This is a genomic window from Nocardioides dilutus (assembly GCF_054779555.1).
The window spans coordinates 1,609,241-1,666,520 of sequence record NZ_BAAGYA010000001.1 but is presented as its reverse complement, the minus strand read 5'-3'; the positions used below and the strand labels follow the sequence as shown (position 1 = coordinate 1,666,520).

The 57,280-nt window shown below is 69.7% G+C and carries 56 protein-coding genes (1 of these 56 only partly in view); 29 read left to right on the top strand and 27 right to left on the bottom strand.

The features are described from left to right. A protein-coding gene (locus ACYVC6_RS08150) for a DUF3788 family protein (protein ID WP_460712774.1) crosses the window boundary here: on the top strand, positions 1-254 show its 3' portion. The gene continues 175 nt to the left of window position 1, outside the view; only the last 254 of its 429 coding nucleotides appear in the window; its start codon lies beyond the left edge, outside the window; its stop codon occupies positions 252-254. A 339-nt stretch (positions 255-593) separates the two neighbouring features. On the opposite strand, the gene ACYVC6_RS08145 is transcribed toward ACYVC6_RS08150, so the two are convergent. Continuing rightward, entirely contained in the window at positions 594-1,697 is a 1,104-nt protein-coding gene (locus ACYVC6_RS08145) for a hypothetical protein (RefSeq protein ID WP_460712772.1), read from the bottom strand. A 122-nt stretch (positions 1,698-1,819) separates the two neighbouring features. Here ACYVC6_RS08145 and ACYVC6_RS08140 point away from each other — a divergent pair, with 122 nt between their 5' ends. Then, positions 1,820-3,346, top strand: a complete 1,527-nt coding sequence (locus ACYVC6_RS08140) for a hypothetical protein (protein ID WP_460712770.1) — start codon at positions 1,820-1,822, stop codon at positions 3,344-3,346. A 21-nt stretch (positions 3,347-3,367) separates the two neighbouring features. On the opposite strand, the gene ACYVC6_RS08135 is transcribed toward ACYVC6_RS08140, so the two are convergent. Together ACYVC6_RS08135 and ACYVC6_RS08130 are read right to left on the bottom strand one after the other, a co-directional pair. Continuing rightward, a complete protein-coding gene (locus ACYVC6_RS08135; RefSeq protein WP_460712768.1) occupies positions 3,368-3,556 on the bottom strand; it encodes a YbdD/YjiX family protein in 189 nt (62 codons plus the stop codon). Continuing rightward, entirely contained in the window at positions 3,553-5,757 is a 2,205-nt protein-coding gene (locus ACYVC6_RS08130) for a carbon starvation CstA family protein (protein ID WP_460712766.1), read from the bottom strand. Before ACYVC6_RS08130 ends, ACYVC6_RS08135 begins: the two co-directional genes overlap by 4 nt. Before the next feature lie 228 nt (positions 5,758-5,985). Here ACYVC6_RS08130 and ACYVC6_RS08125 point away from each other — a divergent pair, with 228 nt between their 5' ends. Beyond that, positions 5,986-8,331 carry a PQQ-dependent sugar dehydrogenase gene (locus tag ACYVC6_RS08125; RefSeq protein ID WP_460712764.1) on the top strand — a complete coding sequence of 782 codons (2,346 nt, stop codon included), beginning with the start codon at positions 5,986-5,988 and terminating at the stop codon, positions 8,329-8,331. 6 nt (positions 8,332-8,337) lie between these two features. Here ACYVC6_RS08125 and ACYVC6_RS08120 read toward each other — a convergent pair whose 3' ends face one another. The 4 genes from ACYVC6_RS08120 to ACYVC6_RS08105 form a co-directional block, all read right to left on the bottom strand. Then, positions 8,338-8,598 (bottom strand): hypothetical protein, encoded by a 261-nt coding sequence (locus ACYVC6_RS08120; protein ID WP_460712762.1) that lies wholly within the window; start codon positions 8,596-8,598, stop codon positions 8,338-8,340. 89 nt (positions 8,599-8,687) lie between these two features. Continuing rightward, positions 8,688-9,122 carry a PPOX class F420-dependent oxidoreductase gene (locus ACYVC6_RS08115; RefSeq protein WP_460712760.1) on the bottom strand — a complete coding sequence of 145 codons (435 nt, stop codon included), beginning with the start codon at positions 9,120-9,122 and terminating at the stop codon, positions 8,688-8,690. Positions 9,123-9,194: 72 nt separating this feature from the next. After that, positions 9,195-10,028, bottom strand: a complete 834-nt coding sequence (locus ACYVC6_RS08110) for an SCO6745 family protein (RefSeq protein WP_460712758.1) — start codon at positions 10,026-10,028, stop codon at positions 9,195-9,197. Positions 10,029-10,033: 5 nt separating this feature from the next. Beyond that, positions 10,034-10,633: a dihydrofolate reductase family protein gene (locus ACYVC6_RS08105; protein WP_460712756.1), complete on the bottom strand. Its 600-nt coding sequence runs from the start codon at positions 10,631-10,633 to the stop codon at positions 10,034-10,036. Between the two features lie 79 nt (positions 10,634-10,712). On the opposite strand from ACYVC6_RS08105, the gene ACYVC6_RS08100 reads away from it, so the two are divergent. Beyond that, complete coding sequence (locus ACYVC6_RS08100) at positions 10,713-12,812, top strand: carboxypeptidase-like regulatory domain-containing protein (RefSeq protein ID WP_460713330.1); 2,100 nt, start codon at positions 10,713-10,715, stop codon at positions 12,810-12,812. Between the two features lie 112 nt (positions 12,813-12,924). Next, the gene (locus ACYVC6_RS08095; RefSeq protein ID WP_460712754.1) at positions 12,925-13,431 is read left to right on the top strand and encodes a nitroreductase/quinone reductase family protein; all 507 of its coding nucleotides are present in this window, start codon (positions 12,925-12,927) and stop codon (positions 13,429-13,431) included. 14 nt (positions 13,432-13,445) lie between these two features. Here ACYVC6_RS08095 and ACYVC6_RS08090 read toward each other — a convergent pair whose 3' ends face one another. After that, complete coding sequence (locus ACYVC6_RS08090) at positions 13,446-13,727, bottom strand: hypothetical protein (RefSeq protein WP_460712753.1); 282 nt, start codon at positions 13,725-13,727, stop codon at positions 13,446-13,448. A 229-nt stretch (positions 13,728-13,956) separates the two neighbouring features. Between ACYVC6_RS08090 and ACYVC6_RS08085 the strand changes: the two genes are divergently transcribed. The 8 genes from ACYVC6_RS08085 to ACYVC6_RS08050 all read left to right on the top strand — a co-directional run bounded on the left by ACYVC6_RS08085 (position 13,957) and on the right by ACYVC6_RS08050 (position 19,325). Then, the gene (locus tag ACYVC6_RS08085) at positions 13,957-14,331 is read left to right on the top strand and encodes a YciI family protein (RefSeq protein WP_460712752.1); all 375 of its coding nucleotides are present in this window, start codon (positions 13,957-13,959) and stop codon (positions 14,329-14,331) included. Between the two features lie 23 nt (positions 14,332-14,354). Then, positions 14,355-15,662 carry an RNA polymerase sigma factor gene (locus ACYVC6_RS08080; protein WP_460712751.1) on the top strand — a complete coding sequence of 436 codons (1,308 nt, stop codon included), beginning with the start codon at positions 14,355-14,357 and terminating at the stop codon, positions 15,660-15,662. Positions 15,663-15,684: 22 nt separating this feature from the next. After that, the gene (locus ACYVC6_RS08075) at positions 15,685-16,092 is read left to right on the top strand and encodes a hypothetical protein (RefSeq protein ID WP_460712747.1); all 408 of its coding nucleotides are present in this window, start codon (positions 15,685-15,687) and stop codon (positions 16,090-16,092) included. 109 nt (positions 16,093-16,201) lie between these two features. After that, positions 16,202-16,456: a hypothetical protein gene (locus ACYVC6_RS08070; protein ID WP_460712744.1), complete on the top strand. Its 255-nt coding sequence runs from the start codon at positions 16,202-16,204 to the stop codon at positions 16,454-16,456. A gap of 265 nt (positions 16,457-16,721) precedes the next feature. Then, the gene (locus tag ACYVC6_RS08065; RefSeq protein ID WP_460712742.1) at positions 16,722-17,927 is read left to right on the top strand and encodes a DUF480 domain-containing protein; all 1,206 of its coding nucleotides are present in this window, start codon (positions 16,722-16,724) and stop codon (positions 17,925-17,927) included. A gap of 39 nt (positions 17,928-17,966) precedes the next feature. Beyond that, entirely contained in the window at positions 17,967-18,107 is a 141-nt protein-coding gene (locus ACYVC6_RS08060) for a hypothetical protein (protein WP_460712740.1), read from the top strand. A gap of 250 nt (positions 18,108-18,357) precedes the next feature. After that, positions 18,358-19,056, top strand: coding sequence for a hypothetical protein (locus ACYVC6_RS08055; RefSeq protein WP_460712738.1), 699 nt, complete (start codon positions 18,358-18,360; stop codon positions 19,054-19,056). Between the two features lie 128 nt (positions 19,057-19,184). After that, the gene (locus ACYVC6_RS08050) at positions 19,185-19,325 is read left to right on the top strand and encodes a hypothetical protein (RefSeq protein WP_460712736.1); all 141 of its coding nucleotides are present in this window, start codon (positions 19,185-19,187) and stop codon (positions 19,323-19,325) included. A gap of 72 nt (positions 19,326-19,397) precedes the next feature. Here the strand turns inward: ACYVC6_RS08050 and ACYVC6_RS08045 are convergent, their stop codons facing one another. Beyond that, positions 19,398-22,814: a hypothetical protein gene (locus tag ACYVC6_RS08045; protein ID WP_460712734.1), complete on the bottom strand. Its 3,417-nt coding sequence runs from the start codon at positions 22,812-22,814 to the stop codon at positions 19,398-19,400. A 195-nt stretch (positions 22,815-23,009) separates the two neighbouring features. Then, on the bottom strand, positions 23,010-23,147 hold the full coding sequence (locus ACYVC6_RS08040) for a hypothetical protein (RefSeq protein ID WP_460712732.1): 138 nt from the start codon (positions 23,145-23,147) through the stop codon (positions 23,010-23,012). 156 nt (positions 23,148-23,303) lie between these two features. Between ACYVC6_RS08040 and ACYVC6_RS08035 the strand changes: the two genes are divergently transcribed. The 3 genes from ACYVC6_RS08035 to ACYVC6_RS08025 all read left to right on the top strand — a co-directional run bounded on the left by ACYVC6_RS08035 (position 23,304) and on the right by ACYVC6_RS08025 (position 26,202). Continuing rightward, the gene (locus ACYVC6_RS08035) at positions 23,304-23,720 is read left to right on the top strand and encodes a hypothetical protein (RefSeq protein WP_460712730.1); all 417 of its coding nucleotides are present in this window, start codon (positions 23,304-23,306) and stop codon (positions 23,718-23,720) included. Between the two features lie 204 nt (positions 23,721-23,924). Further along, complete coding sequence (locus tag ACYVC6_RS08030) at positions 23,925-24,368, top strand: hypothetical protein (protein ID WP_460712728.1); 444 nt, start codon at positions 23,925-23,927, stop codon at positions 24,366-24,368. Between the two features lie 25 nt (positions 24,369-24,393). Further along, entirely contained in the window at positions 24,394-26,202 is a 1,809-nt protein-coding gene (locus ACYVC6_RS08025) for a 1-acyl-sn-glycerol-3-phosphate acyltransferase (RefSeq protein WP_460712726.1), read from the top strand. Here ACYVC6_RS08025 and ACYVC6_RS08020 read toward each other — a convergent pair whose 3' ends face one another. After that, positions 26,203-27,168, bottom strand: coding sequence for an NAD(P)-dependent alcohol dehydrogenase (locus ACYVC6_RS08020; RefSeq protein WP_460712724.1), 966 nt, complete (start codon positions 27,166-27,168; stop codon positions 26,203-26,205). 88 nt (positions 27,169-27,256) lie between these two features. On the opposite strand from ACYVC6_RS08020, the gene ACYVC6_RS08015 reads away from it, so the two are divergent. Then, positions 27,257-28,210 carry an acyl-ACP desaturase gene (locus tag ACYVC6_RS08015; protein ID WP_460712722.1) on the top strand — a complete coding sequence of 318 codons (954 nt, stop codon included), beginning with the start codon at positions 27,257-27,259 and terminating at the stop codon, positions 28,208-28,210. Between the two features lie 10 nt (positions 28,211-28,220). On the opposite strand, the gene ACYVC6_RS08010 is transcribed toward ACYVC6_RS08015, so the two are convergent. From ACYVC6_RS08010 to ACYVC6_RS08000, 3 genes are all read right to left on the bottom strand, one after another. Next, on the bottom strand, positions 28,221-29,093 hold the full coding sequence (locus ACYVC6_RS08010; protein WP_460712720.1) for an alpha/beta fold hydrolase: 873 nt from the start codon (positions 29,091-29,093) through the stop codon (positions 28,221-28,223). Between the two features lie 90 nt (positions 29,094-29,183). Then, positions 29,184-29,627: a Rieske (2Fe-2S) protein gene (locus tag ACYVC6_RS08005; RefSeq protein WP_460712718.1), complete on the bottom strand. Its 444-nt coding sequence runs from the start codon at positions 29,625-29,627 to the stop codon at positions 29,184-29,186. 13 nt (positions 29,628-29,640) lie between these two features. Then, positions 29,641-30,201 carry a DUF6529 family protein gene (locus ACYVC6_RS08000; RefSeq protein WP_460712716.1) on the bottom strand — a complete coding sequence of 187 codons (561 nt, stop codon included), beginning with the start codon at positions 30,199-30,201 and terminating at the stop codon, positions 29,641-29,643. A gap of 67 nt (positions 30,202-30,268) precedes the next feature. On the opposite strand from ACYVC6_RS08000, the gene ACYVC6_RS07995 reads away from it, so the two are divergent. Next, positions 30,269-31,708 carry an HAD-IB family hydrolase gene (locus ACYVC6_RS07995; protein WP_460712714.1) on the top strand — a complete coding sequence of 480 codons (1,440 nt, stop codon included), beginning with the start codon at positions 30,269-30,271 and terminating at the stop codon, positions 31,706-31,708. A gap of 7 nt (positions 31,709-31,715) precedes the next feature. On the opposite strand, the gene ACYVC6_RS07990 is transcribed toward ACYVC6_RS07995, so the two are convergent. Both ACYVC6_RS07990 and ACYVC6_RS07985 read right to left on the bottom strand, forming a co-directional pair. Next, positions 31,716-32,282: a TetR/AcrR family transcriptional regulator gene (locus tag ACYVC6_RS07990; RefSeq protein WP_460712712.1), complete on the bottom strand. Its 567-nt coding sequence runs from the start codon at positions 32,280-32,282 to the stop codon at positions 31,716-31,718. Continuing rightward, positions 32,279-33,214, bottom strand: a complete 936-nt coding sequence (locus tag ACYVC6_RS07985; protein ID WP_460712710.1) for an oxidoreductase — start codon at positions 33,212-33,214, stop codon at positions 32,279-32,281. The genes ACYVC6_RS07990 and ACYVC6_RS07985 overlap by 4 nt, the downstream gene beginning before the upstream one ends. A 345-nt stretch (positions 33,215-33,559) precedes the next feature. On the opposite strand from ACYVC6_RS07985, the gene ACYVC6_RS07980 reads away from it, so the two are divergent. The 3 genes from ACYVC6_RS07980 to ACYVC6_RS07970 all read left to right on the top strand — a co-directional run bounded on the left by ACYVC6_RS07980 (position 33,560) and on the right by ACYVC6_RS07970 (position 35,151). Continuing rightward, positions 33,560-34,192, top strand: coding sequence for a hypothetical protein (locus ACYVC6_RS07980; protein WP_460712708.1), 633 nt, complete (start codon positions 33,560-33,562; stop codon positions 34,190-34,192). 177 nt (positions 34,193-34,369) lie between these two features. Next, on the top strand, positions 34,370-34,705 hold the full coding sequence (locus tag ACYVC6_RS07975) for a hypothetical protein (RefSeq protein WP_460712706.1): 336 nt from the start codon (positions 34,370-34,372) through the stop codon (positions 34,703-34,705). Then, entirely contained in the window at positions 34,702-35,151 is a 450-nt protein-coding gene (locus tag ACYVC6_RS07970; protein ID WP_460712704.1) for a methyltransferase family protein, read from the top strand. Before ACYVC6_RS07975 ends, ACYVC6_RS07970 begins: the two co-directional genes overlap by 4 nt. A gap of 76 nt (positions 35,152-35,227) precedes the next feature. Here the strand turns inward: ACYVC6_RS07970 and ACYVC6_RS07965 are convergent, their stop codons facing one another. Then, the gene (locus ACYVC6_RS07965; RefSeq protein WP_460712702.1) at positions 35,228-35,935 is read right to left on the bottom strand and encodes a hypothetical protein; all 708 of its coding nucleotides are present in this window, start codon (positions 35,933-35,935) and stop codon (positions 35,228-35,230) included. A gap of 279 nt (positions 35,936-36,214) precedes the next feature. Further along, positions 36,215-37,201: a zinc-dependent alcohol dehydrogenase gene (locus tag ACYVC6_RS07960; protein ID WP_460712700.1), complete on the bottom strand. Its 987-nt coding sequence runs from the start codon at positions 37,199-37,201 to the stop codon at positions 36,215-36,217. Positions 37,202-37,370: 169 nt separating this feature from the next. Between ACYVC6_RS07960 and ACYVC6_RS07955 the strand changes: the two genes are divergently transcribed. The 3 genes from ACYVC6_RS07955 (at position 37,371) to ACYVC6_RS07945 (ending at position 39,465) form a co-directional block, all read left to right on the top strand. After that, positions 37,371-37,670 (top strand): putative quinol monooxygenase, encoded by a 300-nt coding sequence (locus tag ACYVC6_RS07955; RefSeq protein WP_460712698.1) that lies wholly within the window; start codon positions 37,371-37,373, stop codon positions 37,668-37,670. A 39-nt stretch (positions 37,671-37,709) separates the two neighbouring features. Further along, positions 37,710-38,462, top strand: coding sequence for an AraC family transcriptional regulator (locus ACYVC6_RS07950; protein WP_460712696.1), 753 nt, complete (start codon positions 37,710-37,712; stop codon positions 38,460-38,462). A 193-nt stretch (positions 38,463-38,655) separates the two neighbouring features. Further along, positions 38,656-39,465, top strand: coding sequence for a GNAT family N-acetyltransferase (locus tag ACYVC6_RS07945; protein WP_460712694.1), 810 nt, complete (start codon positions 38,656-38,658; stop codon positions 39,463-39,465). Between the two features lie 26 nt (positions 39,466-39,491). Here ACYVC6_RS07945 and ACYVC6_RS07940 read toward each other — a convergent pair whose 3' ends face one another. From ACYVC6_RS07940 to ACYVC6_RS07910, 7 genes are all read right to left on the bottom strand, one after another. Beyond that, positions 39,492-41,057, bottom strand: coding sequence for a peptide chain release factor 3 (locus tag ACYVC6_RS07940; protein ID WP_460712692.1), 1,566 nt, complete (start codon positions 41,055-41,057; stop codon positions 39,492-39,494). Positions 41,058-41,325: 268 nt separating this feature from the next. Beyond that, on the bottom strand, positions 41,326-42,087 hold the full coding sequence (locus ACYVC6_RS07935) for a hypothetical protein (protein ID WP_460712690.1): 762 nt from the start codon (positions 42,085-42,087) through the stop codon (positions 41,326-41,328). Positions 42,088-42,095: 8 nt separating this feature from the next. Continuing rightward, a complete protein-coding gene (locus ACYVC6_RS07930; protein ID WP_460712688.1) occupies positions 42,096-42,926 on the bottom strand; it encodes a hypothetical protein in 831 nt (276 codons plus the stop codon). 207 nt (positions 42,927-43,133) lie between these two features. After that, entirely contained in the window at positions 43,134-44,258 is a 1,125-nt protein-coding gene (locus ACYVC6_RS07925) for a sensor histidine kinase (protein ID WP_460712686.1), read from the bottom strand. A 5-nt stretch (positions 44,259-44,263) separates the two neighbouring features. Continuing rightward, positions 44,264-44,803, bottom strand: a complete 540-nt coding sequence (locus ACYVC6_RS07920) for a hypothetical protein (protein WP_460712684.1) — start codon at positions 44,801-44,803, stop codon at positions 44,264-44,266. A gap of 208 nt (positions 44,804-45,011) precedes the next feature. Beyond that, on the bottom strand, positions 45,012-46,595 hold the full coding sequence (gene guaA / locus ACYVC6_RS07915) for a glutamine-hydrolyzing GMP synthase (RefSeq protein WP_460712683.1): 1,584 nt from the start codon (positions 46,593-46,595) through the stop codon (positions 45,012-45,014). A 25-nt stretch (positions 46,596-46,620) separates the two neighbouring features. Continuing rightward, complete coding sequence (locus tag ACYVC6_RS07910; RefSeq protein ID WP_460712681.1) at positions 46,621-47,511, bottom strand: LysR family transcriptional regulator; 891 nt, start codon at positions 47,509-47,511, stop codon at positions 46,621-46,623. A 122-nt stretch (positions 47,512-47,633) separates the two neighbouring features. On the opposite strand from ACYVC6_RS07910, the gene ACYVC6_RS07905 reads away from it, so the two are divergent. The 4 genes from ACYVC6_RS07905 to ACYVC6_RS07890 all read left to right on the top strand — a co-directional run bounded on the left by ACYVC6_RS07905 (position 47,634) and on the right by ACYVC6_RS07890 (position 52,876). After that, on the top strand, positions 47,634-49,034 hold the full coding sequence (locus tag ACYVC6_RS07905) for an FAD-binding protein (protein WP_460712679.1): 1,401 nt from the start codon (positions 47,634-47,636) through the stop codon (positions 49,032-49,034). A gap of 76 nt (positions 49,035-49,110) precedes the next feature. Next, positions 49,111-50,316, top strand: a complete 1,206-nt coding sequence (locus ACYVC6_RS07900) for an acyltransferase family protein (protein ID WP_460712677.1) — start codon at positions 49,111-49,113, stop codon at positions 50,314-50,316. 39 nt (positions 50,317-50,355) lie between these two features. Then, entirely contained in the window at positions 50,356-52,008 is a 1,653-nt protein-coding gene (locus tag ACYVC6_RS07895; protein WP_460712675.1) for a M28 family peptidase, read from the top strand. Between the two features lie 10 nt (positions 52,009-52,018). Next, positions 52,019-52,876 carry a hypothetical protein gene (locus tag ACYVC6_RS07890; protein WP_460712673.1) on the top strand — a complete coding sequence of 286 codons (858 nt, stop codon included), beginning with the start codon at positions 52,019-52,021 and terminating at the stop codon, positions 52,874-52,876. 393 nt (positions 52,877-53,269) lie between these two features. Here ACYVC6_RS07890 and ACYVC6_RS07885 read toward each other — a convergent pair whose 3' ends face one another. Together ACYVC6_RS07885 and ACYVC6_RS07880 are read right to left on the bottom strand one after the other, a co-directional pair. Further along, positions 53,270-55,009 carry a GMC oxidoreductase gene (locus tag ACYVC6_RS07885; RefSeq protein ID WP_460712671.1) on the bottom strand — a complete coding sequence of 580 codons (1,740 nt, stop codon included), beginning with the start codon at positions 55,007-55,009 and terminating at the stop codon, positions 53,270-53,272. Further along, positions 55,006-56,622, bottom strand: coding sequence for a succinic semialdehyde dehydrogenase (locus ACYVC6_RS07880; protein ID WP_460712669.1), 1,617 nt, complete (start codon positions 56,620-56,622; stop codon positions 55,006-55,008). The genes ACYVC6_RS07885 and ACYVC6_RS07880 overlap by 4 nt, the downstream gene beginning before the upstream one ends. Before the next feature lie 394 nt (positions 56,623-57,016). On the opposite strand from ACYVC6_RS07880, the gene ACYVC6_RS07875 reads away from it, so the two are divergent. Further along, the coding region (locus ACYVC6_RS07875) for a hypothetical protein (protein ID WP_460712667.1) at positions 57,017-57,280 on the top strand (264 nt) is incomplete at its 3' end.

Below are 57,280 nucleotides of genomic sequence, written 5' to 3'. Positions count from 1 at the left end.
TTCGCAAGGCGCTCCGGGGCACGAAGAACGTCGCCTGGCTCGCGGTGTGGAAGGACTACGCCACTGTGACGTTCTACTTCGCTGCCAGGCACCGCGAGGGCCTGGCTTCGCTCTCGATTGCGGACGACCTCCGCAGGCAAGCCGCTGAGGCCGAGATGACAGGGCGGATGTTGCCGTTCGTCATCGAAGTTCGGGCGCTGCCGGACGTGGACGCGGTCCTCGAGGTGATGCGCTACAAGCTCGCAGCCAAGTAGGCCAGGTGCCCCCGCGGCGATCGCTCAGCCGGGGTAGAGGTCGACGCCGGGTGGGGCGTTGAGGATGATCCGGGCCTCACCGGCGCTGATCCGGCGGGTGCCGCGGTGGTCGACGAGGAACCCGAGCCCGTGCGGGGTGAGCCAGACGTATCTACCCGGGCCGCATTGTCGGGCGCGGTAGCCGCCGTGGGTCTTCCAGCGGTGATGTCGTCGGCCGAGCGGGCCGGAGTTGTGGGTGCCGGTCTGGCCCGGTGGCCCGCCTCGGATGTTCTGTTCGGCGTCGTAGGGCGTCGGGTGGTCGTAGTCGACCGCGCGGCTGGTGGAGGTGGCGTAGGGCCACTAGTCGCCACCGCTGGTCAGGTGGACCCGTTCCTTGAGGGACTCGGGGTGCTCGTAGGCGGTGGTGCGGACCGGGTCGTGCAAGTCGATCACGGGCTTGACGACCAGCTTGGTGCGGGCCAGCAGCTCGGCCAGGGACGCGTAGGTCTGGGGTCCGAGACCTTCGGCCCGGGCGACGCCGGTCGCTCGGCCGTTGACCGCGGCCTCGTGGAGATGGACGTAGAGCACCGCCTTGGGCGCCAGTGGGGTCAGGTCGAGCTCGCGCAGCGCGTCGAGGAGATCGGCGGGCATCGCCATCGCCCGGTTGTGCTCGACCTCCGGGCTCTCCTCACCCAGGTCGAGGTCGAGGGTCTCCTGCTCGTCGCGGTTGTCCAGGAGCAGCGCGAGGAGCTCGGCGGGTCGCGCCAGCCACCCGAAGGCGATCGAGCGGAGCTCGTCGGCCTTGGCGTCGGGGTGACGTGGGGCGATGATCTCGGCGACCCGGGCCAGGGTCGCCTCGATCCACACCACGTCTCCCGCCTCGCAGCGGGCGATCACGGTGCGCAGCCCGAACTCGTCGGTGCGCGAGGACGACACGTAACGGCGGCGGCGCTCGGCCTCGACCCGGGCCTGGTGCAGCTCGGGGTCGGCCTCGATGATCTTGGCCTCGGCGACCTCCAGCACCCGGCCACCGGACTCGTGGGCGATCATCCGCGCGACCGACCTGTCGACCACCGGCATCACCGCCAGCGGCAGGTGGCTGGAGATCCTGGCCACCCGGCGGGCGATGTGGACCTCGGCCTCCCCGGCCTGCAGGACCTTCCACGTCTCCGGCATCCGGTAGACCAGGTTGAGGGTGTCGACCAGCGCGTTGAGCGTCGCGGTCGCGCCGGTGCCGCGGGTCAGCGCGATCTCACCCAGGCAGAACTCCTGCACCTGCGGTGCGCCCTCGCCGGCCAGCTCCAGCAGCCGGTCCCGAGGGTTGTCCGGCTCTCCCGAGTGAGCCCGAACCCACTCGAGAAGGATCTTGAGGTCACGGACCTCGGCCAGCCGACGAGCCCGCACCGCCTCCGACGAGGCGGCCAGCAGGCCCGCCTTGTCGAGTCTTGTGAGGTCGTCGTCCATGGCAAGAACGCTAAGGGTGACCACCGACATCGACCGATGCGGCCGGACGGGGTTCTGCACAGGTCCGGGTTCTCGGCGGTACTTCGGCCGGCCGCACCAGTCACCGGCATGAAAAGGGCCGCGTGGCGGGAACGTCGATCTACGACTTCATCGTCGAGCATCTCGACGAGGCAGGGCGACTGAGCGACCCGGGCCTGCGTCTCCCCGACGAGCCCGAGGCCACCGACGGGATCAGGTGGGCGCCAGGCGCGATGGACGGCGTCCTGGGTCACCACGCCAGCGGGAACGACGCCGCGAAACGGGCGAACGAGGTCGCTGCGGCGTTCGTGAAGGCGTGCGAGCGCGGGAGCCAGCGACGGCTGAAGAAGCTGTACGACGCCGTCGACGACGACAGCGCCATCGGCTACCTCGACGCGATGATCGAGCGCCTCGTCGACCTGCAGCCGGACCGAGCTCGGCTGCACGAGATCGCCCGCTGGCTGGCCACGACGTCGGCGGACCGGAGCCCGGTCAAGGTCGGCATCGCGCTGCTCGGCGTCACCGGGCTGGTCGGCGAGGTCGGCGTCGTCAGGGCGCTGGGCGCGCACGAGGAGTTCACGCTGTTCGCGGCGGTGGCCCTGACCAACGGTCTCGAAGACCCCGAGAGCGAGCTGTGGGCGCTGGCCAGCACGGTCGACGGCTGGGGCCGGATCCAGTGCGTGGAGCGGCTGCGCGGCACCACCGACCCGGCGATCCGCGCGTGGATCCTCCGGCAGGGCTACCGCAACTCGGTCATGTACGAGTACCTCGCCCACATCGCCGCCACGACCGGAGGGCTGCTCGAGGCCCTGCGTGACGGGACACCGGACCGCGAGCTGCTCACCGCCGCGGGCGAGATCCTCGAGGCACTGTGCGTCGGCGGCCCGGCCGAGGACATGTCGGACTACGTCGACGGCGCGGACGCGGTCGAGGCCTTCCTGGGGCAGATGACCACCCGCGCCGAGACGCTGCGGGACTTCCAGTCGATCGCGTCGATCGCGACGTTCCTCGACGGCGAGGAGCAGTGGGACATGCTGGCCTCGATCGGGTGGACCGCCACCCGTAGGGAGGCATTCGAGCGGGCGTGCGAGGAGATCCTCGGCCGCGACTCGTGGGATCCCGTCATCTACGCCGGCCTCGACTCCGACGACGGCGCCGACTACTGGCTCGCGGAGCAGGCGGCGCGGCGCCGCGGCCTCGACATCTTCGACATCCAGGTCGCGCGCATCCGGCGGGAGCCGCTGGGCGGTGGCTGGTTCACCGCCTGGCAGGGCGCCGACGACGTCCGCGCGGTGACGCTCGCTGCTCTGGCGAGGGAGCTGCTTCCGCTCGACGAGATCGCCACCGGCCCCAGCGACGCGATGGGTCTCGGCCCGGGGTGGCAGGCGCACGCAGCGCTCGACTGGAGCCTCCAGGCGCTCCGCGACCACCCGGGCATCGGCGCAGAGCTCGTGCTCGCGGGTCTGCGGAGCCCTGTCATCCGCAACCGCAACATGGCGCTCAACTGCCTCAAGGAGTGGCCGCGCGAGCGATGGCCCGAGGGCGCGATCGAGCTGGCTCGGCGGCTGGCGGAGTCGGACCCCAACGAGCAGGCGCGCGAGTTCGCGGCCGAGGTCCTCGCGGGTGCGTGACCTGCCGGGCTCGTGACCCCGTCAGCAGCAGCGCGCCTGCGGGTTCGCCTCACGATGCTCGGCCCGGTGACGCTCGAACTCCCGTCGACTGACCGGCTCGGTGCCGTCGGCGCGGCACGCGGCGACGTACTCGTCCCACTTGGCCTCACCGGTGGCCTGCCGGACGTACCAGCGCAGGCCGCGCCCGGCACGGAGAACCGCGTCCCTCACCGCCGATCACTCCCAGCGAGAGCACCGACCCCGGCATGGGTGGCCTCCCACTCGCGGACCGCCTCCTTCTCCTCCTTGGTGGCGAAGAAGTCCGACGGAGCGACGATGTCGGACGGCGTCGCCGGGACCTCGGTGGTGGGCAGGCCGCCGGCGCGGATGGCCTTGACCCAGATGACCAGTGCGTTGACGACGATGACGATCACCAGCAGCGCGAAGATCGCCTGCAGGGTGCCGTTGACGGTGGAGTTGGTGACGATCGTCTGCATCTCGTCGAGGTCCTTCGCCGGCGCCAGCACCTCGCCCTCGTCGATCGCGGCCTGGAAGGTCGACCGCTGCTCGAAGTAGCCGATCTTCGGGTTGTCGGAGAAGACCTTCTGATAGCTCGCGGTCATGGTGGTGACGAGGTCCCACACGAGCCCGACGCCGGGCACCCAGGCCCACTTCACCTTGCCGTGCTTGATCAGCAGGGTGACGCAGAGGGTCAGGGCGATCGCGGCGAGCAGCTGGTTGGCGATGCCGAAGAGCGGGAACAGCTGGTTGATGCCGCCGAGCGGGTCGGTCACACCGACGTAGAGCATGTAGCCCCAGAGCCCGACGACGATCGCGCTGGCCGACCAGGAGGCGGGCTTCCACGACAGGTCGGCGTACCGAGGCCAGACGTTGCCGATGGTGTCCTGCAGCATGAACCGGCCCACGCGGGTGCCGGCGTCGACGGCGGTGAGGATGAACAGCGCCTCGAACATGATCGCGAAGTGGTACCAGAACGCCGCCAGCCCGCCGCCGAACGCCTCGGTGAAGATCGCCGACATGCCGAACGCCAGGGTCGGCGCGCCGCCGGTGCGGGAGATCAGGGACTCCTCCTCCACCGACTGGGCGGCGGCGGCCAGCGTGTCCGGGCTGATCGAGAAGCCGAGCGATCTCACGAACTCCGCGGCGGCCCCGGGCTCGCCACCGGTGGCTCCGGCCGGGGAGTTCATCGCGAAGTAGAGGCCGGGGTCGATGACCGAGGCCGCCATGAGCGCGCTGATCGCCACGAACGACTCCATCAGCATGCCGCCGTAGCCGATCATCCGGACGTGGCTCTCCTTGGCCACCATCTTGGGCGTCGTCCCCGACGAGATCAGGGCGTGGAAGCCGGACAGCGCGCCGCAGGCGATGGTGATGAAGACGAAGGGGAACAGCTTGCCGGCGAAGACCGGGCCGTCGCCGTCGATCGCGAAGTCGCTGACCGCCTCGTTCTGCAGGACCGGCGCGGCGAAGACCAGGCCGACGGCGAGCAGGACGATCACGCCGATCTTCATGAACGTCGACAGGTAGTCGCGCGGGGTCAGCAGCATCCAGACCGGGAGGATCGAGGCGACGAACCCGTAGACGACGAGCCCGACGGTCAGCTGCTCCCCGGACAGGGTGAGCGCGCTCTCGAGGCCCAGCTGCTCGACGTACCCGCCGCCGATGATCGCGAGCAGCAGCAGCCCGACGCCGATCGCGGTCACCTCCGCCACCCGGCCGGGCCGCAGGTGGCGCAGGTAGAAGCCCATGAAAAGCGCGATCGGGATGGTCAGCGCGATCGAGAAGACGCCCCACGGCGACTCAGCCAGGGCATTGACGACGACCAGCGCCAGCACGGCCAGGATGATGATCATGATCGCGAAGACCGCGATCAGGGCGGCGACGCCGCCGACGACGCCGATCTCCTCGCGCACCATCTGGCCCAGGCTCTTGCCGTCGCGGCGCATCGAGAAGAACAGCACCACCATGTCCTGGACGGCGCCGGCGAAGATGACGCCGACGATGATCCAGATCGTGCCGGGCAGGTAGCCCATCTGCGCCGCCAGCACCGGCCCCACCAGCGGCCCGGCGCCGGCGATCGCGGCGAAGTGGTGGCCGAACAGCACCCGGCGGTCGGTGACGTCGAAGTCCTTGCCGTTCTGCAGCCGCTCCGCCGGCGTCGCTCGGGTGTCGTCGACGCCGAGCACGCGGTAGGCGATGAAGCGGGCGTAGAAGCGATAGGCGATGGCGTACGACGACAGCGCGGCGAACAGGATCCACAGCGCGGAGACCTCCTCCCCGCGCGACAGCGCCAGGACGCTCCAGCAGACGGCGCCGACCACGGCGACCGCCCCCCAGATCGCCATGGACTTCGGACTCATCCGCGGCTTTCCGCCGGGGGTGCTGGTGCGTACGGGCGTGGTCATCGACATGGCGGACTCCTCGAGCGTCCTGCGGGCCGGCAGGCCCCTGCGTCGGGTCGGTATCCGCTCCGGTCCACAGCATGCGGCCGCAACGCGCCGCGATGGCTCATCGTGATCGGCCTGAGACGAGTCACCATTCTTGGGGTTGACCCACTTGCACGGCGAGATGACGCTCGGAACAGGACGGTCTCGAGTGACCGGACGTCCAGTTCGGGAGCGAGGCCGGGGGGGGTCATCGTGAGTCGATCTGCCGTGGTGTCGAACGGTTCGGGCCGCCGGTCAGCAATGGGGCAGGCGCTCCGCAGACGAGTCGGTCGGGCCAAGGTGGCGCTGGCGTCGGCGATCTCGGTGCTGGCCGGCGGAATGGTGCTCATAGCGGTGTCGTCGCAGGCGGAGGGGGCCACCACTCAGCCCGGGTTCTCGGAGACCGTCGTGTTCAGCGGCCTGTCGAACCCGACCGCCCTTCGGTTCTCCCCCGACGGCCGGGTCTTCGTGGCCGAGAAGCGCGGCGTCATCAAGGTCTTCGACTCCCTCACCGACCCGACTCCCGACGTCTTCGCCGACCTCAACGTGAACGTCCACAACTTCTGGGACCGCGGGTTGCTGGGCATGGCGCTGGATCCGGGGTTCCCCGCCGACCCGTATGTCTACGTCCTCTACACCTATGACCACGAGCTCGGCTCGGCCGCGCCCGCACCTCGATGGGGCACTCCCGGCGTCTACTCCGACCCGTGTCCGACCCCGCCAGGCGCCACTGCGGACGGCTGTGTGGTCAGTGGGCGGCTGTCCCGGCTGACGGCGAGTGGCAACACGATGACGGGCAGCGAGCAGGTGCTGGTGGAGGACTGGTGCCAGCAGTACCCCAGCCACTCGGTCGGCTCCGTGGAGTTCGGGCGCTCCGGAGCCCTCTACGCCAGCGGCGGCGACGGCGCGAGCTTCAACTTCACCGACTGGGGCCAGGACGGGTCCCCGCTCAACCCCTGTGGTGACCCGCCGGGTGGCGTGGGCGCCACCCTCTCCCCGCCGACGGCGGAGGGCGGCGCGCTGCGCAGCCAGGACCTCCGCACCTCCGGCGACCCCGTGAGCCTGGACGGCACAGTGATCCGGGTCGACCCGGCGACCGGAGCCGGCCTGCCCACCAACCCTCTGGCCTCGTCCCCCGACCCCAACGCCCGCCGCATCGTCGCCGTCGGGCTGCGCAACCCGTTCCGGGTCACCGAGCGGCCCGGCACCGACGAGCTCTGGGTGGGTGACGTCGGGTGGAACGACTGGGAGGAGATCAACCGGCTCCTCCCGTCGACGACGGTGACCCGCAACTTCGGCTGGCCCTGCTACGAGGGGGTGGGCCGCCAGGCCGGCTACGACGGCGCGAACCTCAACATCTGCGAGAACCTGTACTCGTCCCCCGGCGCCGTCACGGCGCCCTACTTCGCCTACCACCACACCGCGCGCGTGGTGCCCAACGAGACGTGCCCGACCGGCAGCTCGTCGACGGCCGGGGTCCAGTTCGCGTTCGCCTCCGGGCAGAGCCCCTACCCGGCGGAGTACGACGACGCGCTGTTCTTCGCCGACTACTCCCGTGACTGCATCTGGGTGATGCCCAAGGGCGCGGACGGCAACCCGGCCCCGGGCCTCGTACGCACCTTCGTCGCGGGCGCCGCCAACCCGGTCAACCTGCAGATCGGCCCGACCGGCGAGCTCTTCTACGTCGACTTCGACGGCGGCACGGTGCGGCGGATCAGCTACACCAGCAGCAACCAGCCGCCGGTCGCCGTCGCCACCGCCTCACCCACCACGGGCGCCGCCCCGCTGACCGTGAGCTTCGACGGCTCGGCGTCGAGCGACCCGGATGCCGGCGACACCCTGGGCTTCGCGTGGGACCTCGACGGTGACGGGGCCTTCGACGACTCCACCGCCGCGCAGCCGGCGTTCACCTACACCAGCTCCGGCGTCTACACGGCGACCCTTCGGGTCACCGACCCCGACGGCGCGACCGCAACGGACTCGGTGGTCATCACGGTCGGCAACACGGCCCCGTCAGCCGTCATCAACACACCGGCGGCCGGCACCCTGTGGGTGGTAGGCGACACCATCAACTTCTCCGGCGGTGCGACCGATGCGCAGGACGGCACCCTGCCGCCGTCAGCGCTCTCGTGGGACCTGGTCCTCCAGCACTGCCCGAGCAACTGCCACTCGCACCCGTTGCAGAGCTACGTCGGCGTCGCCGGCGGTTCGTTCGTCGCTCCGGACCACGAGGCGCCGGCCTACCTGGAGCTCCGGCTGACCGCGACCGACTCCGGAGGGCTGACCAGCACGGTGACCCGCAGGCTCGATCCACGGATGGTGACGCTGACCTTCCAGACCGTGCCCGGCGGACTCAACCTGATCGTGGGCGGCACGTCGTCGAAGTCCGCGTTCTCCCGCAGCGTCATCGTGGGATCCAGCAACACGGTCAGCGCCATCTCCCCGCAGGCCAAGGGGAAACAGACATACAGGTTCGTGTCCTGGTCCGACGGCGGCGCTCAGTCCCACACGATCGTCGCTCCGGCGACGGCTACCACCTACACGGCCCGCTACAAGTGAGGGCCGTCAGCTCTCGATGAAGATCGCCAGCGTCTCGGGACGGACGCCGTCGTACTCCATCGCGGCCGCGCCCGCTTCGCTCTCCATGAGCGCCTGGAAGGCATCCATGTCCGCAACGTCCAGGCTCAGACCGACGTGGTTGGGTCTCGTGGGGTCGACGTAGGTGCGGATGTCGCTCGCGATCGAGGCGAGCACCTCCTCGCGTTTGGGTGACGCGAGCCAATGGGCGACATCGTCGACTTCGTGGGTGGCAATCAGTCTGGGCATGCCAACTCCTTGGGTGGAGGGCCCACCGGTGCGGGGCCGACAAGCACGCTACTCGCGGGTCGCGGGCCGGCACCATGGTCGGCGCACGGTCAGCCGCGGGGTGGGTTCCACGGCCCGACGCCGCCGAACCGCTCCGGGGTGATCCTCGTGACGAAGCCCGCCGGCGGGTTCGGCATCGGTGGGAACACGACGTCGGGCCCGAGGTAGGTGTGAGCCAGCCGCTGGAGCATCTCCGGAGCGCCGCCTTCGGTCACCCGGGCCGTCCCGTAGACGACCAGGTATTCCAGCAGGCCCCAGTCGTTGACCCGCGTGGTCGGCACCGTCACTGCGACACGAGGGTCGCGACGCAGGTTGCGCAGCTTGCGCTGGTCGGAGAGCGTGGCCAGGACGATCTCGTCACCGTCGAAGTCGACCCAGGCCGCCGTGACGTGCGGTGAGCCGTCCGCGTCGAGCGTGACGACCTGGGCCACCGCGTCGCTCGCCAGCAGCTCGCGGACCGCATCGTGGATCGATATCCCAGCCACGCTGCGCAGCCTACCGACCCCGGACGCCATCGGCCTCCCGTCGGACCCCTGCGGCGGTCAGCCCGCCGCAGGCTACTTCGATCCCGCTGCCGCCAGCCTCGTGGAGATCGGCTCGAGCAGGGTGATCAGCTCGTCGAGCTCTCGCGGCTCCAGTCCGTCATACGGGGCCTCTGCCAGGACGTCGGTCAGTGACTCGATGCGGTTCTTGGTCGCCCGCCCGGCGTCGGTGAAGCGACCGGAGGCATCGAGGAGGCCGCGGTCGCGCAGACCCTCCATGACGTCGGCCAGGCGTGCCTGCGGGAGGTGGTGGATGCGTCCGAACGACTCCGCCGGGTAGATGCCGCTGGCGAGGGCGTTGAACACGTGGGCCTCGGTCCCGCCGATCCGCTCCGAGACCAGGGCAGCGACATGACCGTCCCCGCGATGCTCGCGGAGCATGTTGGCCGCGTGCCAGAGCCGGGCCACCGGCTCCTCGGGGATCGGGAGGGTTCGGAGCGCGGCGTACATGACCCGTCCCTCCGTCGGGGCGCTGGTCGAGGCCTTGGCGAGGAGGTCGGCCGCCCGGGCGAGCTCCGGGGTCTCGACGAGGTCGCCGAGGATCCGCCGCAGTGCCGCCACGCAGCCCTGCTCCCGCGCGGCGTGCGCCGCCTCGGGCGTGGTCGTCTCCCAGACCTTGGGAATGTGGCGGGCCACCTCATCCTCGGCGAAGCTGTAGAACGCGGCGTGCACCACCTCGGCCGGAACGCGACCGAGCGGCGCAGACCGTCCCGCGAAGTAGCCGTCCCAGTAGTTGCGGAAGCCGAGCGTCGCCATCGAGTCGTTCGGTTCCTGGGCGAAGAAGTTCACCAGCGCGATCGGCTCGATGAGCTCGAAGAGGCGGCGGGCGACCGGTTGCGGATGCGGCATTCGTCTCAGTGCACCACGCGGTAGCGCACATGGGTGGCGTACGGCGAGCTGACGACCTTGACCACCTCGAGGTCGACGTCCTTCTCGAACCCGTCGAACAGCCGCTTGCCGGCGCCCAGGATGACCGGGGCCGTCGAGATGACCAGCTCGTCCACCCGGCCCGATGCCAGCCCCTGGCGGATCAGGTCGGCGCCCCCGCCGAGGCTGACGTCGCCGTCGCCGGCGGCGTCGATCGCCTGGTCGAGGGCGTTGTCGAACCCGGAGACGAACTGGAAGCCGCTCTCGGCCGGCGGCGGGTCCTCGAGCCGGTGCGTCAGCACCATCAGCGGTCCGCCGAACGGGTTGGTGCCGCCCCACGCGCCGGCGGCGTCATACATCCCGCGACCACAGACACCGGCCCCGAGCCCGGCGACCATCTCGTCGAAGAACTCCTTGTCCGGACCGTGCATGGCGAAGTCGTGGCCACCCTCGTAGGTCCACGGCCCACCCATCACCCAGTAGTGCAGGCGCTCCCCGCCGCGACCCAGCCCCTGCCCGGGGTGGTCGTCAGGACCGGTGACGTAGCCGTCGACGGACGTCGTGATGGATGCGATGACCTTGCCCATGGCTTCTCCTCGAACGGTGTTGGCCATGACGACCCGCGAGGGCGACTGGACTCATCGCAGCACGTAGCCTCGCCCCGTGATGGTTCGGGTGCACGTCGCGCTGCTGACAGTGATCGCGCTCCTCCTCGCCGGACACCACCCCGAACCAGCCCGAGCTGACCCTGCCCGGATCGACACTGCCTGGACCGACACGGTGCCGGCCGCGGACCAGGCGCAGGTCGTGAGGTCGGCCACCGTGCGGCTCGTGTCCGGAGAGCTCCTCCGGGTCCTCACCCGAGCAGACGGATCGGTCGTGTCGACGCTGCTGGCCGGCTCCTCCCACGCACGCGGGGCGCTGGTCCGGTGGCGCGCCGGCGCCGACACGTTCGTGCTGCCGCAAATGCCGCGGTCGATGCTGCGCAAGCTGGACCTGTCGTTGTTCGACGTCACCAGGTTGGAGACCTACGGCGACCGGGTGCCGGTCACGGTCCGCTTCGAGGCCGACGCAGTGGTCCATCGGTTGCCGGGCCTCCGGCTCGATCGCACGAGTCTCCGCGCGACGTCGAGGGCGCGTGTGGTGCAGGGGTCGTACGGCCGCGGCTTCCCTGGCCTGTCAGCCGATGACCTCGCTGGTGTCGCGTCGATCCGCCTCGCCGACCCCGGCAGGAGGGCACCGGGGCGGACCGCGCAAGACGACGCTGCGACGCACCGGGTCACCGTGACCGTGCGCGACCGCAAGGGCGATCCTGTGCCTGGCGCCGTGGTCACCGTGTCAAACGTCGCGGACGGCTCGATCTACCAAGACGTCACCGGGGATCAAGGGGAAGCCCGGTTCGACGTGCCCCAGGGTCCTTACAGTGCGATCGGCTTCACCTTCCGCCGCCTGGTGATGGCCCCCGAGTTCGACGTCGCATCCGACCTTGGTCTCGCTCTCGACACGAGCGCAGCCACCGTCAAACCCCACGTCAGCCTGCCGGGCCACCGCGTGGTGGACTCTGCTCTCAGCCTGACCCGGACTCCCGACAGCGGGTTCGGGATCCCGTTCAGCTTCTCCGGCCCGCGCTTCTTCATGCGGGTCCAGCCAGCCCCCGCCGACGTGGCTCATGGGGCGTTGGGGACCGGGGTCTCGGCGACTCTCGCGCCCAAGGGGACAGGCGGTGAGCCCTACGACCGGCTGGCGATCACCGCCGACGTCGCGCAGGGGGTGCCCGACAGCCTCACCTTCGAGCATCGACGCCGAGACTTCTCCACGGTCGTCCAGTGGCTGTACGCGAACGGTCCCCCGGGACTGCGCCAGTCGTTCTTCGGCGCCTTCGGACGCATCCCGAACGGCTTCATCGACATGTTCACGGGCCACGAGTTCGCCGTTCAGGTGCCAGGCAGGCGCGTGGTGTTGTTCCAGGCCGGCGACGACTCGTCCTACCAACAGACGGTGATGCCGCTGGCCACCCCCGCGGACGGCGACGACCTCTCCCAGCTGATCGCGGTGGGCCGCTTCCCCCGTGCCGGAACGGTGCGCAGGATCGACTTCGCGCACGGTCCGGTCGGCCCGGGCTACCGGGGCGGGGCAGCCCGGGCCGCTGACGTCATCCGACGAGAGAAGGGCCGCCTGGTCGGCAACGTTCCCCTCTTCGACAGCTCCGGGGCCGCGCTGATCGGCGTCGCCGACAGACAGAACGCCGAGTGGTCATTGAGGTCGGGGCACGACCTCCTTGCCCGCGGCCGTGGGGACGCGCGACTGCGCGTTCCGGTGCCCAAGGGGCAACGCGCTTACGTCCTCACGGCCACCTCGCGGCCGGACTCCTCCAGCTGGACCCTCTCCACCCTGGTGCGCGACGAGTGGACCTTCCGCTTCGGCGGGGAGCGCATCGCCGCGCCGTTGCTGAGTCCTCAGTACGCCCCGCCCGTCTCGTTGAGCGGAGCCATGCCGGCGGGTCCGACCTCGTTCCGGCTGGCCTTCCGCTCACTGACCGAGGCCGACCTGCCCATCACCAGCGCGCGCATGCAGTGGTCGACGGACGACGGACGCTCCTGGCGCGACGCGCGGCTGACACGGCTCTCGCGGACGTCGTTCCGGGTGGCCTATGACAACCCGAGGGCCGGCGCCGGACGCCGGTTCGTGTCGTTCCGCATCGTCGCCAGCGACGGTCAGGGCGACCGCGTGGTGGAGACGGCGATGCGGGTATACCGCCTGGGCTGATCCGACGTCCCTGCATGGGATGCGAGTGTCCAGGCCAGGCGGCTGACCCGGGCACCGGACCTTCGGACCATTGCCCCTAGCCCGGCGGAGTCCGAGCGGCAAGGCTGTGCTCGTGACGAAGGAAGGGGATGGAGGGACCGCGAAGGCACGCACCCGAGGGGCATGGCTGCCGCCGCGCTGGTTCATCGTCGGGTTCTGGCACGGCCACCGCGCGCTGCTGCGCGCGACCGGCGGCCGATTCGGTCTCTGGCGGCCGAAGCCGGGCGGCTGGGGCACCCTGCGCCTGACCACGACCGGGCGTCGTTCGGGCCAGCCACGGCAGGTCGTGTGCGGCTACATCGAGGACGGTCCCAACCTCGTCACGATGGCGATGAACGGCTGGGGCCCGGCGGAACCCGCGTGGTGGCTCAACCTGCAGGACAACCCCAACGCCGTCGTCCAGACCCGCGACGGCTCCCGCCCGGTCCGGGCGCGGCGCGCCGAAGGCAAGGAGCGCGAGCGGCTGTGGTCACGCTGGGCCGAGATCGACAAGAACCTGGAGGAGTACGCCGCCCGCCGGCCGAACGAGACCGCCGTCGTGGTCTTCGAGCCACGTGACGACGACGAGCCCGGCGCCTGAGCAGACGCGGAGGATCAGCCCGCCGTTGCCATCGCCGACGCCCGGCGCGGTGCCACGAGCCGCCCGGCCAGGAGATCCCGCACCGCGCTTTCGACGTGGGCCGGGATCTGCTCGCGAGGCGTTCCTGCCAACAGCGCACCCCGGACGGCTCGCCCGACGCACCGCATGACCGATCCGGCCGGGAACTCCGGGTACTCGCCGACCATGCGCAGGGTGAGTGACATGAGCTCGTCGTGCACGTTGATCACGGCTCGCTTCGTGGCCGAGCTCGCGTCCACCATGTGCGTCGCTGCCATGGCTCCACACCCCCTCGTGATTTGGGGTCAATCCTTGGTCGTGGCAGAGGACTCCGAGCAGGGGCCTTGGCCATCCGGGCGATGGGACTTTGGTCCAGACGTGTCGGCTGCCGGCCGCCCTGGCGGTCGGGCGGTCGACGAAACTTCAGTGGTCCATGTCGAGAGACCCGCGAGCCGTTCGACGTACGTGCGACAAGCAACGCCCCCGCTACCACTAGGAGTGATCGAGATGCCCCGCTTCATGGGATTCGTCAGGATGGAAGAGGGCGTCGGCACGCCGCCGCAGGCGCTGTTCGACGCGATGGACGTCTACATCGGCGAACAGGCCGCCAAGGGTGTGTTCCTCGACGGTGGCGGTCTCTACGGGACCGAGGACGCCGTGAACTTCGTGGTCCGCCAGGGCGAGGTCAGCCGGGTCGACGGACCCTACGCCGAGGCCAAGGAGGTCGTCGGAGGCTGGGCGATCCTGCAGTACGACACCCTCGAGGAGGCGGTCGCCGACCAGCGGGAGTTCGCCGAGCTGCACGCGAAGCACTGGCCCGAGGTCACCGTGATCTCGACCCTGCGCCAGATCTCCACAGGCCCAGAGGCGCCCGCCGACTGAACGGGGCTCACTACGCTGGCAGCGTGCCGGCGGCGAGCAGTACGGATGGCCCGACCGAGGCCGTCTTCGCCGCGTGGCGGGCCGACTCGGCCCGCCTCGTCGGCGCTCTCACTCGGATGACCCGCGATGTGGCGCTCGCCGAGGACCTGGCACAGGACGCACTCGTCGCCGCGCTCGAGCAGTGGCCCGCGACCGGCGTGCCGGACAACCCGAGCGCGTGGTTGATGACCACTGCGAAGCGGCGCGGCATCGACCACTTCCGCCGCGCCGACACCCTGCGCCGCAAGCTCGCAGAGCTCGACGACGCCCGCAGAGGAGAGGAGGCGCAGATGCCCGACCTCGACGGCCAGGTCGACTACATCGAGGACGACGTCCTGCGGCTCATCTTCCTGTCCTGCCACCCCAGCCTGACTGCCGAGTCCCGGGCCGCCCTGACGCTGCGACTGGTCGGGGGGCTCACGACCGCCGAGATCGCCCGCGGCTTCCTGACCACCGAATCCACCATGGGTCAGCGCATCTCGCGAGCCAAGAAGACGCTGTCCGCGGCGCGCGCCGAGTTCGAGCTGCCCACTGGGCCGGAGCGGACGAGGCGTCTCGACGACGTCATGGCCGTGATCTACCTGATCTTCAACGAGGGGTACGCCGCCACCGCCGGCGAGGACTGGATGCGTCCCGACCTGGCGGGCGAGGCGGTCAGGCTCGCGCGCATGCTGGCGGCTGTCGCGCCCGACGAGCCCGAGGTGCTCGGGCTTCAGGCGCTGATAGAGCTGCAGGGCTCGCGAATGGCGGCCCGACTCGACGAGGACGGCGCGCCGGTGCTGCTGGAGGCCCAGGACCGGACGCAGTGGGACCAGCTGATGATCCGGCGCGGGAGGGCCGCGCTGCAGCAGGCCGAGCGGCTGGCCGCCGGCGGGAAGCCGGTGGGCAAGTACTTCCTGCAGGCCTCGATCGCCGCGGAGCACGCCCGCGCAGCGCGCGCCGAGGACACCAGCTGGCGCCGGATCGCGCAGCTGTACGACGTCCTCGCCGACGCCGCGCCGGGACCGGTCGTCGAGGTCAACCGGGCGGTCGCCCACGGGCGGGCGTTCGGCCCGGACGCGGGGCTCGCCGTACTGGAGGCGCTGGACGCGGGTGCGCTCGGCGACTCGCCGCTCGTGCCGAGTGTCCGCGGAGACCTGCTCGAGCGGGCCGGGCTGCACGCGCAGGCCGGCGCGGCGTTCACCGATGCGGCCGCGCGCACCAGGAACGAGAGCGAGCGTGCACTTCTGCAGCGTCGGGCCGCCCAGAACCTGGCGCGCGCGGGGAGGGACGAGAGACCACTCCCGAGGTGACTAGTGGCCCTATCGCTGTCCAGTGACGCCGCCGATGCTGGAACGATCCCAGAAGCCAGCGACTCGAGGAGGGGTCATGGTCGTATTCGTGATTGTCGTCGTGGTGATCGTCGGCATCGGCATCGGCCTCTACCTGCGCAGCTGGCTCGGCGAGGAGTCGCGGCGCGAGGCGCACCTGAGAGACCCCAACACGCACACCGTCGCCTATGCGATTCCCAACGGCGTGGATCCCGTGACCGTCGAGTCCGCGTTGGCGCGAGCTGGTCTCAACTCCGGGGTCGACCGCATCGGCATGACCGAGTGCGTTGTCATCGAGTGCACTGAGTCGCAGCGTGAGCAGGTCCGAGCTGTCATCGAAGGCGTCCCCATGAATGCGTACGACGGCTCGCAGCTCCAAGCGGGGCACGTCGTATTCGAGGACGAGCGCTGACGTCGCCGACGGCCCTCTGCAGCTTGAGCGGACGATTGCTCAGCGGGCACGAAACCCTGGCGGTTCGTGTACACAGGAGGCAGGACGGCGATGGAGGACGCTCGTGCGCGTGGTCGAGAACGTCGTCATCAGCGTCCTGTTGAGTGGCCTCGCTGCTGTCGCGGCTCTGGTGGCCACCTTGCCCATCCAGGGCAATGACAGCGACCCGCCGGCCTGCGCTTCCATCGTGAACCTCAGCGTGAGTTGCTCCGAGTCGGCCTCCTGGCAGGCCTCTCTCATCGTCGCGATGGTGACTTTCGTGCTGGTCATGGTCATCGTCACCTGGGCTGGGCGACGACCCAGTAAGGCTGTGCAACCCACCTGAATTGACTGCCGCGCTCGCACTCAAGGCGGCAGATGAGGGACGGTCGGCTCCCCGTCGGCTCATCAAGGGATCCAGACGAACCTGCAGTTCCCATGCCGAGTTCACCTCGGGGAGTGCGGGTTGAGCGACATCCCTTGATGAAACTGTGGCGACCTCAACTCGGCAGGTCCGTGCGTCCACTCAGGCGGAGAGCAGGTAGGCACGGGACGCCACAGGTCCGGGACACACTGCGGATGGCCCGGCATCTGGATCTAGGGTCGTGATGGTGAGCGATCTCCCCGTCCTCGACGCCGAGGACCAGCGCATCCTCGGCAGCCTGCTGGAGAAGCAGACGACCGTGCCCGCGTCGTACCCCCTCACCGCCAACGCGCTGCGGTCCGCCTGCAACCAGACGAGCAACCGGGACCCTGTCGTCGACCTCGACGAGCAGACCATCCTGCGGACCGCGAAGGCCCTCAAGGAGCGCGGGCTGCTGCGGATCGTGTGGTCCGACACCGGCCGGCGCACGCTGAAGTACCACCAGGTGCTCGACGAGCAGTTGGGCCTCGCGCCCGACGAGCGCGCGCTCCTCACGGTGCTGCTGCTCCGGGGCGCCCAGGCGCCGGGCGAGCTGCGCACCCGGACCGAGCGGCTGCACGGGTTCGCCGACCGAGGCGAAGTGGAGGCGTGCCTGCACCGGATGGCGAGCCGCCCGCAGCCGCTGGTGCGCGAGCTCGAGCTGCGACCCGGGCAGCACGACCGGCGCTGGGTCCACCTCCTCGGACCCGTCCCCACCCAGGACGCCGCAGCGGTGGGTGTCGACCGGGACGCCGTGATCGCCGACGGCGCCGACGTTCGCGACGCCAAGGTCCGGTCGTCCTACGACGCCGTCGCGACGTCGTACGCCGACCACCTCGCCGACGAGCTGGCGGCACTGCCGTTCGAGACCTGGCTGCTCGACCGGGTGCTCGCCCACGCGGGCGGCCGGCCGGTGGTGGAGGTCGGGTCCGGTCCCGGGCACGTCACCGGCTACCTGGCCGAGCGGGGCGCCGACGCCACGGGCATCGACCTCTCCCCCGGGATGGTCGCCGAGGCCCGCCGGCGCTTCCCCGGCGCGACGTTCGAGGTCGGCGACCTGCGCCGGCTGGGCCGCCCTGCCGCGAGCTCCGGGTGGGCGGCGGTGCTGGGGTGGTATTCCCTCATCCACTTGGGGGCCTCCGAGCTGCCCGACGCGGTGGCGGCCCTCGCCCGTCCCCTCGCGCCCGGCGGATGGCTTGTTCTCGCCCTGCACGCCGGCTCCGAGCTCCGCCACGCGGACGAGTGGTTCGGCCACGAGATCGACCTCGACTTCGTGCTGCACGAGCCGGCGGACATGGTCGCGCTGGTCGAGGCGGCCGGCCTCGTCGACACCGAGTGGTACCGACGCGGTGCGGTCGCCGCGAGGGGCGAGACCTCGGAGCGGCTGTACGTCGTCGCGCGCAAGCCCGTTTGACAGAGACGGCCATAGCGCACAGCCGACCGAGTCGCGCCCATGAGTGCCACAAACCATCTGCTCGAGGTCATCGAGCCGGTCGTCGCGAAGAACTTCCACAACCACTTCGGAATGGCGCAGGAGGCACCTCACGTGGGTGCCCCGTGGAACGAGGGCCGCGATTGCGGCCCTCGCCGGTGAGCACTGGGCGCGGCGATGTCGAAGAGCGATTGGCCGGCCGTCGCTCACGGCCAATCAAGTCATTGACTTCAACGGACTTGCAGCCATGACGTCGTCTGCGTCGCCGCAGGCAGCTCAGTCCTCGACCACAAGCAGATCGTCCACTGGTTGGACAACACGCTCTGCCGCCTCGAGGTACTCACCGCGACCCGCGGAGGGCTGAGTTCCGAGTCCCGCCCCCCCATCGCGGGCGCGCCATAGCCTTGCGGGTGTGACCTACCGCCAGTTGCGATCTCAAAAACGCCGGAAGCTGCATCAAGCATCCGCCCACCAAGAAGTTGAAGCAGATCTCGGCAAGTCGGTGGCGCAGTTGCACTCGACTATTCGTGACGTGGGTAACTCCTCCCACAAGTCGCAGCGCCAAACAACGATGTTCACTGTCGTGGCGTCCGTACTTGGTTCACTCGTCGTCGCGGGAGCCGGCGCAGCAGTGGCGATTCGGACCACCGACAAGCAACTAACTGATCAAGAAGAACAGTCGTTCGTAAACTTCCGCCGAGCGCAAAGTCAGACGGCCTATGTTGAGCTACTCCAGGCACACAACACGCTGGTACGTACACAGCGAAAGGCCAAACGGGCTTTGGTCAAGGAGTTTCGTGGACCCGCTCTCCGAGAGGTCTTCGTCAAGCTGACGGAGGCAGATGCAGCATTCGCGGATGCGACGCAAGTAGTCGCTGTTGTGGGGTTCCGCAGCGTACGAGAAGCACTGGTCGATCAGGAGTGCGCGAGCGTGCGCACCGATACGACACAGACACTACGAGGTCTGAGTCGAAGCCCCATCGGCTCGGTCAAGAGCGATGCGAAGGACCTTGAAGCGCAGATTAGGCGTGTGGAAGCCTGCGGTCATGCCTTCGGCATCGCCATCGAGGACGAGGACGAGGTGAAAACGCAGAACCTAGATGGCAGTTAGCGCCCTCCGAGCTCCCCGGACCGCTGGCAGCGCTGGCCCGTCCGATCGTCCTGGTCCTCGCGCTGCACGCCGGCTCCGAGCTCCGCCACGCGGACGAGTGGTTCGGCCACGAGATCGACCTCGACTTCGTGCTGCACGAGCCGGCGGACATGGTCGCGCTGGTCGAGGCGGTCGGCCCCGTCGACACCGAGTGGTACCGACGCGTTGCGGTCGCCGCGCGAGGCGAGACGTCGGAGCGGCTGGACGTCGTCGCGCGCAAGTCCGCCTGAAGGCGGCGTACGCTCGCGAGCACCCGACCGAGGACACTGGTACGCGCATTGTGGCGATGTGCCCCGGGGTCGCTATGGGCAACGTTCCTGGAGAGTCTCGAACTCAGGCGGCGCGTCGTCGTTGATCTGGACGTTGAACCGCCAGCTCGCCTCGAGCGCCTCGAACATGCCCTTCTGGGTGTCCCGAGCGAGAACCCAGCCGAGCGGGGCCTCCACGGAAGAAAACTTGGGCGGCTGGCCGTCCTCCCCCTCAGTCTCGAGCAGTGGGGCGAGACGCACGAATCGGTTGCAGGCGGACACCCCATTGAGGCCGTAGGCGCGGGAGATGTCGATCGCCAGTGCCTGCTCCATCGGTGTGGTGTCGACGGTTGTCGTGCGCTTTCCTGCGGTGGCCAAGGGCACCGCCAGCTCCTTGGGACGGTCGGCTGGCGGCGGGGGATTCACCCGCGACCGATAGTGGTTCTCCAGCATCACGAACCAGGGCTCCACCAGCAGCGCCTTGCCTTCGGCGTCCCTCGGGCAGCCGGCGCTGGGACCGCTCCCCGAGGTAACGGCGACGTTGCACCTAAGCACGCGCGGCTTCACGGCGTCCCAGACCTGGAGCAGCGTGAGGATCCCGGTGTTCTCGAGGTACCCGCCGTCGACGACGTATGTGGTCGTCGTCTTGTCCAGGTTCGGCGGAAGGTCTTCGCGGTTGATGTTCTCCCCGCCGGGCACCAGGCACGTGTCCAAGGCACCCGACGGGGTCACGAATGGGAACCGCGCGGAGAGCAGTGCCGCCGTCGTCGCCCGGATGGTCTGAACGTCGTCCGGGGAGCTCGACCTCGTGGGGCAGTAGTTCTTGAGAGACTCTCGCGTCTCGGACCGCTCGGATGGGAGCAGACCGTCGAGAACGTCGACCGATCCCGAGACCGCCCCGACAGGGGCCACGCCGGTCGCGGTGACGGGGTTGGTGAGGCAGCCCGACTTACCCGAGCTGATGCCCCGGACGTTGGTCACGAGTACGCGACAGCCGTCGTTCACGGAGGCGCCGTTGAGGAGGATGACCGGCCCGCCGCGGGCCGACCACCACCCATCGCCCAACTCGGTCAGGTTCTTCTCCTTGTCGTCGGCGCCAGGTTTGTGGCTGAACACCTGATCGGGGGCGGCCGCCGCCCACGCGTCCTCGAGCACGGCGCCGCGGTCGCGCCAACTGCCGCTCAGTGTCGTGAACGGCCGTGGCAGGTCGCGCAGCAGCAACGCGGAGAGTGTCTGCGCCATGGGTCCCTCGTCGGTCATCAGGCCCACGCTGTCGCTGGCGCTGGCTTCCGGAGGCTGAGCCAAAGCTGTGGTCAGCCCCACCGACCCCCCGGACACGCCCGAGGCTGCGAACAGGTTCTCGGGACAGAACCCGGCATCCGAGAAGACCTTGTCCATGCCGAGGGCGGTCCAGTACGCCGCCTTCCCGCCGCCACCGGGTGACGCGACGAGCACGAGCGGCACACGGCCCGGTCCGTCACCCTCAGGCGTCCTGAGACAGCTCGCCAGTTCGGACGCTGTGAACTGCCGCCCCCAGTCGGTGACCGCGACGTTGAGAGTGCGCCGCAGCGGGGGCGCATCGGCCTCGCCGGGATCCAGGGACAAGGTGCGCGCGTCGTGGTAACCCCGGCCGGAGAAGGCGCTCATGACCAGCCACACGACGACCAGCAGGGTCAGCCAGGGGGTGCGAGGACCGAGGCCCAGCTCGGTGAGCTGGTGCCACGACCAGTAGCGCGACAACGCACCAAGGCCGCCGATGAGCAGGACGTAGGCCGACACGGAGAAGAGCAGCGTCGCCACTGTGCCGACGTCGTCCGAGCGGCTCGTGGCGATCGCCAGCACCACGACCGCGACCAGGTTGACTGCTGTCAAGGTGCCGACCCACAGTCGCCAACCGAGGTGGGAGAAGTTGAACTCCGCCCACGTGTCGCGAAGCGAGACCATGCACAGCAGCGCCGCCAAGGCGGGAGCCGCGAGCGCCAGCAGCAGCGCGATCCGCATGATCAAGTCGTCACTGGTGGTCTCAGGGCCGGTGAGCATGAACAAGGGGACGACAGCCCGCACCATGGCGAGGCAGAAGATCAACACCGCGCCGGAGACGAGCAGAGACGTGACGACCCGTGCTCGGGCCACCTGGTCGTAGGAGTCCGCGAGGACGGGCGTCACCGCCTCGTCCGTCGTGATATCCGGCGCCTCGTCCGTCGCGACCTCGGGCGCCTCCTCCTTGAAGCTCAGGTACATCCTGCGGATCAACCGCGCGACCACCAACACTGCCCCGGCGACTAGCGCCGGCGCCAGGACCGGGAAAGCCGATTCGTCGATGTCCTCGAAGGCGAGGTGCACGAAGAAGAGTGCCGCGCTCAGCGCCGCGCCGACGACGACCACAACGACATTGCCGTTGTCGATGCTCTTGACCTCGGTCGGCTTCGTCGACGGCACGCACACCGTGGCCAGCGTGACCATGAACAGCAGAAGCCCCAGCACCGACCAGAGGATCCGTTGCGGTTCGTCGCCCGCGTTGTCGATCTGGGCGCGAACGACATCGGGCATCTGGTCGAGCGCCCCGCCGCCCGGGACGGCCAGGAGGAGACCGAGGAGGAGCACAAGGACCACCACGCCCACCGGTGGGCCGACGGCGAGGCTGGACTTGTTTCGCTCGTCGCGGGTCAGCCGGCTCCGGCGCAACGACCAAGCGCCCTCGGACCCCGGCCATGCGTAGAGCAGCAGGATCACGACGAGGTTGAGGACCAGCGCGGTCCACTTGAGGTTGGAGAGGGCATGGATCAGTCCGGCCTGACCGGGTCCGATCCCGAAGTCACAGCCGCCGCCCAAGGGCTTGCAGCCGAAGATGAAGAACGTCGCCAGGGTCTCGGCCTCGTCGAGCAGGACATAGCTCCCCGGTAGGGCGTACAGCCACAGGAGGCGGCTGCGCGCACGCGCCCGCACGTAGCCCCCCACGTGCTCAAGGGCAAGCGGGTCCTCCGGGCTCTTCCGGAGGAACGCCACCGCAAGGTGCCACTTGGCCACCGGCCACGCTCGACGGAGCTGCCGGCGCCGCCTCTGCCACCACGTCCCGGTGAGGGGGGTGCCACCGGGGACGACGGGAGCAGGACAGCCCTTCGGCGCCCTGAAGGTGACCGCGATAAGAAGGCGGCGCAGGGCGATCCCCAGCAGCAGAGCGAACAGGAAGTCCAGCGTGAGGTGCCAACTTACGAACGGCCCGACCAGAGCGTGCTTTTCTTGCCACAGGCCGTCGACGCCGGCCGCTCCCACGAGCTCGTCGGTCACCCAGAACTTCGGCTTCGCGTTTGTGAATACGGAGGGACCGTAGATCTGTCCCGATCCTTCGACACGGACGAGGAACTGGCCGATTAGGGCGAAGATCACGCCGAGCAGCGCCAAGGCGGAGGCCAAGGCGACCGTGAGGGCAAGATAGCTGGCGCGGATGCGTGGTGGTGCGCTGGGGGGCACCCGCCGAGTGTGGGTGTCTTCCGGACGAGGCGGAATAGCCCCTTCACCCCGGAGGCGAGTGGCCCATCTCGCAGCGCTCGGCCCCCTCGACTGGCCAGGGTGAGCAGACCTGATGGCCCGATGGGACTATCGCCGGCCTTCTCAGGATCAACTTGCGAATGGCGGGTTCGATCGATCCGCGAGACCGACGCCGCGTCAGTTCTTGGTGAACATCGCGATAACGCCCGCCACGATCATCAGGAAGATGGCACCGAGTCCGCCCATCTGAACGGCCTCATTCGCAAGCAAATGTCCCATGTCGAGCGCCTCTCTGCGTGTCGACGACTCCTTCATGAAGTCAAAAGCGAAACTGGCGCTGACCCGAGAGCGACCGCTCGGTCCGCTCTACATCGATGAAAGCACACCTCCCTCGTCAGGAGAAGCATGTCAGGGGAACCATCGTGGCCAGAGAAGAGCAGCAGGCTGCGGACCGCCAAGCGCAGGCTTGAGGTGTGGTCGGGCTACTTCCTCGAGACCTTCGCGGTCGTGGTGGTCTTCGTGGCCTATTGGGATGCGCCCGACCGCGGCTCCTACTACGAAACCACCGCCCAGGTGATAGCCACGATGTACGTCGCAGTCGCAATCGAGTTCTTCGCCGGGGAGGGAGTGCAGCTCGATGCTGCTGGGCGTGCCGAGTTCGTGTTCCTGTTGGCTGTGAGTTGGCTCGGGCTGCTCGACTCCTACGGCGCTCTGTCGCAGGCTCCTTCCGCGTGGACGCCATCGCTGGCCGCCGCTGGTCTCGTCGCTTCCGTCTTCATGGTTACGACTGCGTTGGGGCGCCGCGTGAACTTGAAGAACGCGAAGCTGGTGAAGCCGGTGATTTACGTCGCAGCGTTCTCTCCGGTCCTCCTGCTGATCGTCAGCTAGCAGCTTGAAGCATCCCCGGGTCTCTTTGCCGTCGTCGGCCGAGAACCGCGCTCGCGTCGCCGCCCGGTCCGAGAGCGACGCGATGCCCGACATCTCCCCCTGAACCGCTTGCTCCCGGACTGACGTAGGTCCCGCCGGCCGAGTGCTTGCGCCTCTGCGCTGGGCGGCCTGAGGTCGGGACGCTGGTCTCGTAGGGAGGCTGGGATGACCACCACCACAGTGCAGAAACCCCGGGCGGCCCGGGGAGCGCGGCGGTTCGGCTACGTCGTGGCCGTGGCCGTCAACCTGGCCATGCTGGCCCTCATCCATGCCTGGCCGGGCTGGGACGTCGTCCCGTTCCTCACGCCCCAGACCACCGACGTGCTGCCGTTTGTCGACGCCTCGATCGTGACCTCGATCCTGGTCAACACGCTCTACGTTGTCCGCGACGGCCGCGGGGTCAAGGCGTCCGGGGACCTGGTGACCAACCTGGTCTCGATGCTCTCCCTGATCCGGATGTGGCAGGTCTGGCCGTTCGACTTCGACGGGGTCTGGGCCGGTTGGCAACCCCTGACCTACGTCCTGCTCGCTGTGGCGACCATCGGCACGGCCATCGCGGCGCTGGTGCAGGTCGCGACCCTGGTGCGGCTGGCCGTCGACCGGCGCTGACTCGGCTCACCACTAGGCTCCCCGGATGAGTGACGCCGATCACGAACGTCGGGCCGTGGAGCTGGTGTTGGGCTCCACGCAGTACGCCGAGACGCTGGACGCTCTCGTGGAGCGCACCGGGCGCACCCCGGCCGACCTGAGGGCCGACTCGGAGGCGGCGCTGACCGAGATGGCGGCGTACATCGACGAGTCGGCCTCCCGCATCTGGGACCGGATGGGGCGGTGGCTGACGCGCTCCTACGAGGTCGACGTCGACACCAGCGGCCTGAAGGAGCTGGCCGAGCTGGGGCGCCGGCACTCGTTGGTGTTCCTGCCCAACCACCGTTCCTACCTCGACCCGCTGGTCCTGCGGGCGGCCACGGCCGGGCACGGCTTCCCCAGCAACTACACCCTCGGCGGGATCAACCTCGCCATGTGGCCGCTGTCGGAGCTCGGGAAACGGAGCGGGCTGATCTTCATCCGCCGCTCCACCCGCGACGACCCGGTCTACCCGGCCATGTTGCGCCTCTACCTGGGGTTCCTGCTGCGCCAGCACGCCAACCTCGAGTGGTACTTCGAGGGAGGCCGCACCCGCACCGGCAAGCTGCGACCGCCACGGATGGGGGTGCTGCGCTACCTGGTCGACGCGTTCCGCGCCAACGGCGAGGACTCCGACGACGCCTACCTCGTGCCGGTCTCCATCGTCTACGACCAGCAGCACGAGGTCTCGGCCCTGTCCCAGGAGGAGAGCGGCGGGAGCAAGGCGCCGGAGAGCCTGACCTGGCTCTACCGGTTCGCCCGCGCCCAGGGGCGGCGCCGCGGGCGCGTCCACGTGCGGTTCGGTCCGCCGCTGTCCTTGCGTGAGGCCCTTGCCGATGCCGGGTCGCGCGCCGAGACCGACGACCTGACCGAGGTGGTGCCCCGCGTCGCGTTCGAGGTGGCCCACCGCATCAACGCCGCCACTCCGATCACCCCGGCCGCCCTGGTGACCTTCGGGCTGCTCGACAACGACGGGCGCGCGATGACCCTGCCCGAGACACTCGGCGTCCTCGAACCGCTGGTTGCCTACGTACGTCGCCGCGCACTGCCGCTGACCGCCGACGTCGACCTCGGGCGCCCCGAGGGCCTGCGCAAGGCGCTGGCGACCCTCGTCCGCGAGGGCGTCGTGGTGGAGTACGCCGGCGGGCTCGAGCCGGTCTATGCGATCGCGCCCGATCGGCAGCACGAGGCGGCGTTCTATCGCAACACCGTCACCCACTACTTCATCAACCGGGCGATCCTCGAGGTGGCCCTGGTCCAGGCCGCGCAGGAGGATCCGGCCGCCGAGGTCGACGTCGTGGCCGCCACCTGGACCCGCGCCCTGGCCCTGCGCGACCTGCTGAAGTACGAGTTCTTCTTCGCCACCAAGGGTGAGTTCGACGCCCAGCTGCGCTACGAGACCGACCTGGTGCGCCCCGGCTGGGCCGAGGAGAGTGTCGCTTCGAGCGAGATCACCGAGCTGCTCGCCCAGTCCGACCTGCTCCTGGCACACCGGGTGATCGGACCGTTCCTGGAGGCCTACTCCGTGGTGGCCGACCGGTTGGTCACCCGCGAACCCGCCGCGCCGCTGGACAGCGACGGGCTGATCGCCGAGAGCCTCGGGGTGGCCCATCAGCGGTGGCTGCAGCAGGACCTCCACTCACCGGAGTCGATCTCCAAGGACCTCATGGGCGGCGCGCTCAAGCTGGCCGGCAACCGCGGGCTCCTGGGCCCCGGGGGTGACGAGCTCCTCCAGGCGCGCCAGCACTTCGCCGACGAGCTGGCGGCGGCTGTCGCCGCCATTGCCGTCGTCCGCTCCTTCGCTCTGAAGGACTGATCAAGGACTTGAGGAGACACGCACCACGACCTTGCCCAGCGCGTGCCCCTCGCCGACATGAGCGAGCGCGGCCGGCACCTCGTCGAGTGTGTGCACACGGTCGATCCGGATGCGGACGTCTCCGGCGACGCAGAGGGCAGCGAGCGGCTCGAAGTGCGCCGGACCCTCGTGGACGACGAGCATCCCGATCGAGCGGCCACTGAGCCGCCCCAGCGCCCAGCCGGCGCTGAGGATGCGCAGCAGCGAGCGCACCGACCCACCGACGCAGCGATAGGTGCCGTGAGGTGCGAGCGCACGTCGGTAGGCGAGCACCGACCGGTGCGCGACCATGTCCAGGATCAGCTCGGAGGGCTGGGTGGTCCGCGTGAAGTCGTCGCGGCGGTAGTCGATCACCTCGTCGGCGCCCAAGGACGTCATGAAGTCGAGCTTGGCGGCGTTGTCGACTCCCGTGACGTGAGCGCCCATGCGCTTGGCGAGCTGGATCGCGAAGCATCCCGACCCTCCGCCCGCACCGTTGATCAGCACTCGGCGACCTGCTCCGGCCCATCTCGTCCCTTGCAGGGCGATCGCCCCTGCCTGCGGGATGGTCGACGCTTCTTCGAACGTCAGCTGCGCAGGCTTCGGCGCGAGTGCCGACTCCGGCATGAGCGCGTACTCCGCGAAGCCCCCCATCAACGCCAGGTTGTCGCCGTACACCTCGTCTCCGGGTCTGAACCGGGACACCCCCTCCCCCAGCTCGTCGACCACGCCTGCGATGTCCGACCCGAGTGTCCGGCGTGCCGGGACACGAAGGCCGCCGATCCGGGCGTACGCCGGCGACCCACGCAGGCCCTCCCAGTCGCTGAGGTTGACCGACGTGGCCGCGACCCTGACCCGCACCTGGCCGGCCGCCGGCGAAGGGACCGGCACGTCCTCGACACGAAGCACATCGGTCGACCCGTAGCGGTCGCGGACTACCGCCTTCACGCCCGCGCTCCGGCCCACCGGGTCATGGCTGAAACCTAATCTGACCGGGCGGCGTACGCTCACCCACAAGCCGGACGAGGGAGTGCCTGTGACCACTGCGAACCATCTGCTCGAGGCGCTGGAGCCGGTCGTGGCGGAGAATCTCGACCGCCACCTCGGGATGGCGCAGGAGTGGCACCCTCACGACTACGTCCCGTGGAGCGAGGGCCGCGACTTCGCGTTCCTGGGCGGCGAGGACTGGGCTCCCGAGCAGTCCCGGCTGTCCGAGGTCGCCAAGGCGGCGATGATCACCAACCTGCTGACCGAGGACAACCTGCCGTCCTACCACCGCGAGATCGCCACCCGGTTCGGCCGCGACGGCGCGTGGGGCACCTGGGTCGGGCGCTGGACCGCCGAGGAGAACCGGCACGGCATCGCGATGCGCGACTACCTGGTCGTGACCCGCGGCGTCGACCCCGTCGAGCTCGAGCGCGCCCGGATGGACTACATGACCTCCGGCTACGACTCCGGCGACAAGACCCCGCTGGAAGCGGTGACCTACGTGTCGTTCCAGGAGCTCGCCACCCGGGTCTCGCACCGCAACACCGGCAAGGTGACCAACGACCCGATCGCCGACCGGATGCTGGCCCGGATCTCCAAGGACGAGAACCTGCACATGGTCTTCTACCGCAACATCGTGGCGGCCGCGCTGGAGCTCGCGCCCGACGACACCATGCGCGCGATCGCCGACGAGGTCATCGGGTTCGAGATGCCCGGCGCCACGATGGCCGGCTTCCGCCGCAGCTCGATGATCATCGCCAAGGCCGGCATCTACGACCTGCGGCTGCACCATGACGACGTGATCATGCCGATCCTGCGGCACTGGGCGATCTTCGACCGCAGCGACTTCGGCGCGGTCGGCGAGCAGGCCCGCGACGAGCTCGCGAAGTTCCTCGAGGGCCTCGACGCCCAGGCGACCCGCTTCGTCGAACGCCGCGCGGAAAACCGTGCACGCGTCGCCGCCCGGTCCGACAGCGACGCCACGCCCGACATCGCCTCCTGAACCGCCGAGGTCAGCCCCGGGTCGCGCGCACGAACGTCGCGATCCGCTCGGCCAGCGGCTCCGCCTGGTCCTCCTGCAGGAAATGCTTGCCGGGCAGTCGGACGATCTCCGGCACCCCCGCGGCGGCCCGGGCCTCCTCGCCCTTCGTGGTGATCTTCAGGGCCGGGTCCCGGTCGCCCCACACGACTTGGACGGGGTATCGGTCGCTGCCCACCACCTCGAGATAGAGCCGCTGCTTCTCCGCGGTGAGCTCGAAGCCACGCATGATCGCGAGGAACGCCTTGCCGTTGTCGCCGCGCTTCAGCAGGTCGACGTACGCGTCGATCTCGACGCCGGGCACGGCCTTCATGTCCTCGATCCCCTGCAGTGCCATCAGCCTGCGCAGGACCGGCTTCTTCAGTGTCGCCAGGTAGACCCGACCGAGGCCACGGTGGGCGAACGGCTCCATCACCCAGGGCCGTCTGAACTCCTCGACGCGGATCAGGGTGTTGAGGATCGTCAACGACCTGACCCGATCAGGCACGGCAGCGGCCACCTCGAAGCCGACCGGTCCGCCGATGTCGTGCACGACGAGGTGGAAGCCGTCCAGGCCCAGCGCCTCGATCGCGGCCGTCGCCCAGAGGCCGAGGCCGGTCCAGGTGTAGTCGAAGTCGGCCGGCCTCTCGGCCAGTCCGAGCCCAGGCAGGTCGAACGCGATGCCCCGCACGCCGTGGCGTCCGAGCGCCGGCACCACCTTGCGATAGAGGTACGCCGACGCCGGGACGCCATGCATGCAGACCACCGGCTCGCCCTCGCCGGCGTCGAGCACGAACGACCCCACCCCGGCTGCCGTGAAGCGCCGTCCGGTCCGCTCGTAGTCGGCGATCACCTCGCTGGCCCGCACGGTCAGACCGTAGTGGTCAGCGCAGCGCGATCAGGGCGCCGACGGCGAAGCCGGCCGCCAGCAGCCACACGATGGTGTTGAGCTTGACGCTCATGCGGGGAACACCTCCCCGTCCCGGACGGCCACCGCCACGGACGGCAGCGGCTGGGACGCCGGGCCCTCGGTCACCTCGCCGGTGCCCGCGTCGAACTCACTGCCGTGGCAGGGGCAGATGATCCGGCCGTCGGTGACCTCGTTCACGGGGCAACCCTGGTGGGTGCAGATCGAGGAGAACGCGTGCACGGTGCCGTCGTCGGCCTTGGTGAGCACGATCTTCGCGTCGTCCAGCACCAGGCCGCCGCCGCTCGGGATGTCGTCCACCGCGGCCAGGGCGGAGCCGGATCCGGCCGACGTGTCCGGGTCGCCGTAGGCGTTGGCGTTGGGGTTGTCTCCGTCCTCGTCACGGAGCGTGGTCACAACTGCCCCCGCGACGCCGCCGACGGCGAACACCCCGGCGCCGCGCAGGGCCGAGCGACGCGTCAGCTCCTCGGTCATCGCTGTCGCCCGCTCATGTCAGTGGGATCCCGCTGCGGGTGAAGAACCACAGCGCCGAGGTCAGCCAGAGGAGCACGAACAGGCCGAAGGTCAGGCCACCCAGCACCGGCAGGCCCCACTTCGGCAGGCCCGACACCCGCAGCCCGACCATCTTGGCGGCGTACGCGCCGTAGAAGCAGCACCCGGCGACCCCGTGCACGAGTACTCGGGGCGAGGAGGTCGCGAGGCCGAGCGACCACAGGCAGTGGAGGGCGACCGGCAGGGAGACGACGAAGGCGACTGTGCCGCTCCACCGGTGAGCCGGGGTGACCCAGGCCGGCGGCGGACCGAGAGGCAGGCGCTGCCACATCCACAGCGCGCTGCCGAGCTGCACGAGCACGAGCAACAGCGCCAGCGTGGCCAGCCAGCTCTTCATCTGCAGCATCCCGGAGAAGCCCAGGGTCACCAACGGCTCGAGCGCCGGGTCGTGGACCTTGCCGTAGACACCGAGGACGACCGCCACCGCGGCGCCGACGGCCACGACGAGCGCCGTGCGCGGTCGCTCCACCTGCGCGCTGGGGGACGCCGTGGCCATGGGCCACAGTGGCACCGGGACACGTCGGGGGCAAGGCCATCGCCTCCTGAGTTACTAGGCTGCGCCAATGGCCGACATCGACGACCTGCTGGCCGACATCGCCGCCGGACCACAGGGGCCTGAGGTCGGCGCGTTCTTCGACTTCGACGGCACCCTGATCCACGGCTACTCGGCGGCGCTCTACTTCCGCCAGCGCCTCGCGAGCGGGGCGATGGGTCCGCAGGAGCTCGTCAGCACCCTCGTCGAGGTCTTCAACATGCAGCAGCGCGGGCACGACGTCACCCGCCTGGTCGGCGTGGGCCTCGGTGCCCTGCAAGGCACCTCTCTGACCGACATGGAAGACATGGGCCAGCAGCTCTTCCGGTCGAGGATCTCGGGCTACGTCTACCCCGACGCCCGCCGCCTCGTCCGCGCCCACCTCCGCGCCGGGCACACCGTCGCGCTCGCCTCCTCGGCCACGCGGTTCCAGGCCCAGGCTGCCGCCGAGGACCTCGGGATCGAGCACTTGCTGGTCACCGAGGTCGAGGCTCTCGACGGCATCCTCACCGGCCGGGTCGACGGGCCGATCCTCTGGGGGCCGGGCAAGGCCGCGGCTGTGGAGGCCTTCGCCGCCGAGCACGGTCTGGACCTCAGCGAGTCCTACGCCTACGGCAACGGAGGAGAGGACGTCGCCTACCTCGAGACCGTGGGGCGACCCCGGCCCCTCAACGCCGACAGCACCCTGACGCAGGCCGCGGCGGAGCGAGGCTGGCCGGTGCACCGGTTGCACCGTCAACGGCGCCGCAGCGCGACCAACCTCGTCCGCTCGGCGGCGTCGTTCGCGGGCCTGGGCGCGGGGGTCGCGGCGGGGTTGGGGATGGGGCTCCTCAACCGGGACCGCGGCACGGCGCTCACGGTGGCCGCCGCCATCGGCTCCGAGCTCGCCCTCGCCGGCGCCGGCGTCGAGCTGGAGGTCGAGGGCCAGGAGCACCTCTGGGCCTCGCGCCCGGCGGTCTTCGTCTTCAACCACCAGAGCCAGCTCGACGTCGTCGTCCTGGCCGCGCTCCTGCGTCGCGACTTCACCGCCGTCGCCAAGAAGGAGCTCGCGAAGGACCCCTCCTTCGCCGCCATGGGCTGGCTCGCCAACGTCGCGTACGTCGACCGCACCGACAGCGTCGCCGCCCGCGAAGCACTCGCGCCGGCGCTGGAGAGCCTGCGGTCGGGCACGTCCCTGGTCATCGCCCCGGAGGGCACCCGCTCCCCCACGCCGCGGCTGTTGCCGTTCAAGAAGGGGGCCTTCCACCTGGCGATGCAGGCGCGGGTGCCGATGATTCCCGTGGTCATCCGCAACGCCGGCGAGATCATGCCGGCCCACTCGATGATCCTCACGCCGGGCACGGTGCAGGTGCGCGTCCTCGCGCCCGTCCCGACCGACGACTGGACCGCCGGCAACCTCGACGAGCAGGTCGCCCGGGTGGAGGAGATGTATGCGGAGACCTTCGACGACTGGGACGCGGCACGAGAGTGATCCGGCACTAGGGAGCAACGGTGACCGCGCGCCAGCACGCCGCGGCAACCTCCTGGAGCTGACCCGGAGTCAGGTCCTGGCCACCGGCGGCGAGGCGGACGGCGGGGCCGAGAGCGAGGTCGTAGAGCACGTCGACGGGGAGCGGGAGCAGCAGCGCCACCAGGTCAGGCCTGGTCACCTGGGCGACGAGCGGGTCGTCGTCGTCGGCAAGAACGGCGTCGTGAGCTCGGCGGCGATAGGGCGAGCTGTCCACCTGCAACAGGAACCGCGCGCAGTCGGGGTTGCGCCGCAGGTAGTCGTAGTACGCCAGCCACAGGGCGCGGAACCTGTCCTCGGGCGGGCTGTCCGGGTCGATGTCGGAGGTGGCTTCCCTGCCGAGCTCCGCCTTCGTCTCCCGGTACGCCGCCAGCACCAGCTCGTCCTTGGAGGCGTAGTGGGTATACGCGGTCCCGGTGGCCACGCCGGCCTGGCGGGCGACCGCGCTCATCGACGCGTCGTGGAAGCCGCGCTCGGCGACCACGCTGCGCATCGCCCGACGCACGGCAGCCGCCCGGTCGGTCGGCTTGGCGGTCACGCCTGGACGGCACTGATGTCGAGTGCGACCCCGGTCTCGCGCTCGGACACTTCCCAGAGCCGGGATATGGCGGCGCTCATCCCGAGCCGCCGGAAGATCGGTTTGCGTACGGGGCGGCCGTTGTTGACGAAGAGCGGCCCGTAGAACTCGCCGCCCTTGGCGGCCGGGTCGGTCGCGGCACGCAGCTGGGGCAGCGCCCCGTCATCGGCCGACATCCCGGTGCGTCGGGCGAGGGTGTGGAAGAAGCGCTGGGAGAGCCCGCCGCCTGACTCCTGCACACTCACGGCTTGCAGGTCGGTGTTGGACAGGCCTGGGTGAGCGATCAGGCTGGTCGTGCTCGCCCCGGCCTTCGCGAGGTCGCGCTGCAGACCCAGACCGAAGTGGAAGTTCGCCAGCTTCGCCTGACCGTAGGCACGCCATGGTCCATAACGGCCCTCCAGGTGCGGGTTCGTCGTACTCACTGCCCGCCCGATGTGGTGCGCCGTGCTGGTCACCGTGACGACGCGGGAGCCCGGCGTACGCAGCAAGGCTGGGAGCAGCAACGCCGTGAGAGTCCAGTGCCCGAGGTGATCGACGCCGAACTGCATCTCGTAGCCGTCCACCGTCCTCGCTTCGGGGATCCCCATCACCCCGGCGTTGTTGATCAGCAGGTCGACCCGCTCGTGGGAGGCCAGGATCTGACTGGCCGCGTCCTTGACGGAGGCCTGCGAGGAGAGGTCGAGTGCGACCACCTCGAGCGAGGCATCGGGAGCGGCTGCCCGGATCGTCTCGAGGGCCTCTGCCGTCTTCTTCGGGTTTCGTGCTGCCAGGACGACATGCGCGCCCTTGGCTGCGAGGTCGCGGGCGGTGACCAGCCCGAGCCCCCCGTTGGCTCCGGTGACGACGGCCGTGCGGCCGCGCTGGTCGGGGATGTCGGCTGCGGTCCAACCCATGTTGTGCTCCTCTGAATGAACGTTCATTCAGACTACATGAGCGGCGAGAGCTGCGTCAGAGGCTGAGCGTGAGCGGCATCACGGCATGCCGGCGCATCATCCGGGGGATGGACCTGACGTTCTTGCCCTGAGGACCACATGCCAGAATTGGCGCTGCTTTCCAGACGGTCTGTGGACGGGGAGGGGCACCGGCCGACCGACTCGGAGGTAGTTGTCTTGTCGAAGGGACGTCACAGTGCCGGCCGTACTGCCGGCCACCGTCGAACGACCCCCACCAGCCTCCGCACCCCGCCACCGGGTGCCCGGAAGGCACCGCCTGGGGCGCGCAAGGCGTCACCCACGCGCGTGGGCGGCGCCAAGGTCGCGGGCCGCCGCGTCGCGGAAGGGAACGGCCGACCGGTCGTCCTGACCGCGATCGGCTCGGGAGAGAAGCTCTTCGCGGTGCTACCGCTGGCGATCCTGTCCGTGGGGTCCGTCGCAGGGCTGGCGGCGATCACCAACGGTGATGCGGCTACGTCGCCGTCGCCTGCCGATTCAGACACGGCCGCCGGTGAGGTCCTGCACGACACGGCATCGCGTCGGATGCTCGCGCGCGCGACTCCATCCCCCGCGCCGGCCGCGATCTCCGCGACCCCGGCACAGGTCGCGACGGGCGCGGCCCCGGGTCCGGTCACGATCGACGAACCGTCGACGGGCGGGTCGACGGGTACGTCGGCGGGCGGGTCGGCGGGCGGGTCGGCGGGCGGGTCGGCGGGCGGGTCGGCGGGCTCGCTGCCCGAGATCCCGGCGGTCACGCACAGTCCCGCCGCACAGGAGCCCGCAACCCCTGCCCCGACCTCGTCCGCCACCGCCACTCCGGATCCGACCGTCAGCGACACCCTCACCGAGGCCGAGGCGACCGCTCTCTGCCTGGCTTCCGGCATCAGCGCAACTGATGTCCTCGCCCTCGCGACGTGCGTGCAGGAGCTGCTTGGCTGACGCCCGCGGAGCCTGAGGATCATCGGGATGCGCTCCCGATGAGCGATGCCGACCTTCGCAGCGTCCAAGCCATCGCCGCCAACTACGAGGCCCATGGGTGGTACGTCCCATCTCGCGTGGGAGCGAATGCGTCGTTCAACCGATGCCCCCGACATGTCGGGTGCATAGCGTCGAGGCATGGATGTGACGCTGCCGGTGCTCGCGGGAATGGTCTCCACGGCCGTCTTCGCCGGAAGCACGCTGCCGATGCTCCACAAGGCGCTGCGTACGCGCGAGCTGTCGTCGTACAGTCTCGGCAACATCGCCCTGGCCAACGTCGGCAACGCGGTGCACTGCGTCTACGTCTTTCACCTGCCGCCGGGTCCGATCTGGTTCCTGCACACGTTCTACGTGGTCAGCTCGGCGCTGATGCTCTACTGGTATCTACGCTGTCGCCCCGTCCGCCGCGAACGCCCGCTGGCGGCGACAAGTGCGGTGCCGATGACCGCAGTCGCTCAGGGAGAGCCGCGGTGACCGCGCGCGCGAGGCTCGAGGCAGTTGCGGACCAGATCCCGCTGCCGGCGGAGACACTCGCCGGCGTTCTGGCAGCCATACTGGCGCAGCGAGTGCTGCCGCTGCGGCTCTCGGCCTGGGCACGACCGGCCGGCTCGGTGCTCGCCGGCGGCGGGCTGGCGGTGCTGGTGGCCGCATGCCGGGAGCGGGGCCCGGGGTCACTGGAGGAGCCGGAATCGCTGGTCACCACGGGGCTGCACGGGCTCACCCGCAACCCGATCTACCTCGGCTGCACGGCGGTCCATCTCGGCCTCGCTGGTGCGACCCGCAATGGCTGGATGCTCGCCACCTGCCCGGTGAGCGCGGCGCTGGTGCACAGGTGGGTGCCGCGCGAGGAAGAGTGGCTGCACGAGAGGTTCGGGGACGGGTACGACGCCTACCGGGCCCGGGTCCCCCGCTACCTGTGACCCCTTCCGCGGCGTGGCCCAACCGCTGTCAGTGGGCGCTCGCTGAAGTCGCATCGCTCGGGACCGCCCGGCTGCGTTAAGCTCCCGCGACTCCGGCCGGTTCCGGGCCTGCCATGAACGCTGAGCCCGGGGTTTCGGATCGGAGGTCGTGGGCCAGCAGCGGCACACGGCCACCCCGCCGTTCCAGGGAGTCGCTGAGCGCGGCGATGAAGATGCCGCGACCGGGCCGGGCTGACCCGTTGACGACTACGTCGTTCATGAAGGCGCGGTCCAAGCGGGCCAAGGGGCAGCCAACGACCGCGGCCAGGGAGGCGTCCATGTCGAGCCTGGTCGTCACTCCGCACGACGGTGAGGGGTCGACGCCCACCACGCCGACCACGTCGAACCCACTCCTTTGGTAGTCGGTGATCTGGCGGACAACGCGACGTGCCAGGAGCCGGTAGCGGGCCGCGACGTAGAAGGTGAGAGCCGGACGACACAGCCGTACCACCGGGGTGAGCCACCGGCGCCCGTAGAGGAACAGGAGGTGTCGCTTCAGCACACCGCCCCAGACCAGTTGCTCGGGGCAGGGCATCTGGTAGATGCCGGTGCCGGCCCGCAGATAGATGTCGACAACCTCGTCAACGGCCCCCGGCCGGAAAGCACCACCGAGGTAGCGAGTGTTCTCGTTCAGTAGGCAGTGGGACAAGAACACGACCTGCCCGCTGCGCTCGTCCTGCAGGCTTGTCTGCAGCCTTCGGATACGTCGCTGTCGGGCGGCCGAGGTGCTGGGCAACCTCTCCATACCGTCAGCGTTCCGCCACGAGGCCTTGGGCGAGAAGGGCCGAAGTTCCCAACTGCCCTGGGTCACTTCGGCCAAGCAAGCGCGTGTGCATGGGTCGTCACTCGCGCTATGACGTACGCGATCGGCCCAACTCGCACTCTGACTGACCAGTCACGCGGTGCGCGGAGTTCTGCAGGTCAGCCGGCTGCCGGCCGGCAGGGGCTCAAGTACGACGCCGTGGTGGTTACGACGGGGACAGCGCGCCCGAGTGAGGTCGCCCAGAGCTCGGGACCGCAGAGCTCAGGACCGCGACACGACGATGACGGTCTTGTCGCCGGTGCGGCCGACGGCGTGCTCGAACGCCTCGGCCGACCGCTCGAGCGGGAAGTGGTCGCTCACCAGGTCGTCGAGGTCGATGCCGGTCGTCGCGAGCTCGATCGCCTGCGCGTAGGTGTCGTGCATCCGCCTGACCATCGCGAAGGTGAGCCCCTTGCGGCGCGCTGCGGCGGCCGGGAAGGAGGAGCGCGGGCTGGACGGGATGCCACCGAGCGCCACCCGCGCCCCGGGACGTGTGCACGCGACGGCGGTGGCGATCGCCTCGTCGGTGCCCGCCATCTCGACCACGACGTCCACTCCGCGGCCCGCCGTCACCCTCATGAGCTCGTCCTCGACGGCGTCCGGAGGGGCGGCCTCGTCCGCGCCGAAGCGCACGGCGGTCGCGCGGCGATGCTCGAGCGGCTCGGACACCAAGACCCGCCCGGCACCCGCGCGGCGGGCGACCGCGACCGCGAGCACGCCGATCGGGCCGGCCCCGACCACGAGGACGTCGTGCCCCGGTCGGACGTGTGCGTGCTTGACCGCGTGGATCGCGACGCCCAGCGGCTCCAGCAGGGCTCCGGCGTCGTCGCTCAAGCTGTCCGGCAGCGGCACCAGGAGCTCGTCAGGCCAGAGCAGGCGCTCCTGCAGACCGCCGTCGAGGGTCCGATGGCCGGCGAACCGCACGTCCGGGCAGAGGTTGCCCTGCCCCGCACGGCACCACTCGCACCGTCCGCAAGGGATCGCCGGGTCGACCGCCACGCGCCGGCCGGCGTACGGCCCGTCCAGCGCCACGCCGGCGAACTCGTGCCCCGGCACCACCGGCGCGTCGATCGACACCTCTCCGGTCCCGCCCTCGGCGTACCAGTGGAGATCGGACCCGCACAGCCCGACCGACGTGACGGCGACGGTGGACCACCCCGCCGTCGGTGCGGGCGGGCCGTCGGACTCCTCCACACGCAGGTCACCCACGGCGTGGAGCCTCACGACACGATGCACGGCCCCATCATCCTGGCCTCGCCCGTCGCCGCTGTCCGCTGAGAGCGTGAACGTGTCTGATCGGCGCGAGCCGGAGTCCGGACGAGGCTGCAGGCTCGAGGGACCAAGCAGAGCTCACGCCGCCGATCGGGAAGGAATCCCCATGTTCATCGCCATCCTCGACCTCCGTACCGCCCCCGCTGACCGGTCCGCTGCCCTCGCCCAGCTCGACGGTGAGCGCGACGAGATCCGCGCCATGCCGGGCAACCTCGACTTCCGCGTGTACGCAGCACGCGACGACGACGGTGCCGTCGCTGTCATCCACGAATGGGTCGACGAGACGTCGTTCTCCGGATACCTCTCCTCTGATGCGTTCGCCCGATCGGGCGCTGTGCTCCGCCCGCTGACCACCTCTCCCCCGGTGAGCCGGCGGTTCCGTGCCGACCTTCTCGAGACGGTCTAACCAGCACCGGCTCTAGGGTGAGCAGGTGCGAGGTGGTTCGTGACCCGCGAGGCATTTGCGTTCGCGAGGGACTTCGAGGCGGCCCCGCCCACGGAGCTCTGTGTTGACCGGCACTACCTGCTCTGCGCTTCCCGGGGCTCGTTGCGCTTGGAGGCGCACGGCAAGTCCTGGGTGCTGCCTCCCGCTCGCGCCGCCCTCATCGCCGCCGGTGAGCCGATCCAGGTCGCCATCCAATCGCCAGTGACGACGTCGTCGGTGCTGTTCGACCGGGACTTCGCTCCGCAGCCGCCCGCGCCGCTGACGGTGTTCGATCTCAACCCCCTGGCCAGGGCGTTGCTGTCGGAATGCGTCGAGTGGCCAGATGCGGCCGAGCCGCTGCCGCCGTACGCCCGAAGTCTGTTCGGTGCCTTGGCCGCAGTGACGTGGAGGCTGGCTCAGCACCCCAGCCCTGTCACCGTCCCCGCTGGTCAGTCGCCGGAGCTCCGCCGAGCACTGGTCCTGACCAACGACCGGCTGGCCGAGGATGTGCGGTTCGAGGACATCGCCCGCGACGTCGGCCTGACTCCGCGCTCACTGGCCCGCCGGTTCGAGGACGAGGCCGGCATGACCTGGCGCGCTGTGCTGCGGCGGATGCGGGTGTTGCGCGCCATCGAGGAACTCGCTGCCGGTGAGGACTCCGTCACCACCATCGCGCACCGGGTCGGATACACCTCCCTGTCGGCGTTCAACGCCGGGTTCCGCGACCTCACCGGTCGCACACCGACGCAGTACCGCGCATCATTCCTTCCCTGAACAGGGGGCTGGACCGCCGACAACCTCAAAGGCCTGTCGGATCGGGTCACACGTGGTGGTCCTTGCGCACCACTCGGACCGGTGCAGAGGAAGACGCGTGCCACGATGATCCCGTGATCCGGTCGCAGTCGCGGGGCCCGCGAAGGGCCTGAGCCGTGACCCATGAGGCGAGGCCGCGATGATGCTCGATCCGATGAAGGTGCAGATCAGGCCGCACGCCACGGAGGCCTACGAGCTGCTCGCTGTCCACCGGCGCCGCACGCTCGTCTCTCCGGAGGACGACATGTGGGCGACGTTCGCGGACCAGGCCGACCCCTATGCGCTCACGTTCGGTGAGCAGCTCGTGGGCCGGTTCTCCGTCGACCAGGACAACCAGCTGCACGCCTTCTACGTCGATGCGGACCATGAAGCGATCGCCGACCAGCTGTTCGTGCGCGTCCTCGACGAGATCGATATCTCCGCCGCCATGGCATCGACCGTGGATCCCACGTTCCTCTCACTCAGCCTGGCAGCCGGCGGCCGGGCTCAGCCGGTCGCGCTGATGTACGACCACATCGCGCAACCCGGGAGTGCCGAGCCGGTGGAGCTTCGTGTCGCAGCGACAGAGGATCACGCGGCCGCCGTCGCGTTCGACTGCGGCGCCACCGGTTCGCCAGAAGGCTTCCTGATGCCCTACGTGGCGGAGCGGATCGAACGCCGTGAGCTCTACCTCGTCGAAGCGGACGGCACGATCGTCGCGACCGGCGAGTGCCGGGAGGACACCCGGGCACCGGGCAACGCCCACCTGGGCCTCGTCGTGGGTGCTGAGCTACGCGGCCAGGGCATGGGCACTCGACTCATGCACACCCTCACGGAGCTCTGCATAGAGCGAGGCATGACACCTCGTTGTTCGACCGAGCCCGCCAATGTCGCCGCGCAGACGGTCATTCGGCGCGCCGGGTTCCGCAACCGCCACCGGGTCTTCAGGGTCGCCATGGCTCGCGGCAAGACGCCCGCATCATGACCGAGCGCTGCGGCGCCCGCTGACCCTCAGCTCCCACCGGCCGGCAGGGGCTCGAGGAGGACATCAGGGTGGTCGCGCGTTGTGGTCTTGGCACGCCACTCGTCGACGAAGAGAGCCAGGTGCGTGCCGTCGCTGCGGGCCAGGACCTCGACGCCCCGGATCCCCTTCAGTGCCTCGGCGCCTTCGGCGTCGGTGCGCCGGGCGACCGAGTAGTCGAGCCGGCTGAAGCGGATCGGAGCGTTGAACTCGTTGGTCATCCGGTCCTCGACCACCTCGAACTGCATCGGGCCGACCGCCGCAAGCACGGGGTTCTGGTCGCCGCGCAGGTCGGACCGCAGCACCTGCACAACTCCTTCCTGGTCGAGCTGCTCGATGCCCTTGCGGAACTGCTTGTAGCGGCCGATGTCACCGGCACTGGCGGTCACGAAGTGCTCGGGGGCGAACGTCGGCACCGGCGGGTACTCGATCGCGTCGCCGACGTACACCGTGTCCCCCACGCGCAGGGCCGACGCGTTGACCAGACCGATGATGTCGCCGGGCTCGGCGCTCTCGACCGAGGTCGTCTCGCGGCCGAAGACCGCCTGGGCGAACTTCGTCGCGAACGGCCGACCGGTCGTGGCATGGGTGACGACCATCCCGCGCTCGAAGGTGCCGGAGACCACCCGCGCGTAGGCGAGGCGGTCGCGATGGGCGGAGTTCATCCCGGACTGCACCTTGAAGACGAACGCACTGAACTCGTCGTCGACATGGCGGACCGAGCCGTCGACACCCTGGGTCGCAGAGGGCGCCGGCGCGATGTCGAGCAGAAGGTCGAGGAGCTGTGCGACGCCGAAGTTCAGCAGGGCAGAGGCGAACATGACGGGGGTCGTCTCCCCGGCGAGGAAGCGCTTCTGGTCGTGGTCGGCGTCGTCGAGGCCGAGCAGCTCGTGCTCCTCGACCGCCGCCGCCCACGCCTGCGCGTCGCTCTCGTCCACGTCCTCCGGCGCCATCCGCTGCTCCGGCGCCCTCGTGGCTCCCCCGGCCGTGCGGGTGTACTTGACGAACTCGCCCGTACGCCGGTCCAGCACGCCGCGGAAGTCGCCGGCCTCGCCGACCGGCCAGGTCAGAGGCGTGGGACGGAGCTTGATCTTCTGCTCGATCAGGTCCATCAGCTCCAGCGGGGAGAGGCCCGGGCGGTCCCATTTGTTGATGACCGTGATCACCGGGATGCCCCGCAGAGCGCAGACCCGGAAGAGCTTGAGGGTCTGCGGTTCGAGGCCCTTGCCCGCGTCGACCAGCATGACCGCCGAGTCGACCGCGGACAGCACTCGGTAGGTGTCCTCGGAGAAGTCGCTGTGGCCAGGCGTGTCGACCAGGTTGATCACGTGGTCGCGGTAGACGAACTGCAGCGCGGCCGAGGTGATGGAGATGCCGCGGGCCTTCTCCATCGACATCCAGTCGGACACGGTGGCGCGCCGCTCACCCTTGCCGTGGACCGCCCCTGCCTCGGTGATCGCCCGTGCGTGCAGCGCGAGCGCCTCCGTCAGCGTCGACTTGCCCGCGTCGGGATGGCTGATGACGGCGAAGGTACGGCGAGGGCGGGAGTCAGGCACCGCGCGAACCTAACGGTCGCGAACGTCGACACTCACATCAGCGGGCGGGCCAAGCCTGTTGGCTAGGAGCCAGTGCCGGGCAAGAGGGGCCGATGCCGCATCCCGGCTGACCGGGTGGAGGAGGGGACTGGCGAGGCGGTGTGCCACGTCCACGACCCGAAGGGCCAGTTCGCCCTCAACCAGTCGAGGGGCGGCGCAGGGCGATCCTGAGCCCGGTGGCGGGAGGTCAAGGCCGTGCGTTGGTAACTCAGCTTTCCCCCTGCCGCCGTCAGATCAAGGGAGGCTGCTCCCCGACTTCCTCGGAACGGCGGCGGAGATCTTCCTCCTCCTCGGCAGCGAGCAACCTCATCTGGTGGGGATCCACGTCGAACGAGGGACCGCCACCGTAGAACCTGTGTCGCGGCACTTCCTTGGACCTGGAATCCTTGGCGGCATCGACGCTCCGCTGGAGGGCGGCGAGGAGGTCCTGGACCTCGGGAGTCTCGTCCTCGCCGTAGGTGGACTCCCACGTTTGCAGCGTCGCACCAACCTCATCGATGCTCGCCTCGGCGGCCTCCCGACGCTCGCGCTCGGCGTCCAGCGCGTCCTGGATCGCACCCTCTTCCCGAGCCGCGGCAGCGACTCGCAGCGCCATCCCAAGAAACAGGCCTCCTCCAAGCAGGCCCATGGGCACGCCCACGGCCAACAAGGCGACGGACCACGTGTCGTCCTCCACGAAGAGCGAGACCACCGTGGCCGTGAGCCCGATCGCCACGAAGAACGCCGAGGGACCCCGGACAAGCTCAAACTGCCGAACCGCCTTGGACCACCGCGTCTGCACCGCCAGAGACCGGTACCGCGAGGTAGAAGCGCCGAGGGCCTGACGCACGTGAGCGGCGGCGTCCTCGTCGCCGTCGAGCTCCTTGAGGGTGGCGGCCTCGTCGCGGATGAACCTGAGGAGTCGCCGCCGCTCGGACACCGCGATCGTTGGAACGAGGCCGGCGAGCACGCCACCCAGCGCGCTGAACACGGCTACGAGGACGGCCGTCACCTCGCCACCTACTTCTGCTTGAACGCGCCGGACTGCACGAGCTGAACCAGGGTGATAGCGAGCTGGACGGCCGTCTTCGCCTCGACGTCGGTCGGGTCCGTCCCGGTGCCGTCGTCGCCGTGGCGATGGTGCTCCCCGTAGGCCAAGAGACGCATGAGGTCCAATACGGTCTCCACGCCCTCGGCGGCCGGCGCGTTCTTCTTGTACTTGGCGGGCCGGTGGTCGGTGACGGCGAACTCCCACCGTGAAGTGTCCTTGGCGGCGTTGGTGATCGCCCGGAAGATCGTGGCGCCCGGGTCGATGACCTTCTTCATGGCCACCTCAACGGCCCTGATCGACTCGCTCCAGGCGAAGACGTTGTTCTTCTCGTACCCGTAGGCGGCGTTCCATGCGTTGGTCAGGTGCTTCGACGCGGCATGGTCAGCGTTGGCCACGGTGTCCTTCACCTGCTCGATGACCGCGGCAGGCGCCCGCTCCTCCAACCCGGTTCCGTCGACGGTGACGCGGTACAGCGAGTTGCTGTTGTTCAAGATCTCGGTCAGACCGCCGGTCAGGTTGCGCTGCGTCTGAACCGTGAGGAGGTGATGGATGGTGTCCAGGTACCTCGTAGGGTCGCCATCGGCCCATGCCACGAAGGGGCTCCAGGCACCGCGAATGTTGGAGCGTGGGTCCGGCCATGGCTCTTGCCTCCACACGACGAACTCGAAGAAGTGCGAAGTGTGCTTAGTGAAGTGAGTCCTACACCAATCGTGGAGCCGGGCGCGAAGGTCTTCGGGCACGCCAGGGCGAGGAGCTTGCAGGGCACGCTCCTCCTCCATCCGACCCGGGGTCCAGTTCACGGGCAGCACGCTACGCGCTAGCGCCGGCGCCTCGGCCCGAAACGCCCCGGCGATAATGACGGCGCGTAGATGCCGATCCACAGCCACCGACCTCTGCGAGGTCCCGTGTGTGGCTGGGAGGCCAAAGAGGAAGGCCCGAGCCCAGAGTGCCGATCCCTCGACCACCGCCGGTCGTTCAGCACCGGAATGCTTCGGCCCCGCACCGAACTAGAGAGGGAACACCAAAGTGAAGGTCGTCGCGTAACGGCCTCGGTACTTTTCGTCCTCGTCCGTGGACTGACTGACCGTCAGCTCCAGGTCGAGCGCCGTACAGATCTCTCGCGCGGTAGCGAGTCCGATCCCAAGCCCACTCTGTTCCATCTCCTTTGCCGCCGCGGCCCGAAAGCCAGGCAAGAAGATCTGCGGTTCTTCTCGACGCTCGATCCGGGGACCTAAACTTGAGAATACAACCTGCACGTGGTCAGTTGTTTCCGAGAAGGTTATGGCTGCCTCGGATCCGGCAGGGGCGTACTTGACTAGGTTGTCCAACAACCCTTGGATGACAGCACCGACAGCGGCTGAATTGAGCGTAACTCGTTCGTGCGATGAGCCATTGATGTAGATGCGCAAGTCCTTTTGGCGCGCCTGCCAGTCATAGATCCTTACATACTTGAGCACGTGCGGATGCACCTGGAACGTGACCGGCGAACCCAGCGCTCGATTGATTTCTCGAAGGAATACTAGGGCATCCATCTTCACGAGCATCAGTTCCGTGGAGAAGTAGATCGCACCGAGATTGGGCTCGCTCTCCGCGGCTTCGACGACGGACTTACCTGGGTGGTTCTGAAGAAGAAGAGCTTCCGCGTGGCCCCTAACCAACTTGACGAGTTGCAGGAAATCGTGACTCTGATCCAAATTTGCTTCGAAGTCCTTGCGCAACTTCATTGCCAACGACTCATGCATCTCTGGATTCGTTTTGAGGTCATTCAGAATCTGCTCTTGGGCCAGACCAAAGTCCTTCAGAACAACCGTGCCCAGTTCACGGACTGCTGCGACCGCCGCTCTCAGTTGGCTGCCCTTGACTCGCATGTCGGGATACTTGCGAGATACGCTGCGCGCACGACGAGTCGTCATATCGTTGTCTGTGACAACAACGCCCAAGACGAGTCGTTCCTCATCCAGCTGCGCATATGAAACGCCAAATCTGCATTGAGTGACCTGGCCGACGGGCGTCTGTGTGTCGCGGGCACAGTCGAGTTTGGAGCAACGTCGACAAATCTCGGGCGCAGGCTTGAGCGCACCATCTTCGAAGCGCCCCGTGGCGTACGTCGGGTAGGGAAACAGTCCCCACACTGATTTCAGAGTAATCCCCCAACCCCAACACCGATACTTACAATTGTCAAGACCCGATCTACTACTTTCGGATCCTGAATTCGCGCTCTCAGGTAGCGCTCCAGGGCTGCAGTATTGCCGGTTCTCATTGCCCGCAACGCTTTGACCACAGCACGAGGGGCCAACGCGGCATTGTCCGCGAGTTCGCGGTTCATCGTCGCTATGTAATAGCCCTTGCTCAGCCTACGCAGAAGAAGCGCGTCCACCGTGTCCTTGTACTGAACGTATTCAGCATCCTTGTCCAGTACGTCGTCGGCCAGAAGCAGTATGTCGCGTCTAGAGATGTTTTGGGGCTGCGCTGAGTACATCACCACAAGCTGTGCAGGGTTTGATCTCTTGATGTGCTGAAGGATTCCCAACCCCTGATCCTTCGGGCTTTCATTCAACCCCACGCCTTGAATGTCAAGAAGGATGAGGTGATAGTGACCGTCCGTGAGCTGCGACAGATTCTTGATCTCGGGCCAACGCTCAACGTGGTAGCCGTCGCGTTCGAACAGCGTCCTCATAGGTGGTTCATGGTCGTCTATGACCAGTATTCGAGCGCGCTTACGCACCTGCTCCAGATCCGTGGCCCCATGCTGTGTCATGCGCGCAAGTCTGACGACTTCGCAGCCGTATTGGAACACCCGGTCCAGCCGCTGTGGCAAGGCCCGCGGGCAACACACGAAGGTCCCAGGTTGCCCAGACTCGAGTCGATGGTGGCACCCTGCCGCGTCACTCCCACTCGATGGTTCCGGGCGGTTTTGACGTGATGTCGACCGTCACCCGGTTGATCTCGCGCACCTCATTGGTGATCCGTGTGGAGATCCGTTCCATGACCTCGTACGGCAACCGCGCCCAGTCCGCGGTCATCGCGTCCTCACTGGTGACGGGGCGAAGGACGACGGGGTGGCCGTATGTCCGGCCGTCGCCCTGCACACCAACAGACCGCACGTCGGCGAGCAGCACGACCGGCATCTGCCAGATGTCGCGGTCCAACCCAGCGCGAGTGAGCTCCTCGCGGGCGATGGCGTCGGCCTCGCGCAGGATGTCGAGTCGCTCGCGGGTGACCTCGCCGATGATCCGGATGCCGAGGCCAGGGCCGGGGAACGGCTGGCGGTGCACGATCTCGGCGGGGAGGCCGAGCTGCTCGCCGACGAGGCGGACCTCGTCCTTGAAGAGCGTGCGTAGCGGCTCGACGAGCTCGAACTCGAGGTCGTCTGGCAGGCCGCCGACGTTGTGGTGGGACTTGATGTTGGAGGTGCCCGCTCCCCCGCCGGACTCGACGACGTCCGGGTAGAGCGTGCCCTGGACGAGGAACGCGACCTTGTCGCCGTCGTCGCCGGAGACCGCGTCCGCGAGGATCTCGCGCTCAGCGGCCTCGAAGACGCGGATGAACTCGCGGCCGATGATCTTGCGCTTATCCTCGGGGTCGGTGACGCCGACGAGTGCCTCGAGGAACTGCTTCTCGGCGTCGACGACCTTGAGGTCGACGCCGGTGGCGGCGACGAAGTCGCGCTCGACCTGCTCGGTCTCGGCCTGGCGCATCAGCCCGTGGTCGACGTAGACACACGTGAGCCGGTCGCCGATGGCGCGCTGCACGATCGCGGCGGCGACGGCGGAGTCGACGCCACCGGAGAGGCCGCAGATGGCCTGGCCGCGGTCGCCGATCTGGGTGCGGATCGACTCGATCTGCTCCTCGACGATGTTGACCATCGTCCAGGTGGGCCGGCAGCCGGCGATCTGGAGCAGGAAGTGCTCGAGCACCTTCTGGCCGTGCTCGGTGTGCAGCACCTCCGGGTGCCACTGCACGCCGGCGAGGCCGCGGTCGACGTCCTCGAACGCCGCCACGGGCGTGGCGACGGTCGACGCGAGGACCGTGAAGCCCTCGGGGGCGGCGGCGACCGAGTCGCCGTGGGACATCCAGACGTTGTGCTGGGCGGGTACGTCGGCGAGGAGCGTGCCGGGCTCGGTGACCGTGACCGGGGTGCGGCCGTACTCCCGCGCGCCGGTGTGGGCGACCTCGCCGCCGAGGCCTTGGGCCATCAGCTGGAAGCCGTAGCACATGCCGAAGACCGGCGTCCCGGACGTGAAGATCGCGGGGTCGACCGACGGCGCGCCCTCGGCGTACACCGAGGAGGGTCCGCCGGAGAGGATCAGCGCCTTCGGGTTCTTGGCGAGCATCTCCTCCACCGGCATGTGGTGGGGGACGATCTCGGAGTAGACCCGGGCCTCGCGGACGCGGCGGGCGATGAGCTGGGCGTACTGCGCCCCGAAGTCGACGACCAGGACCAGGTCGTGCTCGACAGGTGCCGTCATGGACCGAGCCTAGTGGCGCGACATCTCAGGAACGGGACCGGGACACGGCGCTGGCGAACTCCGCCAGTCGGACCGCGGCAGGCGGTGCGTCGTCCTTCCGCCAGGCCAGCGCGAGCCGCGACGAGGGGGCGTCCGAGACGGGCACGAACGCGAGGCCGGGCCGGCGGTATTCGTCGGCGAGCCCAGCCGGCACCACGTTGATGCCCCGACCGAAGGCGATCTCGGCCAGCCACTCCTCCAGGGTCCCGGCCTCGGTCGGGACGGACCGGCCGTCGCCGCGCCACTCCCGGAAGTACCAGAACGCCGCGAACACGGGGTCGGTGACGACCTCTGCCTCGAGCCAGGTCTCCTCGGCCAGCCGATCGACCGTGACCTCGGCCAGGCCGGCGATCGCATGTGTCTCCGGGACGATCGCGAGCAGCGGCTCCTCGGCGAGGACCAGCAGGTGCAGCCGGTCCTCGCCGGTGAACGGCGCCCGCACGAGGGCGGCGTCGGTCTCACCGGAGAGGAGCCCGGCGGACGGGTCGTCCCACTCGTACTGCCGCAGCTGCACCGTCACCTCCGGCACCTTGCGTCCGAACTCGGTCAGCAGCCGACGGGTCGTGCCGACCAGGGTGAAGGCAAGGAACCCCAGCCGCAGCACGGTGGCGCGCTGCTCGGAGATGCGCCGGGCCGTGGCGGTCACCGCGTCGCCCGCCTCGATCGCGGCGCGGGCCAGGGGCAGGAGCTGCTCGCCGGCGGGGGTCAGCTCGACCCCGGTGGACGACCGCTCGAACAGCGTCACCGACAGGCTGCGCTCCAGTGCCTTGATCTGCTGGCTCAGCGACGGACCGGCGATCAGGAGCCGCGCCGCGGCCCGCGCGAAGTGCAGCTCCTCGGCCACGGCCACGAAGTAGCGCAGCTGCCGCAGCTCCATGACCTGGGATGTTAGGCGCTGCCTCATGCCGGCGAGCAAGCAAGTCGTGGATCCAGCGGGTGGTGCGGCCTCACCTTGTTGATCGCCGCCCGGATCCGCCGGGCCGACGACAAGGAACCGACATGACCATCATCGAGACCCCCACCCACACGACCTTCGACCCCCCGCTCACCGAGCTCGTGCGCCGCGTCACCGGCCCCGTGTACGCCGGCGACGACCCGCGCGCCGCCGAGGAGGTGGCGACCTTCAACCTCGCGGTGGTGCACCGCCCCGCCGTGGTCGTGGGAGCCACGTGCACCGAGGACGTCGCGGCCGCGGTGTCCTGGGCGGTGGCCAACGGTCTGCCGGTCGCGGTGCACGCCACCGGCCACGGGCCGGTGCGCAGTGCGACCGGCGCCGTCATGGTGACCACGTCGCGGCTCGACCGCGTCGTGGTCGACGCCGAGCAGCGCACGGCCACGATCGGCGCCGGTGTCCGCTGGGCCGACGTGCTCGAGGCGGCGGCGCCGTACGGCCTGGCCGGTGTGAGCGGCTCCTCGTCCTCGGTCGGCGTGGTCGGCTACAGCCTCGGTGGCGGGATGGGCCCGCTGAGCCGGCAGTTCGGGTTCGGCGCCGACCAGGTCCTGGCGATCGAGATGGTGACCGCCGACGGCGAGGTGCGGCGCGTCGACGCCGACACCGACCCGGACCTGTTCTGGGCGGTGCGCGGCGCCCGCGGCAACTTCGGGGTCGTCACCTCGCTGGTGATCAGGCTGGTGCCCGTCGCGACGATCTACGGCGGCGCCGTGTTCTTCGCCGGTGACTCGGCGCGTGACGTGCTGCACTCGTTCCGCGCGTGGGCGCCGACGCTCCCCGATCGGACCAGTACCTCGGTGGCCCTGCTGAACTTCCCGCCGCTCGACGAGCTCCCGCCGATGCTGCGCGGCCAGTACGTCGTGATGCTGCGCTTCGCGCACAACGGCGACGAGACGGAGGGCGCCGAGCTGCTCGCGCCGATGCTGGAGTCCGGCACCGTGCTGCTCTCCGGCGTGGCCGCGATGCCGTACACCGGCACCGACGCCATCCACCAGGACCCGACCGACCCGATGCCGGTGTGGGAGAAGGGCGCACTGCTCCGCGAGCTGACCGCCGACGTGGTGGAGGCGCTGCTGGGGGTCGCCGGCCCGGGCGTCGCGCCGCCGCTGGCCATGGTCGAGCTGCGGCTGATGGGCGGTGCGCTCGGTCGGCAGCCGCGCGTCCCCAACGCGGTCGCCGGTCGCGAGGGCGCCTACTCAGTGCTGGCGCTGGGCGTGCTCGCGCCGGGGCTGGAGGAGCTCGTGCCGACCCTCGGCGGTGCCGTGCTCGACGCGCTCGCGCCGTGGTGCACCGGGACCTCGCTGCTCAACTGGCTCGGCGAGACCTCGGGCCCAGCCGAGGTGGCGCGGGCCTGGCGGCCGGAGGTGTTCCAGCGGCTTCGCGAGGTCAAGCGGGACGTGGACCCGGGCGACGTGTTCCGCTTCGGGCACGCGATCGGCGTCGGCTGACGAGCAGGCCGTTCGACGGCCGGTCGAGGGCCTTCGACCCTGGCCCCGGCCGATCGGGGCGGGCCACTCTGGAGTGGTGGGTAAGGGGACCCGAGATCTTCGTGGCTCCTCGACCGGCGAACGCGTCCTTGAGGTCGAGGCGTGGTCGCAGCAACGTCGCCTCTACCTCGACAACCTCAAGGTCCTGCTGGTCGCCGCGATCATCGCCGCCCACGGGATCGTCGGCTACGCGGACGTCGAGTTCTGGCCCTACGCGGAGATCCGGGAGACGACGCTCACCGAGCCGGCGACGATCGCGCTGTTCACCCTGATCGGGCCGATCGGTCTGTCCATGATCCCGCTGCTGTTCCTGGTCGCGGGCCTGCTCACCCCGCGCTCGCTCGAGCGCAAGGGCCCGGGGCCGTACGCGCGGGACCGACTGGTGAGGCTCGGCGTCCCGTTCGCCCTCTACGTCCTGGTGCTGTGGCCGCTGCTGATGTATCCCATCCACCCGCCGGGCGAGAAGCCCGGGTCCTACTGGGACGAGTTCGTCAGCGGCGGCGGCGGGGGCATGGACGCGGGCGTCATGTGGTTCGTCGGCGTGCTCGTGATCTTCTCGCTGGGGTACGCCGGCTGGGTCCACTGGACAGGCGCCCGGGGCGGTCGGCGGTGGGGTGGCGAGGTGACCCTGGGGCGGCTGCTGGTGCTCGCGCTCGCCGTGACGGTGGCGACGTACGTCGTCCGGCTGGTCTACGAGTACGCCGGCGACGAGTACCTCATCGACCTCAACGTCTATCAGTGGCCGCAGTGCCTGGCCCTGTTCGGCCTCGGCGTCGTGGCCGCCCGGCACGGGTGGCTGACGGCGGTCCCGGGCCGGCTCCACCGGCAGTGCCGCACGGCAACCCTGGTGGCCGGCGTCGCGTTCGGCACCTACATCGCGGCCGGGTTCGGCCTGGGCGTCTTCGACGAGGGCAGCTGGCGGGGCGGCCTCAATGTCGACGCGCTCGTCTTCGCCGCGCTCGAGAGCACCGTCACGGTGTTCGTCCCGGTGTGGCTCCTCGCGGTCGCCCAGCTCCACCTCGACCGCCCGCTCCGCTGGGCGCGACCGGCCGTCAGCCGGAGCGCCTACGGCGCCTTCATCCTTCAGGGTCTGGTCCTGATCGGGCTGGCGGTCGCGCTGCAGCCGCTGCCGCTCCCGGCCGAGGCCAAGGCCCTCATCGTCGCCGCCGGCGGCGTGGCCGGATCGTTCGCGCTCGCCTGGCTGCTCATCAAGCGCGTCCCCGGGGTGGGCCGCGTCCTCTGAGAGGGGGAACCCCAGATGGTCACCATTCACCACCATCGAGTGGACACAAGCAGCACTGCAGGTCCCCGGGCCACCTCGTGGCTCGCCCGGCTCGCGCTGGGAGTCGCGCTGCTGGCCGCGGCCCTGGTCGCCGCGACGCTGGTCGTCACGCCCCGGGCCCAGCCGGCCGACGTCTCCGCGACCACCTTCTCGGCGGACCGGGCGATGGCGGACCTCGAGGTCGTGGCGGCGGAGCCGCACCCCATCGGGTCGCCGGCCCAGGAGCGGGTCCGTGACTACATCGTGGCGCAGGCCACGGCGCTCGACCTGCCGGTCGAGGTGCAGCGCAGCGAGGCCAGCGGCGCCGAGAACGTGATCGTGCGCCTGCCCGGGTCGTCCGACACCGGCCTCGACGTCCTCATCACCGCCCACTACGACTCCGCGCCGGGCACGCCCGGTGCTGCGGACAACGGCATCGCGGTCGCCGCCATGCTGGAGACCATGCGCGTCCTGCACGCGCGCGGCCCCCTTGCCAACGACGTGGTGTTCCTGTTCACCGACGGCGAGGAGAAGGGACAGACCGGCATCGCGGCGTACGTCCGCGCCCACCCGGACGCGGACCGGGTCGCGGTGGCCTTCGCGTTCGAGGGAATGCCCGAGAGTGGTGGCACCCAGCTCCGCACCACCACCCCCGGTGACGAGTGGCTCGTCGGTGAGCTCGCGGACGCGTCACTGCCGGTCTTCGCCGACTCCGCCCTCAACACCTCCGACCGGGACCGCATCGGCAACGACTTCGCGGCGTTCGCCCCGGCGGGCATCCCCGCCGCGGAGTTCATCACCGACGGCGACGTCGTGCGCTACCACAAGGCAGGAGACAACGTGGCGGCCGTCGACCCGGGCGTGGTCCAGGACCACGGCAACACGATGGTGGCGCTGGCCGAGCACTTCGGAGACCTGGACCTCTCCGCCGCGCGGATCGCCGACAGCGACCTGGTCTTCGTCTCCGTGCCGGTGCTCGGGCTCCTGGCCTACCCGATCTGGCTGGCCCAGGCGCTGGCGGTCGTCGCGGCCGTCGCGTTCCTCGTGGTCGTGGGGGCAGCCTGGCGGCGTCGCCTGGTGAGCGGCAAGCATCTGGTCTGGGGCACGCTCGTGATCCCGGGCCTGGTCGTGGTCCTCACCGGGCTGGCGTGGGCGGTCTGGCAGCAGCTCCTGGCGATGAACCCGGAGTCCGAGGAGACGCTCCACTACCCCGACTTCGAGAAGAGCACGACGGCGATGGCGGTGATCGTCGCGGTCGCCGCGCTCGCCTTCGTCGCGGTCTGCCACGTGCTCGCCCGGCGGATCGGCGTCCTCGTGCTCGCCGCCGGCTCCTTGGTGTGGTGGACGCTGCTGGCCCTGCTGCTCGCGATCGGCGAGCCGCTGTTCAGCCCGGTCGCCCTCTGGCCGCTGGTCGGCGGTGTCGCGGCCGTGGCGGTCACATCGTGGGTCCGGCACCCGTGGGCCCGCGTCGGTCTCCTGGCGCTCGCCGCGATCCCGGGACTCGTCGTCGCCGTGCCGCTGATGATCCTCGAGACCCTCAACGTCCAGCAGGGACCCCTGGTGGTCGTGTCGGTCTCGATGCTCCTGCTGGGCAGCCTGCTGCCCCAGCTGCTGCTGGTCACCGGCCGGCTGCGGCCGCCAGTGACTCGGCGAGCCCGGCTCGCGGGCGCCTAGTCTGTGGGCCGTGGCCACCGAGAAACCTGCCCGCGGTCGCGGGCAGGTCATCGCTGAGGCGCTGGTCAACCACCCGTACGTCGTCGCGGCGTCGTTCCTCCTGGCGGCGGCGGCGTCCGCGGTGACCGTCTGGCAGTTCGCCACGGGCGACGACGCGCCTCCGGCCGAGGTCGTCGTGAAGGAGAGCCCGCAGGTCGCACCGACCTCGGACCTGGTCACCACGTTCGAACCCGCCGACCCGATGGTCACCCAGTTCGTGCTGCCCGCCTCGGTCCCGCTCGACGAGATGCCGTTCAGCCCCAACTTCTGCACCCCGGAGGTCCTGGCCTGGCTGGCCGACCACGGCACCGAGCGGCAGCGCACCTGGATGCTGTCGATCCGCAGCGGGTCCTCGGGCGGATCCAACATGCTGGCCGTCACCGACCTGCGCCTCGAGTCCGAGGTCGACGACAGCGAGCCCGCCGAGCCGTCGTTCGTCTTCGACTGCCCCAGCGCCGGCGCCGCCGACTTCGTCCGCGGCACGCTCGAGCTCGAGGACGGCGCCGTCGTGACCAACGACGAGACCGGCCAGCCGCTCGCCCTCAACCTGGCGCCGGGCGAGGTGATCCAGGTGGAGCTCCACTTCAGCGGGACGTCGGGCGCCCAGGCGCCGCTCGTCGCCGACGTGGCCAGTGGCGCCGACGTCCACACCGAGGTCCTCGTCCCGGAGGGGGAGCTCACGCTGCCCCCGCTTGGGCGGTACGCCGACGTGGTCGTCGCGCTCGGCACGGAGCCCGGCATGTTCCTCTGCTACCGCGCCGACGGCAGCGAGTTCACCGACTGCGACGCCGCCGCCATCGCCCAGCTGGTGGCGGCTGCGGGCTCCTGACGGGCCGGGCGGTATTGGTCTGAACACCGGCCCTCCCCACTGCGTCTCGAGACGCGTCGACGCCCTCCTCGGCTTCGCAAGCTCAGCCGAAGGCGTCGTGAAAATGCACCAGGGCCCGGCCGGGGAGGGAGGGTGGCCGGGCCCTGATCGTCCACGCACTGCGGACAGCGCTTGGACTCTTCGGGCCGGCCTGAAGGAGGGAGCAAGACGACCGACCCACTGCTCCAACGACGCCCCGGAGGCCGGGTTACGTCGGTTTCTGAGAAGAAATACCGGGAGTATGGAGCGGTCTGGACCGGAGCGTGGGCTGAGCGTGGCGGTGGGGTCGGTTCCAGCCCCTCCTTGCGAGGTCTCGACGACGCTCGCTGGCGCTCGCTGCTCGACCAGCGAGAACTAGGAGACTCCGACGATCGGGAGGCGCAGGGCGCCGGGAGCGCCCTCGGGGACCACCGGGTGGGCCGGGGAGACCGGCGTGAGGCGCTGGTAGGACTCCCCCAGGTCGGGGCGGGGGTCGGGCTCGCCCTTGTTGGGCCAGAAGGCCATCGCGCGCTCGGCCTGGGCGGTGATCGTCAGGGACGGGTTGACGCCGAGGTTGGCGGAGATGGCCGAGCCGTCGGCGACGTGCAGGCCGGGGTAGCCGTAGACGCGCTGGTAGGGGTCGACCACGCCGGTCTCGGGCGAGTCACCGATGGCGCAGCCGCCGATGAAGTGGGCGGTCAGCGGCATGCCGAACGGCTCGCCGATGTTGCCGCCGGCGGTGCCGCCGAGGTGGGCCGCGATCCGGCGTACGGTCTCGTTGGCCACCGGGATCCAGGTCGGGTTGGGGGCGCCGTGGCCCTGCTTGGAGGTCATCCACCAGGTGCCGAACGGGCCCTTCTTGCCGTACGTCGTGATCGAGTTGTCGAGGGTCTGCATGACCAGCGCGATGACGGTCCGCTCCGACCAGTGCTTGAAGTCGTAGAGGTCGAGGATGTTGGACCGCTGCTTGACCATCTCCTTGAGCCACGTGCGGATCCGGGTCTTGCCGCCGGTCGACGGGTCGAGCGCACCGTCGGTGAGCACGGTCTGCAGCATGGCCATCGTGTTGAAGCCCTTGCCGTAGCGCACCGGCTCGACGTGGGTGTCCGCGTCGGGGTGGAACGACGAGGTGATGGCGACGCCGTAGGTGTAGTCGGTGGGGTCCGTCTTCGGGGCGATGGCGCCGAGGATCGACTCGGAGTTGGTCCGCGACAGATACCCGAGCCGCTCCGAGAGCCGGGGCAGGTGGCCCTCGTCCTTCATCCGGTGCAGCAGCTTCTGGGTGCCGAGCGAGGCGGCCGCCATCACGACGTGCTCGGCGGTGAGGACCTTCTGGCCGCGCTTGGACTTGGCCTTGGTGAACTTCACGCGTACGTCGTAGCCGCCGCCATCACCAGAGCGCGGCGTGATCCGGGTGACCGTGGTGAGCGGCAGCACCGTGGCGCCGTTCTGCTCGGCGAGGTAGAGGTAGTTCTTGACCAGGGTGTTCTTGGCGTTGTGGCGGCAGCCGCTCATGCACTCGCCACACCGCAGGCAGGTGTTGCGGTCCGGGCCCGCGCCGCCGAAGAACGGGTCGGCAACCTCCTCGCCCAGCGCCTGTCCGGGGCCGCCGAAGAAGACGCCGACCGGGGTCGGGTGGAAGGTGTCGCCGACCCCCATGTCGCCGGCGACCTTCTCCATCACGTCGTCGGCGGGCGTGCGCACCGGGTTCTCGACGACGCCGAGCATCCGCTTGGCCTGGTCGTAGTAGGGCGCCAGCTCGGACTTCCAGTCCGTGATGTGGCTCCACTGGGGGTCGTTGTAGAACGGCGGGAGCGGCTCGTAGAGCGTGTTGGCGTAGACCAGCGAGCCGCCGCCGACGCCCGCGCCGGCCACGATCATCGTGTCGCGCACGGCGTCGATGCGCTGGATGCCATACATCCCGAGCGCGGGGGCCCAGAGGTACTTCTTGATGTCGGCCGTGCCGTTGGAGAAGTCGTCGTCGTTGAAGCGCGCGCCGGCCTCGAGTACGCCGACCCGGTAGCCCTTCTCGGTCAGCCGCAGAGCGGTGACCGAGCCGCCGAAGCCGGAGCCGACGACCAGGACGTCGAAGTCAAACGTCGTACCCGTGGTCATGCCCGGCCCAGCTTCTTCATCAGCCGCAGGTTGGCGGTCATGACCTTGCCGTAGGTCTCGTCGCTCATCCCGAGCATCGGCGAGAACCGGATCAGCCGCTGGGTGGCCACCGACTGCGTCTCGGTGTAACGGTGGATGCCCTCGCTGCCCTGGCGGCGGCCCATGCCGGACTGGCGCATGCCGCCCATCGGGGAGTCGATGCTCGCGAAGGTGGCGCCGAAGGCCTCGTTGATGTTGACCGTCCCGCACTTGATGTGGCGCGCCATCGCCCGCGCCCGGCCGCCGTCCTGGCTGTAGATCGAGGCGTTGAGGCCGTACTCCCCGTCGTTGGCGCGGGCGACGGCGTCCGCCTCGTCGTGGAAGCGGTAGAGCGAGATGACCGGGCCGAACGTCTCCTCGCCGAAGCAGGTCATGTCGGGCGTGACGCCCTCGAGGATGGTCGGCTCATAGAAGTAGGGGCCGAGGTCTGGCCGCGCCTTGCCGCCGGTGAGCACCCGGGCGCCCTTGGCGACCGCGTCGTCCACGTGACGGACGACGGCGTCGAGCTGCTGCTGGGAGATCAGCGAGCCCATGTCGTTGCCCCACTCGAGGGTCGCGCCGAGGGTCATCGCCTCGGTGCGGGCCACGAACTTGTCGACGAACCGGTCGTAGACCTGGTCGGCGACGAACATCCGCTCCATCGAGACGCACAGCTGGCCGGCGTTCGAGAACGAGGCGCGGACGGCGCCCTCCGCGGCCTTGTCGAGGTCGGCGTCGCGCAGGATCAGGATCGGGTTCTTGCCGCCGAGCTCGAGCGAGCAGCCGATCAGCTTGTCCGCGCAGCCCTTGGCGATGATCTTGCCGGTGGCCGTGGAGCCGGTGAAGCAGATGTAGTCGGAGCGGCCGATGATCTCCGGGCCGAGGTCGGCGCCCGGGCCGGCGACGACCTGCCACAGGTCCTTGGGGAAGCCGGCCTCCTCGAGCAGCTGGGCGCCGAGCAGCGCGCTGAGCATGGTCTGCGCGTCGGGCTTGGCGACCACCGCGTTGCCGGCGAGCAGCGCCGGGATGCCGTCACACAGCGCCATCGTGAACGGGTAGTTCCAGGGCGAGATGATGCCGACGACGCCCTTGGGGACCCGGTTGACCTCGACCCTCGTCAGGCCCGGGACCACGCCGAGCTTGCGCTTGGTGTCGAGGTGCTCGTGCGCCGTACGCCCGTAGTAGCGCGCGGTCAGCGCGATGTGCATCGGCTCGTCGAATGCGTGCTTGCGGGCCTTGCCCGACTCCCACACGATCAGGTCGATGATCTCGTCCTGGCGGTCGAGCACGAGGTCGTGCAGCCGCAGCAGACACCGCGCCCGCTCGTCGATGCTGGTGCGGGACCACGCGACCTGCGCCTTGCGGGCCTTGCTGAACGCCTCGGCCACGTCGACCGGCGTCGACTGCGGGATGTGCGCCAGCGGCGCCCCGCTCAGCGGCGTCTCGACCGGCACTGTCCGGCCGCTGCTCGCCACGATGCGGCGGGTGAGGTTGTCGACGTAGTCGGGTTCGAGCGCGTACGCCGCCCGCGGGTCGTGCTCGGGGTCAGCCGGCCCCGAGACGAGGGGGCCACCAGCAGGGGTCTGCGCGCTCATGGAGCGAGCGTAGGGGCGCGTGACGCGCATTACTACCGTCGAGTAGGTCACTGTGGCGCTTTACACACGGGGTTCTAGTGTCAAGTCGCGATGCCGGGGGGACAAGCGAATGCCCACGGCGCGAGTCCGGGGTGCTGTCGGATGCGTATGGCCCGAAGGGGTCACTCCCGGAGTGGCCCATGCGCACGGGAAAAATGGCCTCGTCGCAGACTTCAGTATCAACCCCGCCAACGCGATCCTTGTGAGCAACGAACACGAGGCGGCGGAGCCGGCGCGGACACACATCAATCACGAAGACATTCGGACTGATTCGCTCCTCCGCTCTACGACTGGAACCGGTCGTTGCCGCTCACACGGGGGAAGCATGCGTACAGCGTTTCGAACTGTCCTGCCAGTGGCAATTGCGGTCCTGGTGACGTCTGGTGTGGGGGCCGCGACCGCGGCGACCGCAATCGACCTGGACACATCTGCTCCGGTGTTGTCGGACTTCGACTTCAGCCCGAAGACCGTCGACGTCAACGACGGCGCTAAGCAGGTCACCGTCTCCGCCCACGTCACCGACGCGACGGGTACGACCGCCCCGACGCTGCTCCTGGATTCGGACTCCACCACGCAGACCGCAGGGTTCGGATCGATGACCCTGACCTCCGGCACCGCC

Coding starts and splice junctions, on each gene's coding strand:
- ACYVC6_RS07955 (WP_460712698.1), top strand. CDS start 37,371: ATGTTCATCGCCATCCTCGACCTCCGTACCGCCCCCGCTGACCGGTCC.
- ACYVC6_RS07945 (WP_460712694.1), top strand. CDS start 38,656: ATGAAGGTGCAGATCAGGCCGCACGCCACGGAGGCCTACGAGCTGCTC.
- ACYVC6_RS08100 (WP_460713330.1), top strand. CDS start 10,713: ATGGTTCGGGTGCACGTCGCGCTGCTGACAGTGATCGCGCTCCTCCTC.
- guaA (WP_460712683.1), bottom strand. CDS start 46,595: ATGACGGCACCTGTCGAGCACGACCTGGTCCTGGTCGTCGACTTCGGG.
- ACYVC6_RS08145 (WP_460712772.1), bottom strand. CDS start 1,697: ATGGACGACGACCTCACAAGACTCGACAAGGCGGGCCTGCTGGCCGCC.
- ACYVC6_RS08060 (WP_460712740.1), top strand. CDS start 17,967: ATGAGTGCCACAAACCATCTGCTCGAGGTCATCGAGCCGGTCGTCGCG.
- ACYVC6_RS07910 (WP_460712681.1), bottom strand. CDS start 47,511: ATGGAGCTGCGGCAGCTGCGCTACTTCGTGGCCGTGGCCGAGGAGCTG.
- ACYVC6_RS07995 (WP_460712714.1), top strand. CDS start 30,269: ATGGCCGACATCGACGACCTGCTGGCCGACATCGCCGCCGGACCACAG.
- ACYVC6_RS08040 (WP_460712732.1), bottom strand. CDS start 23,147: ATGAAGGAGTCGTCGACACGCAGAGAGGCGCTCGACATGGGACATTTG.
- ACYVC6_RS08005 (WP_460712718.1), bottom strand. CDS start 29,627: ATGACCGAGGAGCTGACGCGTCGCTCGGCCCTGCGCGGCGCCGGGGTG.
- ACYVC6_RS08085 (WP_460712752.1), top strand. CDS start 13,957: ATGCCCCGCTTCATGGGATTCGTCAGGATGGAAGAGGGCGTCGGCACG.
- ACYVC6_RS07880 (WP_460712669.1), bottom strand. CDS start 56,622: ATGAGCGCGCAGACCCCTGCTGGTGGCCCCCTCGTCTCGGGGCCGGCT.
- ACYVC6_RS07920 (WP_460712684.1), bottom strand. CDS start 44,803: ATGAGGACGCTGTTCGAACGCGACGGCTACCACGTTGAGCGTTGGCCC.
- ACYVC6_RS08030 (WP_460712728.1), top strand. CDS start 23,925: ATGACCACCACCACAGTGCAGAAACCCCGGGCGGCCCGGGGAGCGCGG.
- ACYVC6_RS08025 (WP_460712726.1), top strand. CDS start 24,394: ATGAGTGACGCCGATCACGAACGTCGGGCCGTGGAGCTGGTGTTGGGC.
- ACYVC6_RS07905 (WP_460712679.1), top strand. CDS start 47,634: ATGACCATCATCGAGACCCCCACCCACACGACCTTCGACCCCCCGCTC.
- ACYVC6_RS08120 (WP_460712762.1), bottom strand. CDS start 8,598: ATGCCCAGACTGATTGCCACCCACGAAGTCGACGATGTCGCCCATTGG.
- ACYVC6_RS07885 (WP_460712671.1), bottom strand. CDS start 55,009: ATGACCACGGGTACGACGTTTGACTTCGACGTCCTGGTCGTCGGCTCC.
- ACYVC6_RS08110 (WP_460712758.1), bottom strand. CDS start 10,028: ATGCCGCATCCGCAACCGGTCGCCCGCCGCCTCTTCGAGCTCATCGAG.
- ACYVC6_RS08000 (WP_460712716.1), bottom strand. CDS start 30,201: ATGGCCACGGCGTCCCCCAGCGCGCAGGTGGAGCGACCGCGCACGGCG.
- ACYVC6_RS08105 (WP_460712756.1), bottom strand. CDS start 10,633: ATGGGCAAGGTCATCGCATCCATCACGACGTCCGTCGACGGCTACGTC.
- ACYVC6_RS07965 (WP_460712702.1), bottom strand. CDS start 35,935: ATGGAGAGGTTGCCCAGCACCTCGGCCGCCCGACAGCGACGTATCCGA.
- ACYVC6_RS07985 (WP_460712710.1), bottom strand. CDS start 33,214: ATGGGTTGGACCGCAGCCGACATCCCCGACCAGCGCGGCCGCACGGCC.
- ACYVC6_RS08130 (WP_460712766.1), bottom strand. CDS start 5,757: ATGTCGATGACCACGCCCGTACGCACCAGCACCCCCGGCGGAAAGCCG.
- ACYVC6_RS08090 (WP_460712753.1), bottom strand. CDS start 13,727: ATGGCAGCGACGCACATGGTGGACGCGAGCTCGGCCACGAAGCGAGCC.
- ACYVC6_RS07975 (WP_460712706.1), top strand. CDS start 34,370: ATGGATGTGACGCTGCCGGTGCTCGCGGGAATGGTCTCCACGGCCGTC.